41 protein-coding genes and 2 tRNA genes (1 of these 43 running past the window's edge) are annotated in these 57,671 nt (G+C 71.9%); 32 read left to right on the top strand and 11 right to left on the bottom strand.

What is annotated here, in order from left to right; translation table 11 throughout:
- Positions 1-792, top strand: the end of a protein-coding gene (locus ABZ822_RS26990) for a SpoIIE family protein phosphatase (RefSeq protein WP_360859545.1). The gene continues 1,611 nt to the left of window position 1, outside the view; the window shows 792 of its 2,403 coding nt (coding positions 1,612-2,403); the start codon falls outside the window, past its left edge; it ends in the stop codon at positions 790-792.
- Between the two features lie 45 nt (positions 793-837).
- Here the strand turns inward: ABZ822_RS26990 and ABZ822_RS26985 are convergent, their stop codons facing one another.
- Positions 838-1,407: a PadR family transcriptional regulator gene (locus ABZ822_RS26985; protein WP_360859542.1), complete on the bottom strand. Its 570-nt coding sequence runs from the start codon at positions 1,405-1,407 to the stop codon at positions 838-840.
- 134 nt (positions 1,408-1,541) lie between these two features.
- Here ABZ822_RS26985 and ABZ822_RS26980 point away from each other — a divergent pair, with 134 nt between their 5' ends.
- The 4 genes from ABZ822_RS26980 to ABZ822_RS26965 all read left to right on the top strand — a co-directional run bounded on the left by ABZ822_RS26980 (position 1,542) and on the right by ABZ822_RS26965 (position 6,110).
- A complete protein-coding gene (locus ABZ822_RS26980) occupies positions 1,542-1,934 on the top strand; it encodes a nuclear transport factor 2 family protein (RefSeq protein ID WP_360859539.1) in 393 nt (130 codons plus the stop codon).
- Positions 1,931-3,418, top strand: a complete 1,488-nt coding sequence (locus ABZ822_RS26975; RefSeq protein ID WP_360859536.1) for an NAD(P)/FAD-dependent oxidoreductase — start codon at positions 1,931-1,933, stop codon at positions 3,416-3,418. Before ABZ822_RS26980 ends, ABZ822_RS26975 begins: the two co-directional genes overlap by 4 nt.
- A 27-nt stretch (positions 3,419-3,445) precedes the next feature.
- Positions 3,446-4,570, top strand: a complete 1,125-nt coding sequence (locus ABZ822_RS26970) for an FAD-binding oxidoreductase (RefSeq protein ID WP_360859533.1) — start codon at positions 3,446-3,448, stop codon at positions 4,568-4,570.
- A 406-nt stretch (positions 4,571-4,976) separates the two neighbouring features.
- On the top strand, positions 4,977-6,110 hold the full coding sequence (locus tag ABZ822_RS26965) for a multicopper oxidase domain-containing protein (RefSeq protein ID WP_360859731.1): 1,134 nt from the start codon (positions 4,977-4,979) through the stop codon (positions 6,108-6,110).
- Between the two features lie 24 nt (positions 6,111-6,134).
- Here ABZ822_RS26965 and ABZ822_RS26960 read toward each other — a convergent pair whose 3' ends face one another.
- The 5 genes from ABZ822_RS26960 to ABZ822_RS26940 all read right to left on the bottom strand — a co-directional run bounded on the left by ABZ822_RS26960 (position 6,135) and on the right by ABZ822_RS26940 (position 12,698).
- Complete coding sequence (locus ABZ822_RS26960) at positions 6,135-7,124, bottom strand: hypothetical protein (RefSeq protein WP_360859530.1); 990 nt, start codon at positions 7,122-7,124, stop codon at positions 6,135-6,137.
- Positions 7,112-7,762 (bottom strand): hypothetical protein, encoded by a 651-nt coding sequence (locus tag ABZ822_RS26955; protein ID WP_360859527.1) that lies wholly within the window; start codon positions 7,760-7,762, stop codon positions 7,112-7,114. Before ABZ822_RS26955 ends, ABZ822_RS26960 begins: the two co-directional genes overlap by 13 nt.
- Before the next feature lie 292 nt (positions 7,763-8,054).
- Positions 8,055-9,605, bottom strand: a complete 1,551-nt coding sequence (locus ABZ822_RS26950) for a GMC family oxidoreductase N-terminal domain-containing protein (protein ID WP_360859524.1) — start codon at positions 9,603-9,605, stop codon at positions 8,055-8,057.
- 34 nt (positions 9,606-9,639) lie between these two features.
- Positions 9,640-11,232, bottom strand: coding sequence for an amino acid permease (locus ABZ822_RS26945; RefSeq protein ID WP_360859521.1), 1,593 nt, complete (start codon positions 11,230-11,232; stop codon positions 9,640-9,642).
- On the bottom strand, positions 11,229-12,698 hold the full coding sequence (locus ABZ822_RS26940; RefSeq protein ID WP_360859518.1) for an aldehyde dehydrogenase family protein: 1,470 nt from the start codon (positions 12,696-12,698) through the stop codon (positions 11,229-11,231). The genes ABZ822_RS26945 and ABZ822_RS26940 overlap by 4 nt, the downstream gene beginning before the upstream one ends.
- Before the next feature lie 150 nt (positions 12,699-12,848).
- Here ABZ822_RS26940 and ABZ822_RS26935 point away from each other — a divergent pair, with 150 nt between their 5' ends.
- From ABZ822_RS26935 to ABZ822_RS26875, 13 genes are all read left to right on the top strand, one after another.
- Positions 12,849-13,103, top strand: a complete 255-nt coding sequence (locus tag ABZ822_RS26935; RefSeq protein WP_360859515.1) for a WhiB family transcriptional regulator — start codon at positions 12,849-12,851, stop codon at positions 13,101-13,103.
- 250 nt (positions 13,104-13,353) lie between these two features.
- A tRNA-Met gene (locus tag ABZ822_RS26930) sits at positions 13,354-13,427 on the top strand.
- Between the two features lie 53 nt (positions 13,428-13,480).
- The gene (locus ABZ822_RS26925; RefSeq protein ID WP_360859513.1) at positions 13,481-13,969 is read left to right on the top strand and encodes a glutathione peroxidase; all 489 of its coding nucleotides are present in this window, start codon (positions 13,481-13,483) and stop codon (positions 13,967-13,969) included.
- Between the two features lie 628 nt (positions 13,970-14,597).
- Positions 14,598-15,521, top strand: a complete 924-nt coding sequence (locus ABZ822_RS26920) for a DUF5937 family protein (protein WP_360859510.1) — start codon at positions 14,598-14,600, stop codon at positions 15,519-15,521.
- Between the two features lie 242 nt (positions 15,522-15,763).
- Positions 15,764-17,230, top strand: a complete 1,467-nt coding sequence (locus tag ABZ822_RS26915; protein WP_360859507.1) for an FAD-dependent oxidoreductase — start codon at positions 15,764-15,766, stop codon at positions 17,228-17,230.
- Positions 17,231-17,330: 100 nt separating this feature from the next.
- A complete protein-coding gene (prmC, locus tag ABZ822_RS26910) occupies positions 17,331-18,551 on the top strand; it encodes a peptide chain release factor N(5)-glutamine methyltransferase (RefSeq protein ID WP_360859504.1) in 1,221 nt (406 codons plus the stop codon).
- Complete coding sequence (gene pabB, locus ABZ822_RS26905; RefSeq protein ID WP_360859501.1) at positions 18,548-20,623, top strand: aminodeoxychorismate synthase component I; 2,076 nt, start codon at positions 18,548-18,550, stop codon at positions 20,621-20,623. Before prmC ends, pabB begins: the two co-directional genes overlap by 4 nt.
- The gene (locus ABZ822_RS26900; RefSeq protein ID WP_360859498.1) at positions 20,620-21,564 is read left to right on the top strand and encodes a prephenate dehydrogenase/arogenate dehydrogenase family protein; all 945 of its coding nucleotides are present in this window, start codon (positions 20,620-20,622) and stop codon (positions 21,562-21,564) included. The genes pabB and ABZ822_RS26900 overlap by 4 nt, the downstream gene beginning before the upstream one ends.
- On the top strand, positions 21,561-22,829 hold the full coding sequence (locus ABZ822_RS26895; protein ID WP_360859495.1) for an aminotransferase class I/II-fold pyridoxal phosphate-dependent enzyme: 1,269 nt from the start codon (positions 21,561-21,563) through the stop codon (positions 22,827-22,829). Before ABZ822_RS26900 ends, ABZ822_RS26895 begins: the two co-directional genes overlap by 4 nt.
- Before the next feature lie 69 nt (positions 22,830-22,898).
- Entirely contained in the window at positions 22,899-24,275 is a 1,377-nt protein-coding gene (locus ABZ822_RS26890; RefSeq protein ID WP_360859492.1) for an MFS transporter, read from the top strand.
- Between the two features lie 6 nt (positions 24,276-24,281).
- A complete protein-coding gene (locus tag ABZ822_RS26885; protein ID WP_360859489.1) occupies positions 24,282-25,604 on the top strand; it encodes an ATP-grasp domain-containing protein in 1,323 nt (440 codons plus the stop codon).
- 59 nt (positions 25,605-25,663) lie between these two features.
- Positions 25,664-26,923: an ATP-grasp domain-containing protein gene (locus ABZ822_RS26880; protein ID WP_360859486.1), complete on the top strand. Its 1,260-nt coding sequence runs from the start codon at positions 25,664-25,666 to the stop codon at positions 26,921-26,923.
- Between the two features lie 8 nt (positions 26,924-26,931).
- A complete protein-coding gene (locus ABZ822_RS26875) occupies positions 26,932-27,540 on the top strand; it encodes a hypothetical protein (RefSeq protein ID WP_360859483.1) in 609 nt (202 codons plus the stop codon).
- 84 nt (positions 27,541-27,624) lie between these two features.
- Here ABZ822_RS26875 and ABZ822_RS26870 read toward each other — a convergent pair whose 3' ends face one another.
- The gene (locus tag ABZ822_RS26870; protein WP_360859480.1) at positions 27,625-28,047 is read right to left on the bottom strand and encodes an acyl-CoA thioesterase; all 423 of its coding nucleotides are present in this window, start codon (positions 28,045-28,047) and stop codon (positions 27,625-27,627) included.
- 237 nt (positions 28,048-28,284) lie between these two features.
- Between ABZ822_RS26870 and ABZ822_RS26865 the strand changes: the two genes are divergently transcribed.
- From ABZ822_RS26865 to ABZ822_RS26830, 8 genes are all read left to right on the top strand, one after another.
- Positions 28,285-29,838: an amino acid adenylation domain-containing protein gene (locus ABZ822_RS26865; RefSeq protein WP_360859478.1), complete on the top strand. Its 1,554-nt coding sequence runs from the start codon at positions 28,285-28,287 to the stop codon at positions 29,836-29,838.
- The gene (locus ABZ822_RS26860) at positions 29,828-30,049 is read left to right on the top strand and encodes an acyl carrier protein (RefSeq protein ID WP_360859475.1); all 222 of its coding nucleotides are present in this window, start codon (positions 29,828-29,830) and stop codon (positions 30,047-30,049) included. The genes ABZ822_RS26865 and ABZ822_RS26860 overlap by 11 nt, the downstream gene beginning before the upstream one ends.
- Positions 30,046-31,389 (top strand): flavin monoamine oxidase family protein, encoded by a 1,344-nt coding sequence (locus tag ABZ822_RS26855; RefSeq protein ID WP_360859472.1) that lies wholly within the window; start codon positions 30,046-30,048, stop codon positions 31,387-31,389. The genes ABZ822_RS26860 and ABZ822_RS26855 overlap by 4 nt, the downstream gene beginning before the upstream one ends.
- Positions 31,386-33,116 (top strand): class I adenylate-forming enzyme family protein, encoded by a 1,731-nt coding sequence (locus ABZ822_RS26850; protein ID WP_360859469.1) that lies wholly within the window; start codon positions 31,386-31,388, stop codon positions 33,114-33,116. The genes ABZ822_RS26855 and ABZ822_RS26850 overlap by 4 nt, the downstream gene beginning before the upstream one ends.
- 66 nt (positions 33,117-33,182) lie before the next feature.
- Positions 33,183-35,210, top strand: a complete 2,028-nt coding sequence (locus ABZ822_RS26845; protein WP_360859467.1) for an FAD/NAD(P)-binding protein — start codon at positions 33,183-33,185, stop codon at positions 35,208-35,210.
- A 2-nt stretch (positions 35,211-35,212) separates the two neighbouring features.
- On the top strand, positions 35,213-36,634 hold the full coding sequence (locus ABZ822_RS26840) for an adenylosuccinate lyase family protein (protein WP_360859464.1): 1,422 nt from the start codon (positions 35,213-35,215) through the stop codon (positions 36,632-36,634).
- An 8-nt stretch (positions 36,635-36,642) separates the two neighbouring features.
- A complete protein-coding gene (locus ABZ822_RS26835) occupies positions 36,643-38,040 on the top strand; it encodes a lysine 2,3-aminomutase (protein WP_360859461.1) in 1,398 nt (465 codons plus the stop codon).
- Entirely contained in the window at positions 38,037-38,639 is a 603-nt protein-coding gene (locus tag ABZ822_RS26830) for a TIGR03086 family metal-binding protein (protein WP_360859458.1), read from the top strand. The genes ABZ822_RS26835 and ABZ822_RS26830 overlap by 4 nt, the downstream gene beginning before the upstream one ends.
- A 68-nt stretch (positions 38,640-38,707) precedes the next feature.
- On the opposite strand, the gene paaI is transcribed toward ABZ822_RS26830, so the two are convergent.
- The gene (paaI, locus tag ABZ822_RS26825) at positions 38,708-39,076 is read right to left on the bottom strand and encodes a hydroxyphenylacetyl-CoA thioesterase PaaI (protein ID WP_360859728.1); all 369 of its coding nucleotides are present in this window, start codon (positions 39,074-39,076) and stop codon (positions 38,708-38,710) included.
- Between the two features lie 226 nt (positions 39,077-39,302).
- Between paaI and ABZ822_RS26820 the strand changes: the two genes are divergently transcribed.
- The 4 genes from ABZ822_RS26820 to ABZ822_RS26805 all read left to right on the top strand — a co-directional run bounded on the left by ABZ822_RS26820 (position 39,303) and on the right by ABZ822_RS26805 (position 50,100).
- Positions 39,303-39,662, top strand: coding sequence for an acyl carrier protein (locus ABZ822_RS26820; RefSeq protein WP_360859455.1), 360 nt, complete (start codon positions 39,303-39,305; stop codon positions 39,660-39,662).
- Between the two features lie 64 nt (positions 39,663-39,726).
- Positions 39,727-46,194 carry an SDR family NAD(P)-dependent oxidoreductase gene (locus tag ABZ822_RS26815; protein ID WP_360859452.1) on the top strand — a complete coding sequence of 2,156 codons (6,468 nt, stop codon included), beginning with the start codon at positions 39,727-39,729 and terminating at the stop codon, positions 46,192-46,194.
- 17 nt (positions 46,195-46,211) lie between these two features.
- Positions 46,212-48,482 (top strand): polyketide synthase, encoded by a 2,271-nt coding sequence (locus tag ABZ822_RS26810; RefSeq protein WP_360859449.1) that lies wholly within the window; start codon positions 46,212-46,214, stop codon positions 48,480-48,482.
- Positions 48,483-48,528: 46 nt separating this feature from the next.
- A complete protein-coding gene (locus ABZ822_RS26805; protein WP_360859446.1) occupies positions 48,529-50,100 on the top strand; it encodes a fatty acid--CoA ligase in 1,572 nt (523 codons plus the stop codon).
- A gap of 131 nt (positions 50,101-50,231) precedes the next feature.
- Here ABZ822_RS26805 and ABZ822_RS26800 read toward each other — a convergent pair whose 3' ends face one another.
- The gene (locus tag ABZ822_RS26800; protein WP_360859443.1) at positions 50,232-53,432 is read right to left on the bottom strand and encodes an amidohydrolase family protein; all 3,201 of its coding nucleotides are present in this window, start codon (positions 53,430-53,432) and stop codon (positions 50,232-50,234) included.
- Between the two features lie 436 nt (positions 53,433-53,868).
- Between ABZ822_RS26800 and ABZ822_RS26795 the strand changes: the two genes are divergently transcribed.
- On the top strand, positions 53,869-54,765 hold the full coding sequence (locus tag ABZ822_RS26795; RefSeq protein WP_360859440.1) for a universal stress protein: 897 nt from the start codon (positions 53,869-53,871) through the stop codon (positions 54,763-54,765).
- Positions 54,766-54,833: 68 nt separating this feature from the next.
- On the opposite strand, the gene ABZ822_RS26790 is transcribed toward ABZ822_RS26795, so the two are convergent.
- Both ABZ822_RS26790 and ABZ822_RS26785 read right to left on the bottom strand, forming a co-directional pair.
- On the bottom strand, positions 54,834-55,700 hold the full coding sequence (locus tag ABZ822_RS26790; protein ID WP_360859437.1) for a universal stress protein: 867 nt from the start codon (positions 55,698-55,700) through the stop codon (positions 54,834-54,836).
- A gap of 241 nt (positions 55,701-55,941) precedes the next feature.
- Positions 55,942-56,029 (bottom strand) — tRNA-Leu (locus ABZ822_RS26785).
- Between the two features lie 114 nt (positions 56,030-56,143).
- Here ABZ822_RS26785 and ABZ822_RS26780 point away from each other — a divergent pair.
- Entirely contained in the window at positions 56,144-57,469 is a 1,326-nt protein-coding gene (locus tag ABZ822_RS26780; protein ID WP_360859725.1) for a DUF2254 domain-containing protein, read from the top strand.
- The last annotated feature ends 202 nt before the right edge of the window (positions 57,470-57,671 follow it).

Genomic DNA, 57,671 nt, shown 5'->3' with positions numbered 1-57,671 from the left:
ACCGGTGAGGGGGCGACCTGTCTGTACGCGGTGTACGACCCGGTCTCCCGCCGATGTTCCCTGGCCTGCGCGGGCCACCCGCCGCCGGTCCTCGTACGCCCCGACGGCAAGGTGGAACTGCTGGAGATGCCACCCAGCCTGCCCCTCGGGGTGGGCGGACTGCCGTTCGAGAGCATGGAGGTCGAGGTCCCGGACGACAGCACGCTGTTCCTCTACACCGACGGCCTGATGGACCGCGACCGTGATGTCGACCAGTGGCTGGACCAGCTCTGCCGGACCCTGGGGACGGCGGCCGAGTCGGGCACCTCACTGGACAGCGTGTGCGACGCGGTGCTCTCCGCGCTGCTGCCCGACCGTCCCGATGACGTGGCCCTGCTCGTCGCCCGTACGCACGCGTTCCCCGCCTGGCGCGTGGCCACCTGGGAGTTCCCCGCCTACCCCGTGGTGGTGTCCGAGGCGCGGGACCGCACGATCCGTCAGCTGAAGGAATGGGGCCTGGACGAGGCCGCGTTCACCACCGAACTCGTGGTGAGCGAACTGGTCACCAACGCCATCCGGTACGGCGCCGGGCCGGTGCGGCTCCGCCTCATCTGGGGCGACACCCTGATCTGCGAGGTGTCGGACGGCAGCGCCACGGCGCCGCATCTGCGCCGCGCGGGCACCACGGACGAGGGCGGCCGCGGGCTGTTCCTCATCTCCCAGGTCAGCCGCCGCTGGGGCACCCGGCACACGCCCCACGGCAAGGTCATCTGGGCGGATCAGGCCGTCGACCACCCGGGCGCGGCGGCATGAACGGTCCCTGGCAGCACGGGTGTTGAGCAGGGGCGGGCGAGCGCGTCAGGGGCGGCTGCCGACGGCCTTGCGGTGGGCCAGGATCTCCAGGACCTGCTCGCCCCAGCGCAAGTTCTCCTCCTCGAAGGCCCGCCCCCGCATCAGCGTCAGATACGGGCCGATCCGCTCCGCGGTGCTCAGGTACTCCTCCTCGCTGCGGCCGTCGAGAAGGATCTCGCGCAGCCGGTCGTAGCGGGCGAGCTTGCCGCGGGCCCACTCCATGCGCTCCTCGACCAGGGCGCGGGCCGCGTCCTGGTCGCTCTCGTCCACGGCCTGGATCTTGACGAGGAACTCGTCCCGGATGGTGGTGGGGCGGGGCGGCGTGACCGCGAACGTGCGCAGGTCCTCGCGGCCCTCCTCGGTGAGCGTGAACATCCGCTTGTTGGGCCGCCGTTCCTGCTGGACGACCCGCGCGGCGATGAGGCCGTCGCCCGCCAGCCGTTCGAGCTCGCGGTAGAGCTGCTGCGGTGTGGCCTGCCAGAAGTTGGCCATCGAGGCGTCGAAGCGCTTCGCCAGGTCGTACCCGGACGCCTCGCCCTCCAGGAGCGCCGCCAGAACCGCGTACTTCAGAGACATCTGGACACGCTATCACTTCCGTGATTACTCTCTCCCACACCTAGTCGCAAAGTTGAATACCTCTCGACCAGGACTCCCGTACCCCCGCGGCCCCGTACCCCGCGACCTAAGTCTCCCGAGTGGAGGAGCCGACCATGCACCCGTTCCGCAAGGCCGTCGAGGCCGGTGACCACGACGCGGTGAGCGACCTGCTGGCCGAGGACGTCGTCTTCACCAGCCCGGTCGCGTTCCGCCCGTACCCCGGGAAGGCGATCACCGCCGCGATCCTGCGCGGCGTCTCCCGCGTCTTCGAGGACTTCCGCTACGTCCGCGAGATCGCCGGCGCCGACGGCCGTGACCACGCCCTGGTCTTCACCGCCCGCGTCGGCGAACGGGAGATCACCGGCTGCGACTTCCTGCACACCGACGAGAACGGCCTCATCGACGACTTCATGGTGATGGTCCGTCCGCTGTCCGCCGCCCAGGCCCTGTCCGAGGCCATGGGCGCCCAGTTCGAGCAGATCAAGCGGGACGCGGAGGGGGCGTGAACGACTACGACGCGATCGTCATCGGCGCGGGCAACGCCGGCCTGACCGCCGCCGCCACACTTCAACGCGGCGGCGCCCGCACCCTGTTGGTGGAGCGGCACACCGTACCGGGCGGCTGCGCCACCTCCTTCCGGCGCGGCCGGTTCGAGTTCGAGGTCGCCCTGCACCAGCTCTCCGGGATCGGCGCGCCCGGGCAGGCGTTCTCGCTGCGCGAGCTGCTGACCCGGCTGGACGTCGCCGACCGGCTGGAGTTCGTCGAGGAGCGCGATCTGTACCGCGCGGTGGTGCCCGGCGTGTACGACGTGACCCTGCCCGCCGACTGGGCGGGTGCGGCCGACGCGCTGGAGGCGGCCTTCCCCGGCAACCGGTCCCGCGTCGAGCGGTTCTTCGAGCTGGTGCGCACCGTCACCTTCTGGCAGGTGGCCGCGCGGGGCGGCACCCCCGGGGAGCAGGTCGACCCGGTGCTCTTCCGGCAGGCGCTGAGGCCGTACAAGGACGTGCTGGACGAGCACTTCGACGACGAGCGCCTGAAATGCGTCCTCGGCACGTACTGGGGCTATCTCGGACTGCCGCCCTCCCGGCTGCCGTTCCAGGACCTGGCGCTCGTCCTGTTCGCGTACTTCGAGTTCAAGCCGTGGCACATACGCGGCGGTTCGCAGATGATGTCGCGCGCCCTGCTCGACTCCTTCCTCCGAGCGGGCGGCGAGGTCCGCCTGGGCACCGCCGTCGACGCCGTCCTGACCCGCCACGGCCGGGCCGTCGGCGTACGCCTGGACACCGGCGACGAGGTGAGCGCGGCCGATGTCGTCTCCAACGCCTCCCTGCCCACCACCTACGGCATGCTCGAAGGCACCTCCCTGCCGCCCGCCGTCGCCCGCGACCTCGGCTCGCGGCGCGTCGGGGTGTCCGGCTTCGTCCTGCACATGGGCCTCGACGCCACTCCCGAGGTGCTGGGCTTCACCACCAGCACCACCTTCGTCAACGCCGACCTGGACGACGACCGCACCTTCGCGTCGATGCGCACGCGTCAGCCGGCGCGGTCCATCGTGGCCTCCTCGTACGACGTCGAGCCGATCGGCTTCGCACCGGCCGGCGCCTCGCACGTCAGCCTGATGACGCTTCAGTACGCCGACGCCTGGCAGGCACTCCCGCCGCAGGACTACGCCCGCGCCAAGTTCGCCTACGCCGAGACCCTGCTGGACCTTCTGGAGAAGGCGACCCCGGGGGTACGGGACGCGATCGAGGAGGTCGACGTCGCCACCCCGCTGACGATGATGCGCTACCTCGGGCACCCCGGCGGGGCCTTCTACGGATACGAACAGGACGCCACCGAGGGCTGGTTGTTCCGCGACAGCGACCGCGAGAGCCACGTCCCCGGGCTCCACCTCGCCGGCGCGTGGACGGGCATGGGCGGCTTCCAGCCCACCCTCACCGCCGGTGCTGACGCCGCCCGACGCGTGCTGGAGACCACGGCCGCCGCCTGACCCGGCCGCTTCCCGGAGGGATACCCCATGCATCACCCCATCGCCCCGCTCTTCGACGGACACGAAGAGATCCGGGCCGAGATCGACGGCCGCGCGGCACAGCCCGTCGCGCGCACCGCGGACGTCGACGCCTACCACCCGCGGCGCCTCACCCTGACCGTGGCGGAGATCATCACCGAGACGGCGAGCACGAAGACGTTCCGCGTCCGACGCGAGGACGGCCGCCCGCTGCCGCCCTTCCTCGCGGGCCAGTACGTGGGCGTCTTCGCGGACGGCACCAGCAGGCCGTACGCGATGTCCTCCAGCCCGGCCCGGGCCGACCACTACGACCTGACGGTGCGACGGGTCGCGTCAGGACGGATCAGCAACCACCTCATCGACACGCTCGCCGTCGGCGACCGGCTCACCACCACCGGCCCCATGGGCACGTTCCACCACAACCCGCTCTTCCACGGCGAGGACGTCGTCTTCCTCGCCGGCGGCTCCGGGGTCGTCCCGGCGATGAGCATGATCCGCGACATCGCCGACCACGCCCTGCCGCGCCGCTTCCACCTGATCTACGGGTCCCGCAGAGCCGACGACATCATCTTCCGGGCCGAGTTGGACGCGATCGAAACCCGGCACCCGGGGATCCGCGTGGACCATGTCGTCCTCGAAGGAGACCCGCTCGGCGCAGGCCCGTCCGGGCTCCTGACCGCGGAGACGATCGAGGCGCTGGCCGGCCCCCTGGACGGGCGGATGGTCTACGTCTGCGGTCCGCAGGCCCTCTACCCGTACGCGCTGGAACAGCTCACCCTCCTCGGCCACCCCCGCCGCCGGATCCGCTTCGAGGCGAACGGCGCGCCCGCCCGTCCCGAGGCACAGCCGCACTGGCCCGCCGGGACCGACCCGGAGGAGGAGGTGACGGTCACGGCCGGCGGGACGTCGTTCCGTACGCCCCGGAACCGTCCGCTCCTGGACGCGCTGGAGGACCGCGGCATCCGCCCGGAGGCCGCGTGCCGGTCGGGCGAGTGCGGGCTGTGCGTGGTCCGCGTGGTGAAGGGCGAGGTGCACGCGGCCGAGGAGGCCCGACTCCGCATGTCCGACGGGCCGTTCGGCTGGACGCACAGCTGCGTCGCCTACCCGCTGACGGATACGGAGATCGACGTCTGACCTCGTCGGGGGGCGGCAGAGGCCAGGAACGAGGCCGCGGCCCACGAGCTCGGCCAGGTACGGGCGGCGACCGCGGGGCCCGGGCGTCGGGCGGTACCCGCGGCGCGCGAAACGGGTCGGGGAGCCGCCCGGCCGGCCGTCCGTCCGTCCGCGGTGAACGGCCGAGGCGACACGCCGGTGCCGCCCCGCGCCGGAGCGGCACCACCCCGTACGGCCCCGCGCCAACCGGTGCAATGTCCGGTGACATGTGCTCAGCTCGCCTCCGGCCAGGGGTATGTGATCCGGTGTGTGCCGATTGTCGGACCGGTTCTCCCCCGTTCGCAGCAGCGGGCGGAACCGGCCTCCTTCCCCGGTACGCGACCCCGTACCGCCCGAAGGAGGAGCGATGTCCGAGTCCGCCGGCAGCTTGCCCCGACGCACCTTCAGCCGACGCTTCTTCGCCGGCGGTGCCGCCGCGGCGGCCATCTCACCGATGGCCTTCGGTGCGCAGACCGCGCATGCCCAGGAGGCCGCGGAGACGGAGGCCGTGGGAGCAGCGCGGGGCACGGCACCGCGCGCACGCACGAAGACACCCGCCCGCGCGGCGGCCGGCGGAAAGGTCCGCCGCCTGAAGCTGTACGCCGAGAAGATGCCCGACGGGCGGCTCGGCTTCGGCCTCGCGAAGGGCAAGGCCACCGTGCCCGGCCCGCTGATCGAGATGACCGAGGGCGACACCCTCCACGTGGAGTTCACGAACCTGATGGACGAGCCCGTGAGCCTGCACGTCCACGGCGTCGACTACGACGTCGAGAGCGACGGCACCCGGCTCAACCGGAGCTGCACGGATCCGGGCAAGACTCGCGTCTACACCTGGCGCACACACACCCCCGGTGTCCGCGAGGACGGCACCTGGCGGGCGGGAAGCGCGGGCTACTGGCACTACCACGACCACGCGGTGGGCACGGACCACGGCACCGGCGGCATCCACAAGGGCCTCTACGGCGGACTCATCGTCCGGAGGAAGGGCGACATCCTCCCGGACCGGCAGTTCACGCTCTGCTTCAACGACACGGTGATCAACAACGGCCCTGGACACGAGGGCCCGGACCTCAAGGTGAAGCTGGGCGACCGCGTCGAGATCGTCGTGATCACGCACGGCAGGACGTACCACACGTTCCATATGCACGGACATCGCTGGGCCGAGAACCGTACGGGACTGCTGACGGGCGCGGACGACCCCAGCCGCGTCATCGACAACAAGATCACCGGCCCGGGTGACTCCTTCGGCTTCCAGATCATCGCGGGAGAGAACATCGGCGCGGGCGCCTGGATGTACCACTGCCATGTGCAGAGCCACGCCGACATGGGGATGTCCGGGCTGATCCTGGTCACCGAGGCCGACGGCACCCTCCCCGGCTACGACCCCCACGGCCTCGCGGGTCACGGCCCCCGCGCGAAGCAGCAGGGGTCCGGCGCACCGAAGAAGCAGGCGCCCAACGTGGCGAAGAAGCAGGTGTCCAGCGCATCGAAGAAACAGGCACCCCGAGTGCACAAGCACTGACCTCTTTGGTGACCTGTCACAGGGTCAACGATTGATCGCCTGAACCTCCTTGACGGTGACATCCTGCTGGTTCGTGGACTCTCCGTTGGGAAGCGGGGGCTGCTGAGCAGGGCCATCTGGATCTGTCGAGTCGGTCCAGGTGACCTTCCAGGTGATCGATGCCTGCAGCTTGTAGGTACCGTCACCGGAGGACTTGCGGTAGGTGATGTTGCAATCGGACTCTCGCGTATTGACGCTGTAGCCCCCTCCTTTTCTCACGAGGTCGTACGTGCATGACTGCGGGTTTGCATACTCGGTTCCGGCTTCGATGTGCAGTTCGACCGGTGTGGCAACCGTCGTAGCAGCGACGTTGACGTCCATGTGGTTGAGGCTGGCGGTTACCCAGACACGATCGAGTTCCTCGGTAAAGGATGCATAGGTCTCAAGATTGACGACCTGATTCTCGGCTGAAGGGCTGAGCTTCATGGGCGGAGCCGGGAGCCTGGTGCGGTCGTATGCGAGTCCCGCGAGGACCTGAGGATCGACAACAGGAGTGCCAGGTGGAGCGGGATCAGCTGGGCCGATCCACTGGTAGACGTCCAAGCTTGCGCAGCGCTCCGCGAACTCCTCCAAGCTCGCGTCGCCGCTCTTCACGAGCTCATACCAAGCTCCCTTGTCGCCCTTGTGGAAGTTGTCCTTGCCGTACTCCTCGGACATCCCGTTGCCGGCACTTCCCGAGCCGTAGTCGTGACTGGCCAAGTAGTCTTGGAGCTCCTTGGGAGTGTATTTGGGCTCATACCAGCACGCGGGCGGGTTCCAGTTGCCGGCGACCGGGGTCATGGGGCGGCCGCCGGAACCAGGGCGACTCGCCTTGAATTGCACCAGGGAGCCGATCTCATTACTCGGCTTGCTGTCGGAGGGCGGAGGCTTCTGTCCCATATCCGTGTCCGCCGAAGCGGATGTCGTGCCGAGCATCAGCGCAGCCGCCGCGCATATCGCCGTCGATGTCACCCGGCGAAAGGTCAGAGCCGGCACTGTGCCGCCCCCTTCTCCGACTCCTCCAGCACCATTTTCCACGTGCCGTCGTCGTCCTTCTTCACGACAGCAGTGTGGAGCACAAAACTCTTGGCACTGGGCTTCGTCTTGTTGACCTTGTCCGTCTTGGCGTCCTTGTCGTACAGGTAGCGCTGGTCCTCGCAGTACCGGACCGTGGCGGCACCCTGGCCTCCCAGCTTCACGACACGGTCGTAGTAGCGAACGGATCCGGAGATCGTCTTGCCGTCCGCCTTGAACGACTCGATACCACCCGAGAAACCCAGTAGCGCCTTTTCGCCGAGATAGTCGCCGAGCACAGCCAATCCTGGATCCTGCTTTGCGAAGCCAAGAAGAATCGACTTCACTGCATATCCATTGTCCCGAAGGATCGTGTCCTTGACCTTGTCCCCCGTCGTATCAGCATCGATGGTCACCTTGAGGTCCTGGGGGAAAGGAAAGTTCGGGGCGTCCGCTTCCGGGGAAGCCTCCTTGGAGGGATCCGAAGTCTTGGCACCCTTCTCAGCGCTGTCTGCTCCCTCGATCTCCTTCGCCGTACCCTCGCCGCCTCCGCAACCGCCAAGAAACAACGTCGATGCGAGGGCAGCGGACACTGCACAGCACACGGTTCGCTTGTTCATCGCGCAACAACTCCAGTTTGTTCGTCCCGCTGCGAGCGGCGGGCTGTCGGCCATCGGCCGAAGTGGAGTGCTGCAACGCAACACCCCCGCACGCCAAACGAATTGAGCGTACAGAGAGGGCAACTCGGAAGACAGCAGAACCTTGTGCTCCGGCACCGCACTTGAGCACAAGTTCACAGGTCAAACACGGCTTGATCTCAAGCGGAACCAACGCACCGACCGCCACACCGGTCACGGGACACCTTCGGGCTGTGCCGTCCGGCCCGTTTCCCGCGGGGTGGACACTCGGCGATCAGTCCTCCTTCATCATGTCGGAGCACTTCTCGCCGATCATCATCGTCGTGATGCACGGATTGACCGCCACCAGGAACGGCATCGCCGAGCCGTCCGCGACCCGCAGGCCCCTGACGCCCTTGACCCGCAGCCGTGCGTCGAGCGGGGCGGCCGCGTCGTCGTCCGCGCCCATCCGGACCGTGCAGGAGGGGTGGTAGACGGTGTTGTGGGTCTGGCGGATGTAGTCGAACAGCTCGTCGTCCGTCTGCACGCCCGGCCCCGGGGCGAGTTCGGCGCCCGCCCAGTCGGCGAGCGGCGCCTGTTCGGCGATCCGCCGGGCCAGCCGCAGACCGTAGGTCATGACCCGCCGGTCGTGGCCCTCCGGGTCGGTGAAGTAGCGCGGATCCACCTTGGGCTTGTCCCGGAAGTCGCGGCTGCGCAGGCGGACCGTGCCCGTGGAGCGGGCGCGCGTGACGTTCGGGGTGAGGCAGAAGGCGTTCTCCGACGTCGGGTAGCCGCGCCGGTAGGTGTTCATGTCGAAGGGCACGGAGCCGTAGTGGAACATCAGGTCCGGGCGGTCCAGGCCCGGTTCGGTGTCCGAGAAGATCCCGATCTCCCACCACTGGGTGGAGGAGTCCACCATCGGCTGCTTGGCGTCCCACATGATGACGCCCTCCGGGTGGTCCTGCAGGTTCGCGCCGACCCCCGGGGAGTCCACGCGTACCTCCAGCCCCATCTCGCGCAGATGCTCCGCCGGCCCGATCCCGGAGAGCATCAGCAGCTTCGGGGTGTCGATGGAGCCGCAGGAGACGACGACCTCGCGGCGGGCGGCGACCGTGAGGGTGTGGATCAGGTCGGGCGCCAGGTACTCCACGCCCGTACAGCGCCCGTCGGCGTCCAGCACCAGGCGCTTGGCCTGCAGCCCGGTGCGGACCTCGAGGTTGGGCCGCTTGCCCAGGACCGGGTGGAGGTACGAGACGGAGGCCGAGGAACGGACGCCGTCCTCACGCCGGTTGATCTGGAACCAGTTCGCGCCCTTCAGGACGGTCCTGCCCGCGTTGAAGGGCGTGGTCGGGATCCCGGCGTCGGCACACGCCTCCAGCAACGCCCGCCCGCACGGGTCGTGCGGCGGGACGGTGCGGATCACCACGGGTCCGTTCCTGCCGTGGTGTTCACCGGGCCCGTCGTTGTTCTCCAGCCGCTGGTAGAGGGGGAAGCAGTCCTTGGAGCCCCATCCCGTACAGCCCAGGGCCTCCCACTCGTCGAGGTCCTCGGCCGGCGCCCAGAAGGCGATGCAGGAGTTGTGCGACGAACAGCCGCCGAGCACGCGGGCGCGGGCGTGGCGCATGAAGCTGTTGCCGTACTCCTGGGGCTCGACGGGGTAGTCCCAGTCGTAGCCGGACTCCAGGAGCCCCATCCACTTGTCGAGCCGCAGGATGTTGTCGTCCCCGACGTCCGAGGGGCCTGCCTCCAGGAGGCAGACGGTGACGCCGGGATCCTCCGACAGCCGGGCGGCGACGACGGATCCGGCCGTCCCCCCGCCCACGACCACGTAGTCGAACGAGTCCACAGTCCACTCCCTTCGGCGGCGCCTGGGCAGCGCGTCAGCGAGGCGATTCCGGTGATCCCGGCGACCCCGTCGTGCCGGCAGCCGGCGGCTGCGCGGCGCGGTGCTCCTCCAGCACACCGGTGCGGTGGCGCTGGACGAACCAGTAGTAGGCGAACCCGGCGCCGGCGACGACGCCGATGAAGAGGAACGCGCCCCACCGCAGGTACCAGTGCTGCGGCGGCTGCGCGTTGTAGACGTCCGGGCGCGGCCAGGCCAGGTTGATGGACATCGCGGCGCCCCACAGCACCGCGACGATGTTGATGGGCAGGCCGAACCGCCCGAGCGAGAAACGCCCTTCGGCGGGCTTCCACTTACCGCGCAGGCGCTGGAGGAGCATGGGTGCGGTGACGGCGAGATAGGCCAGGTAGATCATGATGATCGCGATGCTGGTGATCACCGAGAAGATCTGCGGCTGATTGATGTTGATCACCAGGATGATGACGCCGACCAGGCCGATGACGACGGCGGGGACGATCGGTGTCTGGAACCTCGGGTGCACGCGGGCGAGGAGCGAGCCCGCGGGGAGGTTGTTGTCGCGGGCCATGGCGAACATCAGCCGGATGCCGGCGGTGTGCACGGCCAGCGCGCACACGGTGATCGCGATCACGACGCACCACAGCACGGCCTCGCCGACGTTCTTGCCGAGGGTGGCCAGCACCACGTACTGCAGGCCGTCGGTGCTCAGTTGCTCCGCCTGGAGGTCCGGCACGGCGAGCAGCGCGAAGAGCAGGATCAGGCCGCCGATGACGAACGAGGCGACCAGGGCGCGGAGGATGGCGCGCGGCGCGTTGCGGGACGGGTTGTGGGACTCCTCGCCGAGGGACGACGCGGTGTCGAACCCGTACATGACGTACGCGGACGCCAGCGAGGCCGTCAGGAACGCGCCGAGATAGCCGAGGTTCTGCCCCGCCCCCAGGTCGTAGGTCTCGGTGAGCGCGGAGCTCGGGCCGCGGGTGATGTGCGCGGCGAGCAGGGCGATCAGCACGATGGCGGCGATCAGCTCGATGAACACGCCCGCGGAGTTGATCCGCGCCATGAGCTTCACGCCGAAGGCGTTGATCAGCGTGGTGAAGATGATGAGGACGGAGCCCAGGAGTACTGCGTTGGCCGCGGCGTCGTTCTTGCCGCTGCCGTCGCCGATGAACTGGAACACCGGGTCGATCTGCGGCAGCGTCACCTGGTAGGCCAGGGCCACGGCGGCGAGCGTGACCATGGTGGCGGTCATCATCATCCAGCCGCCGAGCCAGCCCACGTGCGGGCCGCCCATCTTCTTCGCCCAGTTGTAGATCGACCCGGCCACCGGATAGCGGGCGGCCAGCTCGCAGAAGCACAGGGCGACCATGAGCTGGCCCGCGAAGACCATGGGCCAGGACCACCAGTAGGCGGGGCCGCCGAAGGCGATACCGAAGTAGAAGAGCTGGAAGGTGCCGGTGAGGATGGAGATGTAGCTGACGCCGGCCGCGAAGGTGTGGAAGTTGCCGAGTGTGCGCTTGAGTTCGGGGCGATAACCGAGTTCGGTCAGCGATTCGTCGTCGTGACCGTCACCACCGGATGCCGCGGAGGGCCCGGTGGGCTCGGTCGAGCTCACTCGAACCACCTCTGGGGCTGCGGCGCGGTGTTCCGCCAGATGTGCTTGGCCTCCTGGTACTCGGCAAGGCCCGCGGGCCCGAGTTCACGGCCGATGCCTGACTGCTTCATGCCTCCCCATTCCGCTTGCGGTACGTAGGGATGGAAGTCGTTGATCCAGACGGTGCCGGCGCGCAGCCCGGAGGCCACGCGTTCGGCCCTGCCCGCGTCCTGGGTGAAGACGCCCGCGGCCAGCCCGTACATCGTGTCGTTGGCCAGCGCGAGTGCCTCGTCCTCGTCACGGAACCGCTCGACGGTCAGGACGGGGCCGAACGACTCGTCGCGCACCACGGACATGCCGGGCACGCAGTCGTCCAGGACGGTCGGCAGGTAGTAGAAGCCGCCTCCCAGGGCGGGGTCGTCGGGGCGCTTGCCGCCGCAGCGGAGCACCGCGCCCTCCTTCAGGCCGGCCGCCACGTAGGCCTCGACCTTCTCGCGGTGCCCGGCCGAGATCAGCGGGCCGGTGCGGGCGTGCTCGTCGAACGGGCCGCCGAGGGGGATCCGCCGGGCCCGGGCCACCACCTCGTCGACGAACGCGTCGTGCAGCTCCTGCTGCACCAGCAGCCGGGCGCCGGCCGAGCAGACCTGGCCGGAGTGGAGGAAGACGGCCATCAGGGCGTAGTCGACGGCGGTCTCGAAGTCCGCGTCGGCGAAGACGATGTTCGGGTTCTTGCCGCCGAGCTCCAGGGCGATCTTCTTGACGGTGGGGGCGGCCGCGGCCATGATCGCGCGGCCGGTGAGCACACCGCCGGTGAAGGACACCAGGTCCACGCGTTCGTCGGTGGTCAGCGGTGCGCCGACGGCGGGGCCCGCGCCCAGGAGCAGGTTCCCGGCGCCGCCGGGCAGCCCGGCCTCCCGCAGCAGCCGCATGAGGCCGATGGCGGTGTGGGGGGTCAGTTCGCTCGGTTTGAGGACGAAGGTGTTGCCCGCGGCGAGGGCGGGGGCGACCTTCCAGGCGGTCTGGAGCAGCGGGTAGTTCCACGGTGTGATCAGTGAGCAGACGCCGACCGGCTCGTACACGACGCGGCTGTCGACCGTCGGCTGCCCGGTCTCGATCACGCGGCCCGCGGCGCCGCCGGCCATGAGTTCGCCGAAGTAGCGGAAGCAGTTCGCGATGTCGTCGAGGTCGTACTCGCTCTCCACGAGCCGTTTGCCGGTGTCCAGGGACTCGGCCCGCGCGAAGTCGGCCTTGTCGCGCTCCAGCAGGTCGGCCACGCGCACCAGCAGGCGGCCGCGCTCGGCGGCCGGGGTACGGGGCCAGGGGCCGCGGTCGAAGGCGTCGCGGGCCGCGGCGATGGCCGCGGCCGCGTCCTTCGGCCCGGCCTCGTCCACGATCGCGACCAGCGAGCCGTCCGCGGGGCAGCGGATCTCGCGGGTCCGGCCGTCCAGGGCGGCCGTCCATCGGCCGTCGATGTAGAGCTCCGGCATGGCTCCCTCCGGGTCCGCCCGGATGCCCCGGGGCACGGCACGCCGCGTGGCGTGTACAGACAAGAGTTTATGTGATGCATGTCACAGGCGCGTCCGGCCGTTGATGAGACGTTCAGAGACCGTTGATCAGTGGCCTGAAGAGTGGGCCTCATGTTGATCGACTGCACCGATACGGATACCGCCATGGAACGGAGCGAGCCCGACTGGGAGCGGGCCCTGTGCGCACAGACCGGCCCCGAGTTCTTCTTCCCCGAGGCGGGCGGCTCCACGAGAGAGGCCAAGCAGGTCTGCACGGCCTGCGAGGAGCGCCTGCGCTGCCTGGAGTACGCGCTCTCCAACGACGAGCGCTTCGGGGTGTGGGGCGGCCTCTCCGAGAAGGAGCGGCAGCGCCTGCGCCGCCGCTGAGTGCGTGCGCCGCCGCGGGGGCGGTACACGCACGACGTCGTACGGCGTACGGCGTCGTGGGCACGCGAGACGCGGCAGGACGGACGGTCCGGGGCCCGGCCTGGGGGCCACGGAACGCCGACGGGGGCGTCGTGGGCGGACAACAGGGGGCCGCCCACGACGGCAGCACTGCGGAGGCGGGCGCCAGGGGGAGGCGGAACGGAACCGATTTGGCTGCCGGGCCCCGAGCGCGTAAGGTCATGTTCACCGACGCGGGGTGGAGCAGCTCGGTAGCTCGCTGGGCTCATAACCCAGAGGTCGCAGGTTCAAATCCTGTCCCCGCTACTGAAAGGCAGGCCCGGTGCTCACGCACCGGGCCTGCTGCTTTGATGGGCGTCATGAGCATCTACGAGATTCCGCTGCGCACGCTGTCCGGCGAACCGACCTCCCTGGCCGACCACCGGGGCAAGGCCGTGCTGATCGTGAACGTCGCCTCCAAGTGCGGCCTGACCCCGCAGTACACCGGCCTGGAACAGCTCCACGAGCGTCTCGCGGGCCGCGGCTTCAGCGTCCTGGGCGTTCCGTGCAATCAGTTCGCCGGGCAGGAACCGGGCACGTCCGAGGAGATCGCCGAGTTCTGCTCGGCGACGTACGGCGTGACCTTCCCCCTGCTGGAGAAGATCGACGTGAACGGCGAGAACCGGCACCCCCTCTACGCCGAACTGGTGAAGACGCAGGACGGGGAGGGCGCCGCGGGCGACATCCAGTGGAACTTCGAGAAGTTCCTCGTGAGCCCGGCCGGGGAGGTCGTCGGCCGGTTCCGCCCGCAGACGGCGCCCGACGACGCGGCGCTGGTCTCCGCGGTGGAGGCCCAGCTCCCGGCGTAGTCACGACGCTCCTCGTTCGCTCCGCGGGTCCGGTGCAGCGCGCACCGGACCCATGCGTCGTCCGGTGCCCGGACGGTGGTCGGGCGTGGTGACGGGGGGCGTACGGCACAGGACCGCGGGACCAGGCGGCCCGGGGGTGCGCGACGCCCCGCCGCTCCGCTCCAAGGACGGCATTCCGGCCTTCTATGGATGCGTTTCGGTCACGCGAAACACGGGACTCGGTCACTCCGCCGAACGGGGAGCCGCCGCCCGAATACGGCATTCCGGTCCGACGCGCGGGCGCTGACCTGGCCGGGCGCGAACGGGGCGCGGGAGACCCGCGTTCACGCCCGCGTGCGGCGGGCAGTGCGCCCCTGTTCCTCGCGTTTGCGATCTTCCTGAGCGATGTCACCGGGGCATGGCACGATCGTTGCTGGGTGGTCGACGGCCGCTGCCGGGGCTCCGGCGCGTCCGCCGCACACCCGTCCCGACCCGGGCGACGACACACGTCCGGGCCGGGTGCGCAGCATCGCAGTATGGGGGATAACAGGGGGAAACTGTTGTGATCTGCTATGAAGCGACATCGGACGATATTTCCAAGGTCAGGTTCTCGCCGTCCCCGCTCGGGGAGGCGGTCTACAGCTTTCGGATGCTGGCCTCACCGGAGCGCAGGAAGCTCCACGCCCCGTGGGTGAGCGATGTACGGGCGCGCCTCAAGGGGGTCGACTTCTCTCCACTGCGTGCGGTGGTCCCGCCCACGGGCTATGTCCCGGACTTCCTCACTCCGGCTCCGGGTGCCGAACCCGCGGACATCGCCGGGGAGTTGGAGAAGGTCCGCTCGACGACGCCTGAGCACTTCGTCGACGAGGTGGCCTGGATGGCGGCCGACTCCGGCACGCCCGCGGCCTGGCGCGCCGAGGCGGCGCCCATGCACCGGCGCATGCTCGACGAACCCGGGCAGGCCATCAGAACCATCACCCATCTCCTTGACGTCTACTGGCGGTTGGCGCTCGATCCGCACTGGCGCCGGCTGCACGGTGGGCTGCAGTCGGACATCCGCTCGCGGACGCGGGTGATGGAGACGTCGGGGACAGCCTCCGTCTTCTCCTCGCTCAACCGGCGCGTGGGATGGGAGGACAGCCGGATCACGGTGCGCAGCGCCTACGACTTCAAGGAGAAGTTGGGCGGCCGGGGCCTGGTGCTGGTCCCGAGCATCTTCTGCGGTCCTGAGGTGCTGACCATGCTGCCGCCGCTGGGGTCGATGATCGTCTATCCACGGCCCGACGTGGGCGAGATATGGAACCGCCGCCGGCTCGAGCACTCCAGCGCCCTGGCCTCCCTGATGGGCCCCGTGCGCGCGGCGGTGGTCGAGGCCCTGGTGGCCCCTGCCACGACCACGGAGCTGGCCACGGCGATCGACGTCACTCCGGGGGCGATCAGCCAGCACGTCGGCGTGCTGCGGGACTGCAGTCTCGTCCACAGCCGGCGGGCCGGCCGGAAGGTCATCCACTCCCTGACCGAGACGGGCGAAGCGCTGGTCCTGGGCTCCCGGCCCGTCAGCCATGCGGCCTGACCGGGTGTGTCCGCGTGACCCCGACGGGCCCTGCGGAGCACTGATTTAGGCCCGTCTAAAACGCTTGGGCTCCTTCGGTGGCTGTGTTTGGCTAGCTCCGGCACGTCGGCAGGAACGCGGGCGAAGTACCACATTCCGTCCGGGCCGCGAGCGAGACATCCACCTGCCCGATCCACCGGGGAGCCCGCCCGTCTCGCAAGACCCGCAGACGTTCACTCACTTGACTTGGGGGGACATCCAAGGTGTCCGCAACATCCACCGGGGACCAGCGCGCCTACGACGTGGTCGTCGTCGGCAACGGCTCGCTCGGTCTGTCGCTCGGCCTCACCCTGGCCCGGCGGAACGTACGCGTGGCCGTACTCGGCCGCCCGCATCGGCCCTGGGCCGCGTCGTCGGCCGCGGGGGCGATGATCGGGACGTTCGGCGAGGTGACGACCACCCTGCTGAAGAGCGAGTTCGGCCGCACCAAGCTCGACTGGGCCCACCAGGCGAGCGCGTTGTGGCCGGACTGGCTGGACGGGATCTCCCCGGAGTCGGACGGCTCCGAGCTGCTGACCGCGGACGGCACGGTCGTCATGCTGAACGCGGTGGGTGTTCCGGAGATCGACACCCAGAACTTCAAGGCGATCCGCAAGACCCTCGTCGACTACGGCGAGAAGTTCGAGGACATCGACCCCGAGGACATCGACTGGCTCGACGCCGAGCCCACCGGCCGCCCGCTCCAGGCGATGTTCCTCCCGCGTGAACACGCCGTCGACGCCCACGCGTTGCTCGACCGTCTGGAGAAGGCGTTCGTCGCCGAGGGCGGCACGCTGATCCCCGAGAGCGCCACCCGGGTCGACCAGGCCGCGGGCCGGGTGCGCGGCGTCCAGGTGGAGTCGGGGGCGGTGCTGGCGACCGAACAGCTCGTCCTGGCCGCCGGCTCCGCGTCCCAGACCGTGCTGGACAGCGTGCCCGAGCAGGCGGCCCGTATTCCGCGGCTCATCAGCGGATACGGCGTGTCCGCCCTGGTCGACACCGAGGACGGCACCGCCCCGCGCAGCGTCCTGCGGACGCCCAACCGTGCGTTCGCCTGCGGTCTGCACGTCGTCCCGCGCGGCGAGGGGCGCGTCTACGTCGGCGCGACGAACATCATCTCGCCCGAGCCGCGCGAGACCCCGCTCATCTCCGACGTCCTGTTCCTGCTCAACTGCGGCAACCGCCAGATCCGCCGCAACCTCGGCGAGAGCGGGCTGCGGACCGTCCAGGTGGGCAACCGCCCCGTCGCGCTGGACGGCATGCCGCTGCTGGGTGAGACGGAGCTGGCCGGCCTGTGGATGATGACCGGCACCTACCGTGACGGCCTCACCCTCTCCCCGCTGCTCGCCCGCGAGATGACCGCGCGGCTCCTGGGCGAGGAGACCTCGCTCGACTTGGACATGTTCCGCCCGGTCCGGGCACCGATCCAGCCGATGTCCCGCGAGGAGGTCGTGGAGACCACGGTCACGCACATGCTGGCCACCGGCTACGAGTCCAACTGGACGGTCCCCGTCGAGTGGCCGTTCACCATCGAGCACTACCTCCGGGTCGCGTACACCCGCATCGCGGACGAGTTCGACCCGGAGTTCACCCCTCCGCCGGAGCTGCTCGCCTCCTCCCGCATCCATCCCTCCATCGCGAAGGCCCTGCGGGAGTACTACGCGGCCAGCCACGCCGCCTCAAGCTCCTGACGCACCGTCAACCCCGGGCCCGTTCCCGCGGCCACCGGCCCGCCGGGGCCGCGGGATCCGGGAACGCCCCTGCTCGCTGCTGCTGAAAGGAACGACGACGGTGGCTGAACAGCCGCTCGCAGACTTACTCCGGGAAGCGGAGCGCGTCCTCACCGCCAGTGGTGTGTGGAGCCCGCGTGAGGACGCCGAAGCCCTGGCCGCCCACGTGCTGGGACTCACGGACAAGGCACCCCGCCCCGAGCACCCGGTGCCCGAAGCCGCCGCCTCACAACTGCGGACCCTGGTAGGGCGCCGCGCATCGCGCATCCCGCTCGGGCACGTCACCGGGCGGGCACGGCTCGGCGGGATCGAGGTTACGGTCACCGAGGACGTGTTCGTCCCACGGTTCCCCACCGAACTCCTGCTGCGCTGGGGGCTGTCGGCGATCGAGGGGACGAAGGACCCCGTCGTGGTCGACCTCTGCACGGGGTCCGGGGCCGTCGCCCTGGCGGTCGCCCACGCCCGGCCCGACGCCACGGTGCACGCCGTGGACGTGGACACCGCCGCCCTGGAGTGCGCCCGGCGCAACGCCGCCGAGCGCGCCGAGGCCGGCGACCGGCCGGTCACCGTGCACCAGGGCGATGTCGCCGACCCGACGCTCCTCGCGCACCTGGACGGCACCGCCGATCTGGTCCTCGCCAACCCGCCGTACGTCCCCCTCGGCACGGAGCTGCTGCCCGAGTGGGGCCGGCACCACCCCCGGCAGGCCGTGTTCGCCGGCGCCGACGGGCTGGACGTGATCCGCCAGGTCATCGCCTGCGCCGCGCGTCTGCTGCGGCCCGGCGGCGGTCTGGCCATCGAGCACGGGGACGCCCAGATCGGCGTCGTCCCGGGCCTGCTCGCCGCGACCGGCGCCTTCACCGAGGCCGAGGGCCACCGCGACCAGGAGGACCGCCCCCGCTGCACCACCACACTGAGAAGGGCAGTGCCCATGACGACCACCTCGACCGCCGGGGAAGCCGGTCTGGCCGTACTGCGCGGCGAACTGGACGCCATCGACGACCAGTTGCTGGAGACTCTCAGAGCCCGGGTCGAAGTGTGCGTCCGCATCGCCGAGCACAAGCGGGAGCACGACGTCCCCATGATGCAGCCGCACCGCATCGGGCTCGTCCAGGAGCGCGCCGCCCTCTTCGGCGCCGACCACGGCATCGACGGGACCTTCCTGCGGCGCCTCTACGAGCTGATCATCGAGGAGACGTGCCGGGTCGAGGACCTCGTCATCGACGGTGACGCGACCGGCCGCCTGCCCGGCAGCCGCGCCGACCGGGGCGATGCGTCATGACGTCCCCCACGCGCACCCTGCTGATCGACAACTACGACTCCTTCACCTACAACCTCTACCAGCTGCTCGGCGAGGTGAACGGCCAGGCGCCGACCGTCGTACGCAACGACGTCGCCTGGTCCGCCCTGCACATCGCCGACTACGACAACATCGTGGTCTCCCCCGGCCCCGGACGGCCGGGCCGGGAGCTGGACTTCGGCGTGAGCGCCCGCGCGATCCGCGACGCGGGGCTGCCCGTGCTCGGCGTGTGCCTGGGCCACCAGGGCATCGCCGAACTCTTCGGCGGCACGGTCGCGCACGCGCCCGAGCCCGTGCACGGCCGCATCTCCCCGGTCCGGCACAACGGCGAGGACATCTTCGCCGGGCTGCCCTCACCGTTCGACGCGGTCCGCTACCACTCACTGGCGGTCACCGGGCTCACCGGCGAACTGGAGGGCATCGCCTGGACCGAGGACGGCGTGCTGATGGGGCTGCGCCACCGCACGGAACCGGTGTGGGGCGTGCAGTTCCACCCGGAGTCCATCTCCAGCGAGTACGGCCGCGAACTCCTCGCCAACTTCCGGGACCTGACGCACCGTCGCCGCACTCCGGCGCGCGCTGCGACCGGCTCCCCGTACCACCTGCACGTACGGCGGCTGGAGACCGCGCCGGACGCGGAGATCGCCCATGCCGAGCTGTTCGCCGGGCACCGGCACAGCTTCTGGCTGGACAGCGGTTCGCACGCCGACGGCAACGCCCGCTTCTCCGTCCTCGGCGACGGCACCGGACCTCTCGCCGAGTACGTCACCCACCGGGTCTCCACCGGCACCGTGCGCGTGGAGCGCGAAGGGCTGCCCGACGAGGAGGTGCGGCAGGGCTTCTTCGACTATCTGGACGGGGAGTTGCGCCGGCGCGCCCTCCCCCGTCCCGCCGGTCTGCCGTTCTCCTTCAACCTCGGATACGTCGGCTATCTCGGGTACGAGCTGAAGGCCGAGGCGGGGGCCCGGGCCGCGCACACCGCGCCGACCCCGGACGCGGCGATGCTGTTCACGGACCGGGCCGTGGTGATCGACCACGCCGAGAACGCCACCTATCTGCTCTGCCTGAGCATCGCCCCGGACGACCCCGACGCGGCCAAGTGGCTCGATGCCACCGTCGGCCGCCTCGCCGTCCTGCCGGCCGAGATCGCCCGTGACCACAGCCCGTTGGTGGGCACGGTGTCTCCGGACGCGGCCGCGCTCGCCTCCCGCCACAGCCGGCAGGAGTACCTCGGGCTGATCGGCGACTGCCTGGAGGAGATCCGCAACGGCGAGTCGTACGAGATCTGCCTGACCAACATGGTCGTCACCGGCACGCGGGTCGATCCGCTCGCCACGTACCGGCATCTGCGGCGCGTCAGCCCCGTGCCGTACGGGGCGCTGCTCGACTTCCCGGGCGTGGCGGTGCTCAGTGCCTCGCCCGAGCGGTTCCTGACCATCGGCACGGACCGCGTGGCCGAGTCGAAGCCGATCAAGGGCACCCGCCCGCGCGGCGCGACCGCGGCCGAGGACGGCGCGCTGCGCGAGGGGCTGCGCGGCAGCGAGAAGGACCGCGCCGAGAACCTGATGATCGTGGACCTGCTGCGCAACGACCTCAACACGGTGTGCGAGGTCGGGTCCGTGCATGTGCCCAAGCTGTTCGACGTCGAGACCTACGCCCCGGTGCACCAGCTCGTCTCCACGGTGCGCGGCACGCTGCGGGACGGGGTGTCCGCCGTGGACTGCGTCCGGGCCTCCTTCCCCGGCGGTTCGATGACCGGCGCTCCCAAGCTGCGCACGATGGAGATCATCGACCGGCTCGAGCAGGGCCCGCGCGGTGTCTACTCGGGCGCGCTCGGCTGGTTCTCGCTGAGCGGCGCCGCCGATCTGTCCATCGTCATCAGGACGATCGTGGCGACCGAGGAGGGCGCGTCGTTCGGGGTCGGCGGCGCCGTCATCGCCCTGTCGGACCCGGCCGAGGAGTTCGAGGAGACGCTGGTGAAGTCCCGCGCGATGGCCAAGGCGATCGCGGCGGGCACGACCGCGGCCCGCGACGAGCAGGCGGCGCACTCATGAGCGGCTCCCCGAGGCCGGCACCGGTGACGGCGGTGCCCGGCCGGATCCGCCGATGTGTGCTGGCGGGCGGATCCGGCGCCGTGGGCGGCCTGTTCACGGGCCTGCTCACCGGCGCGGGCATCGACGTGTGCGTCGTCGATCCCGCGCCGCCCGCGGCGGGCGCCGTTGTCCGCCATCTCCCCGGTGACGTCACCGCACCCGACGAGGCGCTGCGCGCGGAGCTGGCCGCGACCGATCTGCTGCTGCTCGCCGTGCCCGAGGAGGCCGCGCTGGAGGCGGTGCGGGCCACGGCCGGCTCCCTGCGGCCCGGGGCGCTCCTCGCGGACACGCTCTCGGTCAAGACCCGCATCGCGGCCGCGGTCGCCGACCGCGCGGCGGGCCGTGAGGCGGTCGGCCTCAACCCGATGTTCGCGCCCTCGCTGGGCCTGGACGGCCGCCCGGTGGCGGCGGTCGTGCTGCGCGACGGGCCGCTGGTCACCGAACTCCTGGCCCTGGTCACCGGCAACGGCGGCCGCGTCGTACGGGTCGGGGCCGAGCGCCACGACCGCCTGGCCGCCGCCTCGCAGGCGCTCACCCACGCCACGGTGCTGGCCTTCGGCCACGCACTCGCCGGACTCGACGTCGACATCGAGGAGTTGGCCGCCCTCGCTCCCCCGCCGCACGCGGCACTGCTGGCCCTGCTCGCCCGGATCGCGTCCGGCACCCCGGAGGTGTACTGGGACATCCAGTCCGCCAACCCGTACGCCGGCAGGGCCCGGGAGGCGCTGGCCAGTGGCGCGGCCCGGCTCGAAGACATCACGCGCGACGGCGACGAGAAGGCCTTCGCCCACTTCCTGCACGAACTCTCCGGCGGGCTCGGCGACCGGCTTCCGCACTACCGGGACCTCTGTGCGGAGCTGTTCACCCGGATTCCCGCCGCCGCACCCAAGGACGCGTCATGACCACCACCGCAGACACCGGCCCGGAGACCACCGCGACCGGCGCAAGGCCCGCCAACTGGGTCGCCGCCCGCATCGGCAGGACGACCGACTCACTGGACCGAGCCTTCGACGAAGGGCTGACGGGACATGTCATCACCGGCCGCGACGGCAAGGTGGTGGAGCTGGAGGACGGCAGCAGCGCCATCGAGTTCGTCTCCTGCTCCTACCTGGGCCTGGAGGCCCATCCGGCGCTGACGGGGGCGGCGGAGGAGGCCCTGCGCCGGTTCGGGGCGCACTTCTCCTCATCGCGCAACCGCATGCGCCCGGTGTACCTCGGACAGCTGGAGGAGCTGCTGAGCGAGATCTACGGCGGCCGTCCCGCCGTGCCGTTCACCTCCGTCAGCAATGTGCACCTCGGGGTCCTCCCGCTGCTCGGCAACGGCGCCCTGCCCGGCTATCCCGTCTCGGCCAAGGGCCCCGTCTTCCTGGTCGAGAAGACCGCCCACGCCTCGATCCAGGTGCTTCGCGGTCTCATGGAACAGCTCGGCCCGGTCCGCCGGTTCGACCTGGCCGACCCCGAGTCCCTGGCGACGCGCATCGCGGAGGCCACGGCTCAGGGCCGTACGCCCATCGCGCTCGTCGACGGGGTGGGATCGATGGGCGGCCTGATCGACGTGGTCGCTCTGGCCCGGACGCTGGGCGAGGCCGACGGCCTGCTCTACGTCGACGACGCGCACGGGATCTCCATCGAGGGCCGGCACGGCGCGGGATACGCGTACGAGGCGTTCGGCGACCGGCTCCCGGACCATGTGATGATCGTCGGCTCGCTGTCCAAGGCGTTCGGCGGCGCGGGGGGCTTCGCGGTGCTGCGGTCGGCCGAGGACGTCCGCGTGCTGCGCAAGTTCGCCAACCCGCTGGTCTTCGGGCACTCCATCATGCTGCCGCTGCTCGCCGCGGACGTCGCGGCGGCAGAGCTCCACCTGAGCGGGGAGGTGGCGCGTCTCCAGGAGCGGCTGTGGGCGAACGCCGCCGCGTTCGACCTGCTGACGGACGGCCGGCTGGTCAACGCCGGGCAGCACTCACCGATCCGCGGTGCGCACTTCGGGACGGAGGCCGACGCGTTCGAGGCGGCACGGCGGCTGCGGTCCGCGGGGGTGCTCGTCCTGCCGGCGTTCTTCCCGACCGTCGAGAAGGGCACCGGGCTCATCCGCTTCGCGCTCTCCGCCACCCACGAGCAGTCCCACCTCGAGACGGCCGTCGACGCACTCGGCCCGATCACCGCCTAGCCGCCCGCCCGGCACGGGCCGTCGGCACGAACGGAGCGCCCGCGCCTGCCGGGCCACCCGAGGAGTCCCATGATCAAGACCCTGATCCCGCCTCCGGGCCCACCCCGGACACTCGCTCTGGCGCAGCTGATCAGCCGTACCGGAGACGGCGCGTACTACGTCACCGCCGCCCTCTACTTCACCACGGTCGTGGGCCTGTCCCCGGCCGAGCTGGGTCTCGGTCTGACGATCGCCTGGACGGTGGCGCTGCTCCTGGGCGTGCCGCTCGGTCACATCGCGGACCGCCGAGGGGTGCGCGGGACGACGGTGTTCTTCTTCTGCTGCGCGGCGGTCGCCGTCGGGTCGTATCTGTTCGTGCGCTCCTTCCCGCTGTTCGTGCTCTCGGCGAGCCTGTACGCGGTGGGCCAGCGCAGCGGCTCGGCCGCCCAGCAGGCGCTGCTCGCGGGGGTCGTGCCCAAGGAACAGCTCACCCGGGTCCGGGCGTTCCTGCAGGCGAGCTACAACGCCGGTCTTTCGGTGGGTGCCGCGCTGGGCGGCCTGGTGCTGCTCTTCGACGCGCGGGAGGCCTATCTCGCGGCGTTCGCCCTCAACTCGGCCGGGTTCGTGGTGGCGGCGCTCGTGCTGTGGCGGGTGCCCGCGGTCGCGTCGACGCCGGTGGCGGCCAAGGGCGAGAAGACGCAGACGGTGTTCAAGGACCGGCCGTACGTCGCGGCGAGCCTGCTCAATCTGGTGCTCGTCCTGCATGTGCCGCTGATCGACGTCGCGTTGCCGCTGTGGATCGTCGGGCACACCGAGGCTCCGGCCTGGGTGCTGTCGGTGATGTTCGTGCTCAACACCCTTGCGGTGGTGGTCTTCCAGGTGCGGGTGGCCCGCGGGGTCACGGACCTGGCGGGGGCGGCGCGGTATGTGGTGCGTGGCGCTCTGCTGCTGGGCGCGGGCTGTGTGGTCTTCGCCTTCTCGGGGACCGGAGGCTCGGCCTGGTCGGCGATCCTGCTGCTGATCACGGCCGCCGCGGTGCAGACCCTGGGCGAGATGGTGCAGATGGCCGGCACGTGGGAGATCAGCTTCGGTCTGGCGCCGGACGGCAAACACGGGCAGTACCAGGCGTTCTTCGGCTCCGGTCTGACGGTGGCGGAGATCGTTGGCCCGCTCGCGCTGACGGGGATGCTCGTGTACTGGGGCTGGCCGGGCTGGATCCTGCTGGGCGCGCTCTTCGCGGCGGCCGGGTTCGCGATGGTCCCGGTGGTGCGGTGGGGCGAACGCACGCTGGCCGAGCGGGCGGTGACGGCGGAACGGGACGCTGCCCCGCATACGGACGCGGATGGGGACTCGGGCTCGGACGCGGGCGTGGCGGCGGACGCACGGGGCGACCTCTCCCCCGGTCCGGACGTGCCGGGTCCGGACGTGCCGGGTCCGGACGTGCCCGGCGAACTGGCCAGGAGCTGAGGCGCCATGGGAACGCACACGACGCACACGACGCACACGACCGGTACGACGCACTCGACGGACGCGCCGCACAGGACGGACAGCACGGCCCGGGCGGACCGCAGCCGTACCGTGCTGATCATCGGCGGACGGGTGGAGACCGTCCGCAAGGCGAGGGACCTGGGCCTGCGCGTGGTCAACGTCCAGCGCCCGGAGGAATACCGGCCGGAGCACGCGGAGTTGGTCGAGGCGGCCCTGCTCGCCGACTACACCGACTGGTCCGTGCTCGGCCCGCTGGTGACGGCCGCGCACCAGGTGTACGGCTTCGCCGGTGTCACGACGATCACCGAGCCGGGCGTCGAGCCGGTCGGTCTCATCAGCGACGCCCTCGGCCTCCGGGGGAACAGCCACCGCTGCGCGCGTCTGATGCGGGACAAGGAGGCGATGCGCCTCCATCTGTCCTGGCGGCCCGACGCCGTGGCGGCCGGGCCGGTGACCGATCGCGAGGCCCTGTCGGACTTCGGGGAGCGCCACGGCTACCCGTTCATCGTCAAACCGGTCGACGCGGCAGCCAGTTTCGGCGTGCGGAAGGTGGAGGGCCCCGAGGCGCTTGATGCCGTGTGGCGTGCGATCACGGATCTGCGCGGCAGTACGGACCACCCGTTCGCGAACTACTTCCCCGTCGACCGCTTCCTGATGGAGGAGTACCTGGACGGGCCGGAGTTCAGCGTGGAGTCGATGAGCTTCGACGGACGGCACGTCCCGCTCGCGGTCACCGAGAAGACCACGCTCGGCACCTTCGTGGAGTCGGGCCACGCGATGCCGGCCCGGCTGTCACCGGCCGACGAGGACGCCGTGCTCCGCTGCGCCGCGGAATCCCTGGACGCCCTGGGCCTGCGTCACGGCCCGGCACACACCGAGGTGAAGCTGACCGGCCGCGGCCCGCGGCTGATCGAGTCGCACAGCCGGCCCGGCGGCGACCGCATCATGGATCTGGTCGATGCCGCCTACGGGGTGGACATCGAAAGCTACGTGTCCGGCTGGGCCGCCGGGGTGCTTCCGGCCCTGGAGGGGCGGCCGGAGCCGAGGGCGGCTGCCGCCACACGCTTCCTCACCGCCGAGCCGGGCCGGGTCAGCGCGGTCGAGGGGGACGCCGACGTCCGCGGGCAGGACGGGGTCCTCGGGGTGGACGTCACCGTCGCGGTGGGCGACACCATCCGTCCCCTGGAGGCCAGTTGGGACCGGGTGGGCCAGGTCCTGGTGACCGGACCCGACACCGACGCGGCCGTGGCACTCGGCGAGCAGCTCGCCGGAAAGATCTCCGTGATCACCACGCCGGACGGGAGCTGACCGGCATGCCCACCGACCCCACCCGTCCGCAGGCGATGTCCGAACGAGGGAAAGACGTCATGTCAGAACACGTACTGGTCTTCGGCAACGGCTACGACATCCCGGGCCGTATGCGCGCACTCGGCGCCGCGACGGGCAGAGCCGTCACCACCAGTGTGCTGTGCCGCCCCGAGCACCTGGCCAAGCTGGAGGAGGCCGGGGGGCACGCGCGGATCCTCGCGGTGGGGGCGGACGCCCCGGTCGAGCACTGGATCGCGCTCGCCCGTGCCGTCCACGCGATCGAACCGGTGACCCGGATCGGCTCCTTCGGCGACCAGTGCCAGGAAAAGGCCGCCGCCGTGGGGCGCGCACTGGGGGTTCCGGCGCACGCGCCGGAGACCGTCCGCCTCGTCTTCGACAAGTTCGCGATGCGGCAGCACCTGGCGGAGGCCGGATTCGAGGCGATCGGTTCCGCTGCCGTCGCGTCGGCGGCCGATCTGCGGGCGTTCGCGGAGCAGTACGGCTATCCGTACGTGGTCAAACCCCGGAGCGGGACGTCGAGTTCGGGCGTCACCGTGGTCCGGGAGGCCGGCGATGCGGAGGCGGCGTTCGCGCGGGCTCGCGGCACGGACGAGCGGCCGGCCGATGTGGTGGCCGAGCCGTTCCTCACCGGCCCGCAGTACAGCGTGGAGTGCTTCTCCGAGCTGGGCGAGCACGAAGTCGTCGCCGTCACCCGCAAGTTCTCCGATCCGGTCAGCCTGGTGGAGCTGGGTCATGTGATGCCCGCGCCGCTGCCGCCGGAGACGGGGGATGCGATCCGCGCCTACGTCGTCGCCGTGCTCGGCGCCCTGGGCGTGGAGTACGGGCCCACGCACACCGAGGTCGTGCTCACCGAGGCCGGGCCGCGGATCATCGAGACCCATCTGCGCGTGGGGGGCGACGAGATCTGGAACATGGTCACGGACGCCACCGGCGTCGACCTGGTCGAGTACCAATTGCGCCAGTGCACCGGGGAGAAGGTGCTGCCCGACATCCGGGCGGTGCTGGCCGATCCGGCGCGCCCGAGGCGCCACGAGGCGATCTGGTTCGCCGGGGCACCGGGGGCCGGCGTCCTGGTCGAGGTCGCCGGCGCGGACGGCCCGCACCCCGAGGGCGTACGGCTGGAGGTGCTCGGCACCCCCGGATCCTCGCTCGGTGGACTGCAGAGCTCCGATTCCCGTCTGGCACAGGCCCGTGCGCACGCGGACACCGCGGAGAAGGCGCTCGACCTGGCGAGGGAGGCCATCGCGGGGCTGGAGTTCGTCACACGGGTCAGGGCCGGGCAGGCGGATCTCCTGTGACGGCGTCGGTGGAGTCGAGGCGCCAGCCGGCGGTGCAGTGCCGCGCGACGGTGCCCGGAAGCGGTACGGCCGCCAGCGGTACGGCCGGGGGCGGCCCCGGGGGCGCGGCGGCGCAGACCCACGGACGGGAGATCCGTGCGGTGCTCGACGATCTCGACGAGCAGATCGTCGCGATGGTGCTGCGCCGCGCCGAACTGGCGCGGAGGTACCAGTCGGTGCGGCGGGTTTCCGGTCTTCCCGCGACCGAACTGGCCTGGGAGAACAGGACGTTGAGCCGCTTCGCGGACCGGCTGGGGGCGAAGGGCGCGGACATCGCACGGGCCGTGCTGTCGCTGTCGCAACTCGCGACGGCACACGGCGGTCCGGGACCGGGCGGTGCGGGACCGGGCGGTGCGGGACCGGGCGGTGCGGGACCGGGCGGTGCGGGACCGGGCGGTGCGGGGCCGGGCACAGTTCCGGGCGGTTCGGGGCCGGGCCGTTCAGGTGCGGGCGGTTCCGGGCCGGGCCGTTCAGCGCCGGGCACAGTTCCGGGCGACTCGGGCCATGGCGATCGGCGGCACGGCGGCGGCCCGGGAGCCGGGCCGCGCAACGGGGACGGGGGGAAGCCCGCGGAATGAACGGCGAGGAAAGGTACCGACGGAAAGCGCCCGCGGAGGCTCCGCCCCTCCGCGGGGCGAGGTCTCCACCGGGCGCAACTCCGTTCAGAATCCCATGATTTCAGGATGCTCGGCGAGCTTGTGGAAATGCTCGGACGGCTCCGGGATCAATTTTCTCTTGTCCAGGTCGATCAGACCGGCGACGCTCGTCAATTCCGCGACGAGCACACCGTCGGTCCGCCGGATCTCCTGATGCACGCGGAATGTCTTTCCGTCACCCCAAATCCATTGACAGGTGACGTCGACTTCGTCTCCGCCGCGCAGTTCGCGATGGAACCGCATGGTGTTCTCCAACACCGCGGGACCGATCCGCGTGGCGATCAGGGCGTCCTGGGAGATTCCCGCGGCGCGGAGACTCTCCCACCGCGCGTGCTCGCAGTACTGCAGGTAGACGGCCTGATTCAAGTGCCCTTGCGTGTCCAGTTCATAGCCCCGGACCAGGATGCGTAACTGAAATGGCTGTGCCATGCCCGGCAACCTCCTCATGTGATCGTGAAGTTCCTACCCCACTCATCATCGCGTCGCAACCACGCCAGTAATGGAATGTTCCGCTCAGGTTGCGCGTGATGTGGATCACGTCGGCGTCATTCTTGACCGAGCGTGAAGTCCTGGTGTTAGCGTAATCGTTATGCCCCGCTGGGCTGTTTTCCCGGGTGAGCTTCCCTCAATTCCCTTCTCCGCCTCGCCGATTGAAATACGGTTCTGATGTCGGACTTAGTTGACGCCTTCGTGGCGGCGGCCCGTAACCATCCAGACAGGCCCGCAATTTCTCACAACGGACAGGCTCTGACCTATGCCGAGCTGATGCGCCGGGTGCATGCCACGGCCGTGCGGCTGGGGCCGTCCCCCGGAGTCGTCGGGGTTCTGACCGACCGCTCCCCGGCCACGATCGTGGCCATGCTCGGCGTGCTGAGCGCCGGCGGCACCTACTGCCCCGTCGACCCGGCCTTCCCCGCCACCCGCCGGCAGGCGCTGCTGGAAGCCGTCGACTGCGCACGGGTGCTGGCGGCCGAGCCCGGGGCCGTCGCGCCCCCGGGGATCGAGGTGGTCGCCCTTCCCGACGCCGCGCCCGCGGGCTCCTCCGGCGGAGACCCGCTGCCGCGCCCCGCGCCGGACGACCCGGCGTACACGCTCTTCACCTCCGGCTCCACCGGGAAGCCGAAGCCCGTGGTGACGCCGCACCGGGCCGTCGCCGCCTCGGTGGCCTCGCTCCGCGACCTGTTCGGCCTCCGGGCCGAGGACCGGGTGCTGCAGTTCGCGTCCCTCAACTGGGACACCAGCTTCGAGGAGATCCTGCCCGCGCTCACGGCGGGCGCGACCCTCGTCTTCCACGACGAGGCGTACACAGGATCGCTGCCCCGGCTGCTCCGTACGGTCGCGGACGAGCGCATCACCCTGCTCGACCTGCCGACCGCGTTCTGGCACGAGTTGGTCCACCACCTCGCGGAGGACGACGCCCGGCTGCCCGACACCGTACGGACCGTGGTCATCGGCGGAGAGGCCGTGAGCCCCGCCCGCCTCGCCGACTGGCGCGTCCTGGGCACCGGCCGCATCCGGCTGGTCAACACCTACGGCTGCACCGAGACCACCCTGATCACCCACGCCGTCGACCTGCACGGCCCCGGGGCACCCGGCCCCGGCGTCTGGTGGGGCGAGAACACCCGCGTGCCCATCGGCCGGCCGCTCCCGCACGTGCGGGACGACATCGGCCAGGACGGTGAACTCCTCGTCTCCGGACCCGCGTTGGCCCTGGGCTACCGCGACCTTCCCGGGCCGACCGCGGAGAAGTTCGTGATCCGTGAGGGCCGGGACGGACCGGTGCGCTGGTTCCGGACCGGGGACCGGGTCAGCCGCCGCCCCGATGGCCATGTCGTCCACGAAGGCCGTCTCGACGCCGAGATCAAGGTCCGCGGCATCCGGGTCGACCCCGGGGAGGTCGAGGCGCACCTCACCAGCCACCCCGGCGTCACCACCGCGGCCGTCGTGGGCGCCCGCGCCGCCGGCCGGACCACCATGGCCGCCTATCTGGTGGCCGCGCCCGACGCGGGCGGGAGCCTCGCCCAGGAAGTCCTGGCCCATCTGCGCAGAACGGTCCCGGGCCATCTCGTGCCGCACCGGGTCACCGTCGTTCCCGAACTCGTCTACACCGCCAGCGGAAAGGTCGATCGCGCCGCGACGCACCGGCTGCACCACGCCCCGCCGGCTTCGCCGCACCACGCCCCGCCGGCTTCACAGAACAGGACAGCTCATGAGCGCTGACGACATCGTCGACATCTTCCGCCGCGTGCTGGAGACCGACAGCATCACCGTGGACTCCGACTTCTTCGAACTCGGCGGCGACTCGCTGCTGGGGACCCGCGTCCTGAGCGCGGTGGCCCGCCGGCACGGAGTGGAGCTGTCGTTCGACGACTTCGCCGCCGCGCCGACGGCCAGCGCGCTGTCCGCGAGGATCGCGAGCGTGAGCCGGTGAGCGTCGTCGTCATCGGGGCGGGCATCGCCGGCCTCACCGCCGCCCACGATCTGGCCTCGCGCGGGGTCGAGGTCGAGGTCCTGGAGGCCCGCGACCGCGTCGGCGGCCGCATGCACGGCATCGAGGTGGCGCCGGGGAGCTGGGCGGACGCGGGAGCCGCCTACCTCGGCGAGCGACACACCGAACTGCTGCGCCTGATGGCCGACATGGGGCTCAAGACGGCGCCGACCACCATGGAGGGGGACAGCCGTTTCGCGCTCTCCCCGTCCGGGAGCGAGAGCGTCCCCGGCCGGTTCCCGCCGCTGAACGGCGTGGCGCTGGGCGAGCTGTTCGACCTGCTGGACGAGGTGACGCGCAGTGTGCGTCCCGAGGCGCCCTGGCTCACCCCGGACGCCGCCCGCCTGGACTCCATGACGGCCGCCGAGTGGGCCGACGAGAACCTCCGCCACCCCGACAGCAAGCTGTTCTTCCCGCTGTTCCTCGGGGAGATGATGGCCGCCGCACCGGCGGACGTCTCCGTGCTGCACATGGCGTTCTATCTGCGCTCCGGAGGCGGACTGCGGTATCTGAACGCCTTCGAGGGCGGCGCGCAGGAGTGGCGTGTCGAGGGCGGTGCCCATGCTCTGTGCCAGGCCCTCGCGGACGGGCTCGGCGACCGGGTCCGCCTGGGCGAGCCCGTACGCGCGGTGGAGCAGGACGACGCCGAGGTGACGGTGCACTCCGCGACCCGTTCCGTGCGGGCCGACGCGGTGATCGTCGCGCTGCCCCCGGTCCTGGCCGACCGCATCGACTTCCGGCCCGGTCTGCCCGCGCCCCGCGCCGGGGCACGCACCGCGCCCGGCTGCGCCGTGAAGGTTCATCTGATCCACCCGTCCCCGCTGTGGCGGGCGGAGGGGCTGTCGGGCTGGTCGGTGAGCGCGGACGGACCGCTGCTGTCCACCGTCGACGACTCGCCCTCCGCGGACGGCGTGGGCGTGCTGACCGGTTTCGTCACCGGTGACGAGGCCCGCCGGTTCGGCGCGCTGCCCCCGGCGCAGCAGCGGGCCGAGGCGTTCGCCCAGGCGGCCCGTCTCTTCCCCGAACTGCCCGAGCCCGTCGGCTTCCACGTGACGGACTGGGTCAACGAGCCCTACAGCCACGGCTGTTACGCCGCGCTCTTCGGCCCCGGCGACTGGGTCGCGCGCGGCCCCGCGCTGACCCGCCCGCACGGGCGGGTCCACTGGGCCGGCACGGAGACCAGCACCGAGTTCTTCGGCCTCATGGAAGGCGCCATCCGCTCGGGTCACCGGGCGGCCTCGGAAACAGCATCCCTCGACCACCACTCCGGGAGTGCACGATGAGCGTCCAGAGCCCCATAGCCCCGCTGCCGGTCCGGCAGCAGTTCATGACCGACCCCGCCCTGGGCGCCGGCAACTTCCTGCAGAAGGCGCTGGAGGCCAACCCCCACGCCGACGTCCCGTACGCCTTCAGCCACTCCACCGACCACCGGGGCGAGGTCGTGCTGCGCGGCCACAGCCTGCGGGACCTGGCCGGTCTGCGGGACCGGTACGCCCGCTGGTACTGGGCGAACGGCGTGAAGCCGGGTGACCCGATCGGTGTCTACGTCGCCGAGGGCCTCGAACCGCTGCTGCACTTCCTGGCGCTCACCGCCCTCGGGGCCATCCCGGCGATGATCAACGACGCCATGCCGGAGCGGACCGCGATCCGCTATCTGGACCACGTCGGCGCTTCCGGCCTGGTCGCCGACGACCCCACGCGGCTCGTCGCCGCATACCGCACCGAGGGCAACCGGCGCAGGCCGCGCTTCATCATCCCGGCGGCCGAACTCCGCGCCTACGACCCGGAGGACGGCGAACTGCCGGCGGTCTACCCGTACGAGCACGCCGCCGACGAGGTCGTGGCGCTCATCCACTCCTCCGGCACCACCGGCACCCCGAAGTCGACGATGCTCGCGCACCGCCAGTTCTGGGCGGGCAAGGAGCCGCGGATGGAGCGGTTCCCGGCCGGGCCCGACGACCGGCTGATGTCGCTGATGCCGCACACGCACGCGGGCGGCCTGAGCTACTTCCTCACCGCCACCCTGCTCGGCCTGCCCACCGTCGTCATGGGCGACTGGCGGCGCAGCGCCGTGGAGCCGGTGATGGAGGCCTTCCGGCCGACGATGGTCGCCTCCTTCCCGCGGACCTTCGTCGAGCTGGCGACGGGCGACCTGCCCGCCAAGGGCGCCGCGAAGGTGCACAGCTGGTTCAACACCGGTGACGGCGCGCACTACGGGCACATCCGCCGCCTGGTCACCCTCGGCGAGCGCCCGGCGGGCCTGATCAAGCCGTGGCTGCTCCCGCAGGACCGGGAGGCCGAAGCGTCCCTGCCCGGCTCGCAGTTCATCGACGGACTGGGCTCGTCCGAGATGGGCATGGCCCTCTTCGGCCAGGTCACCACGCCGGAGACGGAGCGCAACGACCGCTGTGTCGGCAAGCCCACCGAGGTCGTGCACGCGGCCGCGGTCCTCACCCCGGAGGGCGAGGAGGTGCCGGTGGGCACGGTCGGCCTGCTGGCGGTCAAGACCCCGTCGCGTACGCCCGGTTACTGGAACGCGCCCGAGCTGACCCGCAGCTTCGAACTCGACGGCTACTGGCTGACGGGCGATGTGGCGAAGAAGGACGAGGAGGGGAACTTCTACCACCTCGACCGGACCGTCGACGTGCTGGACACCGCGGACGGACCGGTCTACAGCCTGCCCCTGGAGGAGGTGCTGCTGGCCGACTGCGCCGCGACCGTCCTCGACTGCGCCGTCGTCGGCGTCCCGGGCGCGCAGGGCGAGGGCCACCGGCCGGTCGCCGTGGTGCGCCTGCAGCCGGGGGTCGTGGAGCCGTCGGCCGAGGAGCTGCGCGAGCAGGCCAACAAGGAACTCACCGCGGCCGGACTGACGCCGCTGGCCGCCGTGATCGTCGCCCGCGATGCGGCCGACTACCCGACCGGTGTGACCGGCAAGGCACTCAAGCGCGAGATGCGGACCCGCTGGGCGGGCCTCTTCACCGGAGCCGACCGCACGTCCGCCCGGGGCTGAGGCCTCCATGCGCTTACACGTCCGGCCCCGGTCCGCAGCCCTCTCGAGCAAAGGATGAACTCCGGCATGCTTCAGATAGATGCCACGACGCTGTGCGTGATCGGGGCCGGTCCCCGCGGGCTGTCGGTGGTCGAGCGGGCGTGTGCCAACGCCTCGGCCACCGGTCAGCCGGTGGTCGTGCACATCGTCGAGCCGTATCTGCGGCTCGGCTGCAGGGTGTGGCGGACGAGCCAGCCCTCCGTCCTGCTGATGAACACCGTCGCCTCGCAGGTCACCATGTTCACCGACGAGAGCGTGAACTGCGAGGGCCCGCTGTCCGAGGGGCCGAGCCTGTACGAGTGGGCGAAGCTGCTCGAGCGGCTGGAGCCGTTCGTGCCGTACCCGCCGCATGTGTACGAGGAAGCGCGGCACCTGGGCCCGGACTCGTATCCGACCCGGTCCTTCTACGGGCGGTATCTGGGCTGGGTGTTCGACCGGCTGATCCGTACCGTGCCCGAACACATCGCCGTCGAGACCCACGGGTGCCGGGCGCTGGCCGTCCGGGACGAGGCCGACGGGTCGCAGACGGTGACGCTGGAGAACGGTGTCGAACTGACCGGCTGCGACGCGATCGTCCTGGCGCTGGGGCATGTGGACATGCCGCTGAGCGACGAGGAGCGGCGGCTGGGGGCGTTCGCGACCGAGCACGGGCTCGCGTACGTGCCCCGGGGCAACCCGGCCGACGCGGACCTCGGCGACATCGCACCCGGCGAGACGGTGGCCCTGCGCGGGATGGGGCTCAACTTCTTCGACCATCTCGCGCTGCTCACCACGGGGCGCGGCGGCTCGTTCGTCCGGGAGGCGGGGAGGCTGCGCTACCGCCCCTCGGGGAACGAGCCGCAGCTGATCGCGGGTTCACGGCGCGGGGCGCCGTACCACTCGCGGGGCGAGAACCAGAAGGGGGCGACGGGCCGGCACCATCCGCTGTTCCTCACGGAGGAGGTCATCGCCCGCTTCCGGCGGCGCAAGGAGGCCGGGCGGCCTGCCGGATTCACCGCGGAGGTCTGGCCGTTGGTGGACCTGGAGGTGCGGGCGGTCTATTACCACGCGCTGATCGCCGGTGAGCGCGGCCGGTACGACGCGGACGTGTTCCTCGCGGAGTTCTGCAAGGGCGCGGGGGCGCCCGGGGACGGCCCCGGGTCCGCCGCGTCCGACGGCCCCGGGTCCGCCGCCTCCGAGGAGGCGCTGCTGGAGCGCTTCGGCGTCGGCGAGGAGAAGCGCTGGAGCTGGGACCGCATCGCCCGGCCGTACGGGGACCGGGAGTTCACGGACGCCGCGTCGTACCGGGCCTGGCTGCTGGACCATCTGCGCCAGGACATCGCCGAGGCCCGGCGCGGCAACGTACGGGGACCGCTGAAGGCTGCGCTGGACGTGATGCGCGATCTCCGCAACGAGGTGCGGCTGGTCGTGGACCACGCCGGCATCACCGGCGGTTCGTACCGGGACGAACTCCAGTCCTGGTACACGCCGTTGAACGCGTTCGTCTCGATCGGCCCGCCCCTCAGCCGCATCGAGGAGATGGCGGCGCTGATGGAGGCCGGGGTCCTGGACGTGGTCGGCCCGGGGATGCGGGTCGACGCCTCGCCCGGCCGCACGGCGTTCGTGGTGCGTTCGGACCGTGTCCCCGGCCCGGACGTGGAGGCCACGGCGCTCATCGAGGCGAGGCTCCCGGAGTTCGACCTGCGGACCACGACCGACCCGCTCGTCCGGGACCTCGTGGCCCAGGGGGCGTGCCGCCGCTACGCGCTCGACGAACCCGGCCGGGAGCCGTGGCTCTCCGGCGGCCTCGCCGTGACGCCCAAGCCGTACCACGTGGTGGGGGGTGACGGGGTGCCGCACCCGCGGCGGTTCGCCTTCGGCATTCCCACCGAGTCCGTGCACTGGGCGACGGCTGCCGGGATCAGACCCGGCTCCGACTCGGTGATCCTCGGCGACGCCGACGCGATCGCCCGTACGGCGCTGGCGGGGCGCAGGCGCGCCCCGGCGGGCGCGGGGGCGGACTCCGCCGCGGAGCCGAAGGCCGGGCAGCCGGTCACCACCCTGGAAGGAGACTGACGATGGACGCAACGCCTGTGCGCGGGACCCCCGGCACAGACTCCGGTCTGCTCTCCCCCGTGCGCGCCGGGAGCGGTGACCCGCTGTGCGACGAGGAGTGGGTCGCGGCCATGCTCGAGGTGGAGGTGGCGCTGGCCCGCTGCCAGGCGCGGCTGGGGGTGATCCCGAAGTCCGCCGTCGGGCCGATCGAGTCCGCCGTCGCCTCCTCCCCGGTCGGGGTCACCGAACTGGCGCGCCGCGCACGGGGATCGGCCAATCCGGTCGTCGAGCTGGTCCGCACGCTCACCCAGGCCGTCGCCCGGGTGGACCCGGAGGCCGCCGAGTACGTTCACCGGGGCGGCACCAGCCAGGACATCCTGGACTCGGCCGCGATGCTGCTGGCGGCGCGGACGCTGACCCGGATCGACGCGGACCTCCTCCGGACGGCCGAGGCGCTGGCGCGGCTCGCGGACGACCACGCCCGCACCCCGATGGCGGGGCGCACCCTCACCCAGCACGCGGTCCCGGTCACCTTCGGCCTGAAGGCGGCGGGCTGGCTCACGCTCGTCCTGGACGCGAGCGACCGGGTCCGGCAGGTGCGGGCGTCACTGCCCGTCCAACTCGGCGGAGCGGCGGGCACGTTCGCCGCGTACCTGGAGTACGCGCGCCTGGCGGGTGCCGACACGGAGGGCCACGCGGCCGGACTGACGGCCGCGCTCGCCGCCGAACTGGGCCTGCGGGAGCCCGAGTCGCCCTGGCACACCGTCCGTACGCCGCTGGCCGACCTCGGCTGGGCCGTGGTCGCCGTGGCCGGCGGCCTCGGCAAGTTCGCGACGGATGTGCTGGGCATGTCGCGGACCGAGGTGGGCGAGGTCGCCGAGCCGGCGGCCGAGGGCAGCGGGGTGTCGTCCGCGATGCCGCAGAAACGCAACCCCGTCCTGGCCACCCTGATCGTGTCGGCGGCGCGGCAGGCGCCCGCGTACGCGTCGATGCTCGGCCAGAGCCTCGTCGCCGAGGACGAACGCTCCCCGGGCGGCTGGCAGTCCGAGTGGCAGCCGCTGCGTGAGGGGCTGCGGCTGGCGGCGGGTGCCGCGGCCACCGCGGCCGAACTCGCCGAAGGACTCTCGGTGTTCCCCGAACGGCTGCTGCGCAATCTGCGGCTGACCGGCGGCGCCGTCGTCTCCGAGCGCCTGAACGCCGCGCTCGCCCCGCTGCTCGGCAAGGCCGCCGCCAAGCGGCTGCTGGGCGAGGTGGCGCGCGAGGCCGTGGACACCCACCGCCCCTTCGAAGAAGTGCTGGCCACGTCACCGGAGCTGGCGGACCGGTTCATCGACGGAACGGCGCTCCCGGATCTCCTCGATCCCGCCAACTACCTGGGTGCGGCGGAGGAGTTCGTCGCACGCGTGCTCCACCGCCACCGCACCCGCTCCACGTCGACCGGCTAGGAATCACTATGGAAGCCCTCGCGGCATCGGATCCGCACGCCTTACCGAGTCAGCAGCCCTACGAGTACGAGCGCGTGACCCTCACCGAACCCGACTGGCGGCGCCTGCCCGGCTGGCGGGACGTCACCGAGGCGCAGTGGCGCAGCGCCCAGTGGCAGCGCGCCCACTGCGTGAAGAACGCCAAGCAGCTCCGCGCCGTGACCGGCTCGCTCCTCCAGGACCGCTTCTTCGAGGACCTGGAGGCCGATCAGCAGCGCTTCGCCACGATGTCCACCCTGCTCACCCCGCAGATGCTCAACACCATGGCGCCGCATGCCGGTCCGGACCCGCGGTCCTACACGGACGCGTTCCTGGCCGACCCGGTGCGCCGCTACATGATGCCGGTGGCAGGTGACCGCGACCCGGAGTGGCCGAGCCACCCGTACGCGGAGCGGGACTCGCTGCACGAGGCGGAGATGTGGGTGGTGGAGGGTCTGACCCACCGCTATCCGACGAAGGTGCTGGCGGAGCTGGTGTCCACCTGCCCCCAGTACTGCGGCCACTGCACCCGTATGGACCTCGTCGGCGTCTCCACGCCCCAGGTCGACAAGCTGAAACTGACGCTGACCCCGGCCGACCGCCAGGACCAGATGATCGACTATCTGAAGCGCACGCCCGGGGTGCGGGACGTGGTGGTGTCGGGCGGTGACGTGGCCAACGTCCCGTGGCCGCGCCTGGAGTCGTTCCTGATGCGTCTGCTGGACCTGGAGAACATCCGGGACATCCGGCTGGCGACGAAGGCCCTGGCCGGGCTGCCGCAGCACTGGCTGCAGCCGGCGGTGCTCGAGGGGCTGGAGCGGGTGGCCCGTACGGCCGCGCGACGGGCCGTCAATCTGGCGATCCACACGCACGTCAACCATGCGCAGTCCGTGACCCCCCTGGTGGCGGAGGCGTCGCGGGCGGCACTGGACGCCGGCGTGCGGGACATCCGCAACCAGGGTGTCCTCATGCGCGGGGTCAACACCACGCCCGAGGCGCTGCTCGACCTGTGCATGTTGCTGCAGGGCGAGGCGAACATCCTGCCCTACTACTTCTACATGTGCGACATGATCCCCAATGCCGAGCACTGGCGGGTCGCCGTCTGGGAGGCGCAGGAGCTCCAGCACAACGTGATGGGGTATCTGCCGGGCTACGCCACTCCCCGGATCATCTGCGACGTGCCGTACGTGGGGAAGCGCTGGGTACACCAACTCGCCGACTACGACCGCGAGTACGGCATCTCGTACTGGACGAAGAACTACCGCACCGGCATCGAGCTCGACGACCCCGATGCCCTGACCCGCCGCTACCCGTTCTACGACCCCGTCTCCACCCTGCCCGAGTCAGGGCGGCGCTGGTGGCGGGAGAACGGCGGCAGGAAGGCATGACGATGACCGACATCCTCGACCTCAACCACCGGGCCGTACGGCGCAGCGCGGAGATCGTCGCCCAGGTGCGGGCGGAGGACCGGGACGCGCCGACGCCGTGCTCGGAATGGACACTGCGCCGGCTCCTGGAGCACATGACGGCCCAGCACCTCGGCTTCGCCGCCGCCGCGGAGGGCGAGGTCTCCGACACCTCCGCGTGGCGGGAGGTGCCGCTGGAGGATCCCCGGCGGGCCTACGCGGAGTCCGTGGAGCGCGTACTCGCCGCGTTCTCCGGGGACGGCGTCCTGGAGCGGGAGTTCTGGCTGCCCGAGATCCACCCGACGATGCGCTTCCCAGCGGCCCGCGCCATCGGCTTCCACTTCCTGGACTACGTGGTGCACGGCTGGGACGTGGCCGCGGCGATCGGCGTCCCGGCGGGCTACGACGCGGAACTCCTGGAGCGGGCGGAGGAGGTGGCGCGGACCGAGGTGCCGGAGGGGCCCTCGCGTGAGCGGCCGGGGGCCTCCTTCCGCCCGGCGCTCTCCGTGTCGGAGCAGGACGGTGCCGAGGACCGCATGCTCGCGGTCCTCGGCCGTGATCCGAAGTGGTCCCGCAGGTGAGGCGGTCCGTTCCACAGGTGGGTCGGTCCGTCCCGCAGGTGAGGCGGTCGGTCCTGCGTGTGAGGCGGTCAGTCCGCCGACGGCCGGGAGGGCCGGCCGCCGAGCATCTGGCTCTGCCCGCGGAACTCGGCGATGACCACGCCGTCCGAGCGGCGGACGGTGACGTCGTAGACGCCGCTGCGGCCGTACCGGGCGCGCTCCACGGCCTCGGCGACCAGCTCGTCACCGGGGTGCGCCGGGCGCAGGAAGGTGACCTGGGCGCCCTGGGCCACGGTGGCCGGACCGTGGGTGTTGCACGCGAAGGCGAAGGCAGCGTCGGCCAGCAGGAAGAGGAAGCCGCCGTGCGCCGTGCCATGGCCGTTGACCATGGTGTCCGTGACGCGCATCCACACGGTCGCCCTGCCCGGGCCGGCCTCCTTCAGGGTGATCCCCAGCATCCGGCAGGTCTCGTCCGTGGCGTAGAGCTCCTCGGCCCGCTGCCGGGCCGCGGCGTCCGCGTCGGTCTCCTCGTGCGTCACTGCTCCCCCTTTTCCTTTCGCTTTCTTCGTCCTCTGACTCCCTGATCCTGATCCCTGCGCCGACCGGCGGTCAACAGGCATCGAAAAAACCGACCCGAGGAGCGGCATGACAACGCCCACACCCTGGCTGAAGGATTTGGCCGGAATGCCACTGTCCGAACGGCGAGCCGCCCTGGAATCCCTCGTCGTGACCGAGTTCAAGCGGGAACTCATGATGGACGAGACGGATGTCCTCCCCCATCACGAGAGCTACTTCGAACTCGGCCTCACCTCGCTCGGCGCCACCGATACCAGGACGCGTCTGGAACGGGAGATCGGCCGCCCGATGGATTCGGCCCACCTGTTCAACAACCCGACCGTGGGCCATCTCGTGGACTTTCTCATGACCGAGGTCCTGCCGGAATTCTTCACCACCGGGCCCGAGGCCGCCGGGGACGGGCCGGGGCCGGACGCCCCGACGAAGGACCTCGTCGACGACATGCTCAGGGAGCTCTACCGGTCCTGACCCGGACCGGTAGTCCGTCCGTTCCGCACACCGCCGTCTCATCGCAGTTGGGCAGGGATCACCAGTGACCGACACGGCTTCGCCGTCCCGTAATGACGCCATGGTCAAGCAGTTACTGCTGGAGAAGTACGAGCCGATCGCCGTCGTCGGCATGGGCATCCGTTTCCCGGGGGACAACAACACCCCCGACGCGTTCTCCGCATTCCTCCGCGACGGACTCGCGGGAACGGGCCCCGTTCCACCCGACCGGTGGGACATGGAGACCTTCCAGGCCGAGGAGGAGAAAGCGGGACGGCGGCCTCTCGCGGCCGGCGGCGGATTCGTCTCCGGCATGGACGAATTCGACCCCAAGTTCTTCAACATATCCCCGAAGGAAGCCGAATTCATCGACCCCCAGCACCGCTGGGCGCTGGAATCGGCATGGCACGCACTGGAGTCGGCGAACATCGATCCGGCCGCCCTGCGCGGGGGCAACGGCGGCGTGTACCTCGGCGTCGGCCAGATGGACTTCGCGATCGAGGTGGAGTCGCTGGACCTCGCCGAGCTGGACGCCCATGTGGCGGCCGGGACCGCGCACAGCGCCGCCGCCGGCCGGCTGTCGTACTTCCTGGGCTGGCGCGGCCCGTGCATGAGCGTGGACACCGCCTGCTCCTCGTCGCTCGTGGCGCTCCACCTGGCCGTGCAGGGGCTGCGGCGGGGCGAGTGCGACATCGCCCTGTCCGGCGGGGTGAACGTCAACCACCACCCCCGGAACCACATCGTCTACTCGCGGGCCAACATGCTGTCGCCCGACGGGAAGTGCAAGACCTTCGACGACTCCGCCGACGGCTACAGCCGCAGCGAGGGCGCCGGCATGATCGTCCTCAAGCGGCTCTCCGACGCCCGGCGCGACGGTGACACCGTCCTGGCGCTGGTGCGCGGCTCCTCGGTCCGCCAGGACGGCGAGAGCGGCGGCCTGACCGTACCGAACGGCACCGCGCAGGTCGCCCTGATGCGGGACGCGCTCGCAAGCGCCATGCTGGAGCCCGGCGACATCAGCTACGTCGAGGCGCACGGCACCGGCACCTCGCTCGGCGACCCCATCGAGATGGGGTCGATCAACACCGTGTTCGCCGGCGCCCGTACCGACACCGACCCCCTGGTCGTGGGGTCGGTGAAGACCAACATCGGCCATATGGAGGCCGCTGCGGGCATCGGCGGCGTGGCCAAGGTCGTCTGCCAGCTCCGGGACGAGGCGATCTACCCGCACATCAATCTGACGACGCCCTCCCGGCACATCCCGTGGGACCGCTACCGGGTGACCGTCCCCACCGAGATGCGCCCCTGGGAAGCCGAAGGACCGCGCCGCGCCCTGGTCAACTCCTTCGGCTTCGCGGGCACCATCGCCTCCGTCGTCCTGGAGCAGGCGCCGCCCGCGGCGCCCGCCCCGTCCGCGCCCGACGACGGCACGGCCGTGTTCACGCTCTCCGCCAAGGACCGCTCCTCCCTGCGCCAACAGGCGGAGAACTACCGGATGTTCCTCGCGGAGCGGCCCGAGGTCGCGGTCCCCGACCTGTGCCACAGCTCCAACCTCGGCCGTACGCACCTGGGGGCGCGGCTCGCCGGTCCCGTCTCCACCCGCGAGGACCTCGACCGGCTCCTCGAACACCGTCCGGAGCGCGACGTGGACGCCCCGGACGACGGGTTCCGCGACGCCGGTGTCGCCTTCCTCTTCACCGGCCAGGGCTCGCAGTACCCGGGCATGGGCCGCGGGCTCTACGAGCGCTATCCGGTCTTCCGCCGCCACCTGGACGAGTGCGACCGGCTCTTCGCCGCCCATCTCGGCCGCTCCGTCAAGGAGTTGATGTTCGGTCAGGCCCCGGACAGTGCCGAGGCGATCAACCGGACGCTCCACACCCAGCCCGCGCTGTTCGCCCTCGAGTACGCGACCGCCCGCCTGTGGATGTCCTGGGGTGTGAAGCCCGGGATCCTGCTGGGCCACAGCGTCGGTGAGATCACCGCCGCGGCGCTGGCCGGACTGTTCTCCCTGCCGGACGCGGTCAAGCTCGTCGCCGTACGGGCCCGGCTGATGCAGTCCGTGTCCACACCCGGCGGGATGGTCTCCGTGATGGCCGCGGCCGAGGACGTCGCCCCGCTGCTGGAGGAGTACGACGACGTCAGCTTCGGCGCGCTCAACTCGCCCCGCCAGTGCGTCGTGTCGGGCGGTCTCGACTCGCTGGAACGGATCACCGAGAAGGTCCGCGCCCAGGGGCTGGCCACCAAGGCGCTGCCGGTGTCGCACGCCTTCCACTCCCCCTTGATGGCCGAGGTGTCCGACGCCTTCCGGGAGGCGGTGGCGGACATCACCTTCCAGGAGCCGCGGCTGAGCTTCGTCTCCAACCTCACCGGCCGGGTCGCCACGCTCGCCGAGGTCGGCACCCCGGACTACTGGGTGCGGCACATCGCCGAGCCGGTCGACTTCGCCGCCGGGATGCGGTGCGTCCAAGGCCGCGGGCGCCATGTGTTCGTGGAGGTCGGGCCGTCCTCCGCGCTCACGGGCATCGGCAGGCAGTGCGGCGACGCCTCGGCGCACGTCTGGGTCGCGAGCATGTCCCGTACGGACCCCGCGGCCACCACGCTGCGTACGGCTCTCGCACGGGTCTACGAGGCGGGGCTTCCCGTCTCCTGGAGCGGCTACCACGAGGAGCGCCCCGGACGCCGGATCGCGCTGCCGGGCTACGCCTTCGCCAGGAAGCGCTACGCGCTGCCCGGTGCGCGGGCCGTGGCGGCGCGGGCGACGGCGGCCACGGGTCCGGCCCACCACCCTCTGCTGGGCCGCGATGTGACCACCGAAACCCAACGCGGCGCGGGTGAGCGCGAGTTCGCCGCCCTGCTCCACCCGGGTGCGCCCGCCTATCTGGCCGAGCACGTGGTCATGGACCAGGTCGTCTTCCCCGGCGCCGGGTACGTCGAGATCGCGCTGGCTCTGCAGGACGCCGTCCACGGCGAGACCGCACGGCTGGTGGAGGACATGAGCATCCTCGAACCGCTGTTCCTGCGGGAGGGCGAACCCGTCGAGGTCCGCACCCGGCTCCGCCCGCTGGGCGAGGGTGGAAGCGGCCCCGCAGCGGTCGAGATCGCCAGCCGTGTCGACGGCCGGGACGGTGTCATCGAACGCGTCCACGCCACCGCGACGTTGGGCCGCGCGCCCGCGGGCCCGGCAGCCCTCGGTGACGTCGTCGACCGGCTGCGCGTCGCGGCCGCGGCCTGCGGCACCGAGGAGGTCCGCCACCGCGGCGAGGACCTCTACGAGCGGTACGCCGAGCTGGGCCTGCCGTACGGGCCCGAGTTCCGCCGCGTCGTCACGGTCGACCGGTACGCGGAGGGCTTCGCGATCGGTGAACTCCGCGGCCTGGACACCCCGGTGGGCGAGCATCTGCGCGCCTCCGTCCTGGACTGCGCCATGCAGACCCTCGGCGCGGCGGTCGACCTCGACGGCACGTATCTGCCCGTCGGGTTCGGCCGTGTCGAGCTGCTGAAGCGGCCCAAGGGCGGGCTGCGGGTGCTGATCAAGGTGGCTCTCGATGCGGCGGGCACCGAGCTGACCGCCGACATCGTGGCGCTGGAGGGGTCGCGCCCGGTGTTCGTCGTCCATGGGGTGCGGCTCAAGCGGGTCGCGGGCGCACCGGCGGATCCGGCGGAGCGCATGCTGCTGCGCCCGCGCTGGGTCAAGCGCTCCCTGCCGTCCGCCAAGTCCGGCCCGGAGAGCGGCCGTTCGGTGCTCGTCGTGGCCGCTGACCGGGACGCCCTGCCGGGCCTGGCGGACCGTGCGGCCGACGCCGGGATCGAGCTCCACCACGCCCCCGAGGCCGCAGCCGCCGGCCGTCTGCTCGCCGAGCACCCGGCCTTGACGGACCTGTGCTGGTTCTGGCGGCCCGAGCCCGGCCTCGACGGCGAACAGCGGCTGCGGACCGAGACGGAGCGCAACCACCGCGATCTGCTCGCCCTGGCGGCGGAGGCCGAACGCCTGGGCTCCGCACGCGATCTGCGCGTCCAGCTCGTCACCGAGGGGGCCCAGTGGCTGCCCGGCGACGCCGCCGACCCGCGGACGTCAGAGCCGCCGGTGGCCGCCTCGCTGTGGGGCTTCGGATCGGTGCTGCTGAACGAGTACCCGGCGCTGCGGACCCTGCTGCTGGACCTCGACGGGCCCGACCCGCAGCCGCTGGTCGACGAATGGCTGGCCGGGGACGCCGCGGGAGCCGAGTTCCAGGTCGCGTACCGGGGTGGAGTGCGCCATGTGAAGCGCCTGACGCCCCCGGCCTCCCGGGACCGTGACGAGGCCAACGCCGAGCTGCAGGTCACCGAGTACGGGAAGTTCTCCGCCGTCCGCCCGGTGCCCGTGGAGGACGTGGAGCCGACCGGTGACGAGGTCACCGTCCAGGTCCACGCCGCGGGCCTGAACTTCAAGGACGTCCTCAACGCGCTCGGCATGCTGCGCCAGTACGCGCTGGACCACGGCATCCCGTACCAGCCGCTGCCGCTCGGCTTCGAGGCCGCCGGAACCGTCGTCGCGGCAGGCCCGGACGCCGAGTTCGGCCCTGGCGACGAGGTGCTGCTCAGCCGGCTCGGCTGCATGCGGCGGCGCGTCACGGTGCCGTCCACGGTCGTCGTGCGCAAGCCCGCCGGGCTCGGCTTCACCGAGGCGGCGGGACTGCCCGCCGCGTACGTCACCGCCTACCACGCGCTGCACCACCTCGCGGGCCTCAGGTCCGGCGACCGGGTGCTGATCCACGCGGCGGCGGGCGGTGTCGGGCAGGCCGCCGTGCAGCTCGCCCGGCTGGCGGGCGCCGAGGTGTACGCCACCGCGAGCCCCCGCAAGTGGGAGCTGCTGCGCGCGCAGGGCGTGCAGCACATCATGAACTCACGCACGCTGGACTTCGCGGACGAGGTGCTGGAGGCGACCGGAGGCGAAGGCGTCGACATCGTCCTCAACAGCCTGAACGGGGACTGGATCCCGGCCGGCATGCGCTGCCTCGCACAGGACGGGCGGTTCGTCGAACTCGGCAAGATCGGAGTCTGGTCGCCCGAGCAGGTCCGGAAGTCACGCCCCGACGTCGCCTACCACAACTTCGATCTCAGCGAGCTGCCCGCCGACGAGCTGGACCGTCTCAACAAGACGATCCTGACCACGGTGGCGGAGCACGTGGAGGCGGGCCGGCTGGGCCCGCTGCCCACGGTCGGCTACGCGCTCGACGAGGTCGAGGAGGCGTTCGGCGTGCTGAGCCGCGGCGCCAACCTCGGCAAGATCGTGATCGAGTTCCGCGACCGCGACGCCGACCGGCCCGCCGAGCCGGTCCGGCTGAGCCCGCGGGAGACGTATCTCATCACCGGTGGTCTCGGCGCGCTCGGCGTGGCGACGGCCCGCAAGCTCGTCGCCGAGGGAGCCCGGCATCTGGCGCTCGTCAGCCGCCGCGCCCTCCCGCCGGAGGCGGTGGCGGAACTCACGGCCGGGATCGGCGAGGACGTTCAACTGACCGTCCATCAAGGCGACATCGCGGAGGCCGCCGACGTCGAGCGGATCGTGGCGGCGCTGGCCGCGGCCGAGGCCCCGCTCGGCGGTGTGATCCATGCAGCGGGCGTGCTCGCCGACGGTCCGCTGTCCGGGCAGACCTGGGACAGCATGGAGACGGTGCTGCGGGCCAAGGTCTACGGCACCTGGCTGCTGCACCGCGCCCTCTCCTCCGTCCCCACCGTCCGGTTCTTCGTCGGCTACTCCTCCATCGCGTCGGTGCTGGGCGCGGCAGGGCAGGCCAACTACGCGGCGGGCAACGCCTACATGGACGTCCTCATGCAGTGGCGGTCCGCCGCGGGACTGCCCGGACTCAGCGTCAACTGGGGCCCGTGGGCCGAGATCGGCATGGCCGCCTCGCTCACCGGCCAGCAGATCCGGAGCATCGAGGACCGCGGACTGAAGTTCGTGAAGCCGGGCGCGGCCCTGCGGGCGCTGTTCACGGCGCTGGGGCGTCCGTACGGCCAGACGGTCGTCGGCTCCTTCGACTGGGACGCGTACGCAGCGGCCCAGCCGTTCGCCAACGCCCTGTTCAAGGACCTGGTGTCGGACGGCGGGACGAAGGCGGCGCAGGACGTCGACCTGGACGCCCTGCTGGCGCAGCCGAAGCCGGACCGGGAGGCGGCGCTGCGCGATCTGCTGCGGGCCAAGGTCGCCGAGGTCCTGCGCTACGACTCGCCGGACGACGTCGAGCCCGACGCCCGCTTCGTGGACCTGGGCCTGGACTCGCTGGGCTCGGTGGAGCTGAAGAACGCACTGGAGGCCCTGTTCAGGATCCCGCTGCCCACCTCCACGCTCTTCGACCACCCCGTCGTCCGGTCCCTCGCCGCCTTCATCGACGGGCAGCTCGTACCGGAACAGGAGGACGAGGAGGCGGCGGCCGCCGGGGCGCCGCGCGCGGATCAACAGGCCCACGACGTACGGGACCTGACGGACGCCGAGGCGGACGACGAACTCGCGGCTCTGCGCGAGCAGGCGTTCTAGGACGGAAACGGAACACGGTGACGAGCTACATCGACTATCTGGACTCCCTGTCCAAGAAGCAGCTCATGGTGATGCTGGCGCGGCGGCGTCAGGAGGAGACCCAGGGGGTCGCCGTCGTCGGCATGGGCTGCCGCCTGCCCGGGGGCATCGACGGCCCCCGGGCCCTGTGGGCCGCGCTGCGCGAGGGCCGGGTCGTGCCGACGGACGGTCCCGGGGTGCCGGCCGACAGCCTCGGCCGGCCGCGCTGGAACGTCGACGCCCCCGACCTGGCGCCACTGGCCGGCCGGCTGCGCCAGGGCGCGTACCTGGAGGACATCGACCTCTTCGACGCGGAGTTCTTCGGGATCCCGGACCAGGAGGCCCTGCACATGGACCCCCAGCAGCGGCTGCTGCTGGAGGCCGCGGTGCAGGCCCTCGCCGACGCGAACCTCTCCCGGGCACGGCTCGGCGGACGCAGCGTCGGGGTGTTCGCGGGCGCGGGCCCGGTGGAGTACCCGTACGCGTGGCTGCGCGGCGGGCTGCCGGAGGGGGAGCTGTCCGGGCACATGAGCACGGGCAGTTCACCGAGCGCGTTCTCGGGGCGGATCGCGCTGGCCCTGCGCGTCAACGGCCCGGCGATCACGGTCGACACGGCGTCGTCGTCGATGCTGACCGCGGTGCATCTGGCGGTGCAGTCCCTGCGGCGGCGCGAGTGCGACGTCGCGTTGGTGGGCGCCGCCAACGTCCTGATGTCGCCGTTCAGCACCGGCATCCTGGACCGGGCGGGGATGCTCTCCCCGTCAGGCCGCAGCCGCCCCTTCACCCGGCACGCCGACGGGCACGTGCGGGGCGAGGGATGCGGGGTGGTGGTGCTCAAGCGGTACGCGGACGCCGTCGCCGACGGGGACGTGCCGTACGCGGTGGTGCGCGGCAGCGCGGTGCACCAGCAGGGCGACCGGCCGAGCATGTCGGTGGCCTCGGCGCGCGGCCAGAAGACCGTGGTCGAACTCGCCCTGCGGAACGCGGGCGTGGAGCCGGAGAGCGTGAGTTACGTGGAGGCGCAGGCGAACGGGTCCAAGCTCGGCGGGGTCATCGAGGCCGAGTCCCTCGCCGAGGCCTACGCCCGTGACTCCCCCACCGCGCCACCGCTCCATGTCGGCTCGTGCAAGGCGAACCTCGGCTATCTCGAAACGGCCTCCGGCGCCCCGGGGCTGATGAAGACCGCGCTCGCGCTGGCGCACGGCGAACTCCCGCCGCAGCCGGGCGAGGACGAGCCCGACCCGGACATCCCGTGGGAGCGGACGGCGCTGCGCCTCGCGGCCAAGCCGATGCCGTGGCCGTCGGGCGCGGGCCCGCGCAGGGCGGGGGTGAGCGGATTCGGCTTCGGCGGCACCAACGCCCATGTCGTCCTGGAGGGCGCGCCCGAGCGACCCGAGGACGACCCCGCCTCGCCGGGGCCGTGGCTCCTCGTGGTGTCCGCGCACCACGAGAACGCACTCGCCCGGACCGCGGACCGGCTGTTCCGCCATCTGCACGACACCCCGGGATGGAGCCCGGCCGCGGTGTGCCGGACGCTGGCCGAGGGCCGGGATCCGCTGGCGGTCCGCTACGCGGCCGTGGTCCGCGACCGGGACGGTGTGCTGGAGGCGCTGGCCCGTGCCGCGGAGGGCGAACGGGCCCCCGTCGCCGGTGCGGGCGACCGCAGCGGGGTCTTTCTCGATCTGCCCGAACCGGGTGGCGAGGAGCTGCGGTCGGCCCTCGGCGCCGGCCGACGGCCGGGGTTCGAGGCCCTGGAGCGCCTGGTGGGCCGGCACACCGCGGCGCAGGCGAAGGACGGCGGAGAGGAACCCGACCCCTCGCACGACGCCGGACGCTCGTACGTGGCGTGGGCGCTGGGCTGGATCGGGATGCTGGAGGCGGCCGGGCTCACCGTCGCCGGTGCCCGCTTCACCGGGCCCGCCCGGCACGCCCTGGCCGCTGTCGTCACCCGGCGGACCACCGCCGACGCCGTCAGCTCCGGCCAATGGTCCGCCGCCGCGGCGGGGCCGCTGCCCGGTGCCTGGGAACAGGACGAGGCGGACGGATCCCTGACCCTGCGCCGCCGCGCGTCCGCCGGTCCCGTGCCCACGCTGGCCCCGGCCCGTACGGAACTGGCCGGATGGCTGGCGCTGCTCGCCGACCGTTTCGGAGCCGGTGCGCCGATCACGTTCCCCCACCTGTGGCCCTCGCCCGGACCGCGGCTGCTCCGCCTCCCGGGCCCGGCGCTCACCGGCAGGCGCTACTGGCCCGAGCACAACACCTGGCGCTGACCTCCTGCTGCCCCCTTGCTGACCTCCTACGGATTGGACACCGCCCATGTACGTTCCCGAACTGCAGACCGCGGACGGCACGGTGGCCTTCCACGCCGCGCGGCAGCCGGACCGCACCGCCCTGGTGTGCGAGGGCCGGGAGGTCACCTACGGGCAGTTGCACGAGGAGAGCAACCGGTCCGCCCATGCGCTCCTCGCCGCCGGGACCGGCCAGGGTTCCCGGGTGGCCTACCTCGGCAAGGAGTCGGAGCACTACTACGAGGTCTTCTTCGCCTGCGCCAAGGCGGGCGCCGTGCTCGTCCCGATCAACTGGCGCCTCACCGCGGCCGAGGTCGACCACATCCTGCGGGACTCCGGTGCGGAACTGCTCTTCGTGGAGCGCGAGTTCGCGGCGAGCGCGGAGGCGACGCGGGCGGGTCTGCCGTCCGCGCCGCTGATCGTGCACCTGGACGGTGACGAGGAGCGGGGCGCCGGATTCCGGGCGTGGAAGTCCGGCCACCCGGCGGACGACCTGCCCTCCGCCGCCGCCCCGGAGGACCCGATCGCGCAGATCTACACCAGCGGAACGACGGGGCTGCCCAAGGGAGTCGTCCTCCCCCACCGCAGCTTCTTCGCGATCCGCGATCTGCTCGCCGAGCACGGCCTGGACTGGATCGACTGGAAGCCCGCGGACCGGAGCCTGATCAGCATCCCCGGCTTCCATGTCGCGGGCATCTGGTGGGCCATGCAGGGGTTCACCGCGGGCGTCACGAACGTGGCCATGCGGATGTTCGCGGCGCACGACGCCGTGCGTCTGATCCGCGAGGAGCGCATCACCACGACCTGCGCCGTCCCGGCGATGCTGCAGATGATGCTGGCCGAACCGGGCGCGGGCCCCGAGGACTTCGCCTCGCTGCGCAAGGTGACGTACGGCGGCTCCCCGATCTCCGAGACCCTGATGACGCAGTGCATGGAGGTCCTGGGCTGCGAACTGGGCCAGTTGTACGGCCTGACGGAGAGCGGCAACACCGCGCTGTGCCTGCCGCCCTCCGACCACGTCGTGGGCAGCCCGCGCATGCGCGCCGCCGGCAAGCCCTACCCCGGCGTCGAGGTGCGGGTGACCGACTCGGACGGGAAGCAGGTCCCGGCGGGCACGGTCGGCGAGATCTGTCTGCGCACCCCCGCGGTCATGCTGGAGTACTGGGGCATGAAGGCAGCGACGGACGAGACGCTGGCCGACGGCTGGCTGCACACCGGCGACGCCGGGTACGTCGACGCGGACGGCTATGTGTACGTCTGCGACCGCATCAAGGACACGATCATCGTGGCCGGCGAGAACGTCTACCCCGCCGAGGTGGAGAACGCGCTCTGCAAGCATCCGGCGGTGGCGGAGGCCGCCGTGATCGGAGTGCCGGACGAGCGGTGGGGGGAAGGCGTCCTCGCGTTCGTCGTGCTGCGCCCGGACATGGCGGCGAAACCACGGGAGTTGAAGCTCTTCCTGCGGGACCGGATCGCCGAATTCAAATCCCCGCAGCGGTACGAGTTCATCGACCGGGTGCCGCGCAATCCGAGCGGCAAGATTCTCCGCAGGGAACTCCGGGAGTCGTTCTGGGCCGGCCGTGACCGCCAGGTGAATTGACGCCGAGGAAGATGTCCCGCGGGGCCTGGGACGGAACGGTCCTGCGGACAACGGGAATTCATCCCCGGCGCTTCAAGATATCGGGTGGAACCGGCCGGTGCCGGTTCCACCCGATGCCCCGTGACGGAGAGTCAGCGGGAGCGGCAGCAGCCGTGGTGGCTCCACTCCGGCTCGTGCCAGTAGTGCTGCGCGTCGTGACGGGCGGTGGGCGCGGGCCGCAGGACCCGGTTCCGGGGCGCGGCCGGTGCCGCGACCCGCGCGGACGTGCGGAACGGCGCGAGCAGTTCGGAAACGGTCGAGACGTGACCGCCGACCATCACCCGGCGTACGGCGGCGGCCGCGTCGATCGAGCGCAGCGGATCGCCCTCCACGCACACCAGGTCGGCCAGGAACCCCGGTGCCAGCGCGCCCAGCCGGTCGCCCAGCCCCAGGGCGCGGGCGGCGTTGGACGTCGCCGTGGTCAGGGCCTCCCGCGGGGTGAACCCGTACTTCACCATGACCCGCAGGTTCTGGTGGATGCTGATGCCGATGTCGTCCAGGGCCGCGTCGGTGCCCGCGACGACGAGTCCGCCGGCACGGTGCACCCGGAGCAGCATGTCGACATCGCCCAGCGTCCAGGCGTGGTTGAGCTCCCCTCCGGGGCCGGCCGCGTCCTCCGCCTTCTGCAGCAGCCGCTGGTACTCCCACGCGGGGAACAGCACCCGGGTGCGCTCGTCCTCGATGAGCGACCGGTCGTCGAGGAAGAGTTCGGACGCGAACAGCGTGGTGGTGGAGATCCACATGCCGCTCGCCGCGAGAAGGTCCACGGAGTCCTGGAAGGTGCGCCCGGCCGCGTAGCTCAACGTCCGTGAGTAACCGAGGCGGTTGCCACCGCCGGTGTGCTCCATCCCGTCGAGTCCCGTGCGCACGGCGGGATAGAGGTAGTGCGAGGTGACGGGGATGCCGCGCGCGTGGGCGCGGGCGACGACGTCGCGTTCGTAGGCGACCGGCAGCCGGATGTAGGACTTCAGCAGGTCGTACTCGAGGGCGAACGCCCGCCCCAGGTCGCGGTCGAGCTGGGCGCGGGAGAAGACCGGCCGCATGACGCGGTGCGAGCCGCGTGTGCCTTCCAGGCCCTCGCCCGATCCGAAGTAGCGCGGCCCGACCTTGGTGCCGGCCGCCAGCGCCTCCCGGGTCTCCACCATCTGGTAGGCGGGATCGCCGGGCGTCCGGCTGGTGGTGACCCCGTACGCGAGCCAGGCCCGGCCCTGGCGGTCGCCCCACTGCGGGCCGCGCCAGTGCCAGTGGTTGTGGGTGTCGATCAGGCCGGGCATGACGGTGAGTCCGGTGGCGTCGACGACCCGTGCGCCGCGCACCGCGCCACGGCGCGTGACCTCCTCGATCCGCCCGTCGCGGACGACGACGTCCACGTCGTGCCGGAGACTGTCGCCGGTGCCGTCCCAGACCGCCCCGGCACGCACGACGGTGCGCCCGGCGGGGGCGGGGCGGCGCGTCCAGGTGAGATGCGCCGGTACGGTGCGGGGCGCGCCGCCGTCGAGCGGCACGGTGCGCAGCCGCCCGTTGGCCAGGTACAGCAGTGTGCCGCCGAGCGCGGCGACCGACAGGGAGTCGGTGGTCTCGTCGGTGATCCGCTGCGGCTCGCCCGTGATCCGCCCGCCGGCGTCGACCGGAATCCGCCAGGCCAGACTCTCCATGCCCACGATCAGGTGCTTGCCGTCGGGGGTCCACAGCGGGCCGTCGCCGCTGCGGGTGGAGAGCGAACGCCCAGGCGCCGGCGCCTGGTAGCGCACCTCGTGGCTGTTCAGGTCGACGGTGAGGATCTGGTTGTGGCCGTTGCTGCTGCGCCGGGAGTAGGGGGCGAGCGCGGCGAGGGCGAGGACCGTGCCGTCGGGCGACCAGGCCGGGGGCCCTGGCTGGTAGAGCGCCTCCATCACCTTGGTGACGGTGCCGTCCGCGACGGTCAGCACCCAGGTCGCGCCGCTCTCGTCCTGGTACGCGATGCGGGACCCGTCGGGTGACCAGCGCGGGGCGAGCTGGGCGTCCGGCAGGTCGGTGAGCCGTTCGGTCCTCCCGGTGGCGACGTCGTACGTCCAGAGGTTGGCCGTGCCGGATCGGTCGCTCACATACACCAGCGACCGCCCGTCGGGGGCCCAGTCGGGCGCGGCGTTGAGGTATCCGTCGCCCACGATCTTCTTCGGGTGCCCGCCCCGCCCGCCGACAGGAAGGAGCCACAGGGCGTTCAGCGCGCGGAAGGCGACGGTGCGGCCGTCCGGTGCGAGCGCGGGGTCGGCGATGCCGAGGACGTCGCGCGCGCCGCCGCTCTCGAGGTCGGGGCGCTTGCGGCGGTACGGCGTACGGGCCACGCCGACGGCGGCGGTGAAGGGGATCTCGCGGCCGGCGCCTCCGGTCCGCTTCCGACGGCGGATCAGACCGTCGGCGGTGTAGAGGAGTTCGTCGGCGGAGAGCCAGGTCGGGGCGAACGGGAAGACGTCCTCGCCGTCCGTCAACGGCCGGTCGTCCACCATGAGTTCGGCCTTCGCCCCGGTCACGCGGACGTGCGCGAGGCCGCGCCCGTCGGGGGCGAACGCCGGTCCGTGGAGCGTCGCGCCCTCCGGTGCGGTCACCAGGCGCTCGGTCGTCCCCGAGCGGATGTCGACGGCCTGGATCGTCGCGCCGTCGACGTACGCGACGCGCCGGCCGTCCGGGGACCAGGCGGGCATGGAGACGGCACGGTCGCCGTCGGTGAGCGCGCGCAGCGCGCCGGTCGCGGTGTCCAGCAGCCAGATGCGGCCGGCGTTGCCGCGGTCGGAGGCGAAGGCGATGGTGCTGCCGTCGGGCGAGAACGCGGGCTCCTGGTCGTAGCCGGAGCCGTCGGTGAGCCGGCGGAGGCCGCTGCCGTCGGTGCGGACGGTCCACAGGTCGTACGCACCGTCGCGGAAGGACTGGAAGACCAGGCTCCTGCCGTCCGGCGCCCAGTGGGGCTGCGTCGCGTCCTGCGCGTCGTCGGTGAGCCTGCGCGCGTCACCCCCGTCGGCGGGGAGCAGCCAGAGGGCGTTGAGCGCGTCCATGGCGAGCGTCCGGCCGTCGGGCGACAAGGAGACGCAGAGGTTGGCGCTCTCCTGCGTCCGCACGATGCCGGCCCCGGCGTCACCGTCCGTACGCGTCGCCGCGTACGCGTCCTGCGCCGCGAAGGTCTCCCTTCCGGCGCCCGGTAAGCCGCCCCAGAGCGACAGCGCGCCGATTCCCGCGGCACCGCCGCGATGGATGAGACCGCGCCGGGAGATACCGCCGGAGTTCTCCGCGGAATGCGGAGCGGATTCAGATGTCGCCATGCGTGGGTCTCCCCGTCTCAGAGAAAGTCAACAAGCATGCGGATTCTATGAGTTGGACCGGGTTCGGACCATGGGAACGAGCCGGTCCTGCTTCTCGGACACCTCCGGACGCGCGGCGGGACCGAGGAATTCCCCGGCGCCCTTCCGGAATTCCGCCCCTCTCCCTTCCGTTCCTTGATTTCGGCCCTCACGGCCCGGCCCTCGGAACGGGCCGGGCGGCCGCACCGTCCCAGGTCCCGGGGTGATGGGGCCGGGTGGCGGCGACCGGGGACCATCGGCCTCTGGGCGCCGCACGCGGCCCGAACGAGGCTGGAGGGCAAGGGGAGCGATGCCCCCTGTGGACGCCGCGCATCGGCATCGGTGCCAACAGTGGCGTCAGGGCCGCCGAAGAGGTCGGTGGCGCACAAGGCAGTGGACAGAAACCGGAGGTCCCACGATGCGTCCCATCACCGTCGGCCTGGACGGTTCGGCCGAGTCCCGGTCCGCCGCGGACTGGGCGGCCGGCGAGGCCGCGCGCCGCAACCTGCCGCTGCACCTGCTGCACGCGTGGATGCTGCCCCCGGCGGAGGCGCGTTCGGCCCAGGAGCCTCTGGTGCGCAAGGACTGGGGGATGCGGCTGCTCCGCGACGCCAAGGCCGACCTCACCGACCGGTACCCGGAGCTGTCCGTCACGGCGGAGCAGGTGTCCGAGACCCCGATCGAGGCGCTGCTCGCCCGGAGCGGGTCGTCGGAGATGCTGGTCCTCGGTTCCCGCGGACACGGTGTCGTGGTCGGTTTCCTGCTCGGTTCGCTGGGTCTGCACATCCTGCTGCGGGCCGACGGACCGGTCGTCATGGTCCGGCACCGTGCCGGCCCTCATGCCGGGGAGCCCGGCCGGACCGGCGAGGCCGGGCGGGCCGGTGGCGAGGTGGTCGTGGGCATCAACGATCTGGGTGCTGCCGCCGAGGAGTTGCTGGAGTTCGCCTTCGCCGGCGCCGCGGCGCGCGGAGCCACCGTACGAGCGGTACGGGCCTGGAGTCCGCCGCCCCTGTTCGCCCACCGGCCGGAAGCGCTGCGGGACAAGGGCCACGAGGGCGAGCTCGAGGCCCGCGAGCGGAGGGCATTGGCCGAGGCCGTGCACCCGTGGCGGGAGAAGTACCCGGATCTTCCCGTGGTCGAGCACGTGGAGACGGGCAGCGCGACGGACGTCGTCCTGTCAGCGGCCGGGAATGCGGACCTGCTCGTCCTCGGGCGCCCCGTGCACCGGCCGCACACCGCGCCGCGCCTCGGTCATGTGGCGCACGCGGCGCTGCACCACGCCCCGTGCCCGGTGACGATCGTCCCGCACGACTGACCGTACGGCGCGGGGCGGCACGGCCGGCGACGGTACGGCGCGGGGTCTTCAGGTCGTCCGCGGGGTCTTCAGGTCGTCTGCGGGACCACGGCGACCGGGCACGCCGAGTGGTGCAGCAGGGCGTGGCTCACCCGGCCGAGCTGCAGCCCCCGTCCCCCGTTGCGCCGGGGAGCGCCCACCACCAGGAGGTCCGCGTCGGCGGAGCACTCCAGGAGGATGCGGTGCGCCGGGCCTTCGACGGCCTGGCGCCGCACCGGGACCTCGCCGCCGTCCGGCATCGCCCGGTTCAGGGTCTTGGAGAGGATCATCGAGGCCCGTTCCCGGTGTTCCCGTGCGATGTCTCCGGCCAGGTCGTCGCTCTCGAACACCGGGCAGCGCCAGGCCCGTACGGCATACAGCCGGGTCCCCCGGGCCTCCGCCTCGGCGAAGGCGAACCGGATGGCCGCCGCGCTCTCGTTCTGGTCGTCCACGCCGAGGACGACGTGGCCGAAGGCTCCCGTACGGTTCCGCTCCCCGCCCCGCACCACGATCACCGGGCACGCGGCGCGCGCCGCCACCGCGAGTCCCACCGATCCCAGCAGCCGCCCGGCCAGTCCCCCTCGCCCCCGTGCGCCGGTGACGAGGGCGAGCGCGTCGCGTCCCTCGCGCAGCAGCGCGGTCACGGCGTCGTCGGGGACGACCTCGCCCGAGACCTTGACGTCGGGGTTGCGGAGCCGGACGCGTTCGGCGCAGGAGGCGACGATGTGCTCCGCCATCACCTTCTCCGCGGGCCGCCCGGCGGTCAGTTGCGGTCGCCGCCCCTCGTACTGCTCCCAGAGGGAGGCCTGGAGGAGACGGAGCGGTACGCCGTGGGCGGCCGCCTCGTCGGTCGCCCAGTCCAGGGCCTGAAGGCTGGACTCCGATCCGTCGACGCCGACCACCAGGGGAGACTCCATCGTCCCCACCGCCTTCCGCCGGAGAGGGGCACCTCGCGGTACCTCTGGGAGAACAGTCGTCCCCGGGGCGTGCGATGCGCGATGGGCCGGTACGCCCCCGGTCCGGGACCTTCGGCCCGCATGAACCTGCCGTACGGCCGCCCGGCCCGGGACGGATGTCCCGGCGGGGCCCCGCCCCCCACGGGAAACGGGCCCCGCCGGGACATCCGTCCCGGGCGAAGCCCGCTGCTGTCGTACGTCGTGGTGTCCGAGGGGGGACTTGAACCCCCACGCCCGATAAAGGGCACTAGCACCTCAAGCTAGCGCGTCTGCCATTCCGCCACCCGGACGAGGTGAACCGCAGTCTCCCGCGGCGACGCAGACCACGATACCAGGGGTTCGACGTGCCTTTCACCTGCGTATCCGCGGATCGCCCTCCACCTAGAGTGAACCTCGTGACACACATGGTGACCGGCTCCGGATCGCGGCGCGCCCGGCGGCCGCGGCCGCTGTCGCCGCTGCGCGAGCGGCTGCGGGACGCGTTCTGGTTCGCGCCCGTGACGGGGCTGCTGGGCGCGGTGGCGCTGGCGGCGCTGACGTCCTCCGCCGACGAGTTCCTGGTGAGCCGGTTGCGGGAAGCCGGCGACACCGCGGCGATCGAGGATCTGATCAACGTCGCGGACGACGCACGGGCCCTCCTCGACACCGTCGGCTCGTCGATGCTGACCTTCATCGGCGTGGTCTTCAGCATCTCGCTGGTCGCGGTGCAGATGGCGTCCAGCCAGTTCACGCCGCGCGTGCTGCGGCTGTACGTGCGCGGCCGGATCGTCAAGTCGACGTTCGCGGTCTTCCTGGCGACCTTCGTCTTCGCCCTCCTGGCACAGTCCGGGCGGCAGGGGGACCAGGACCCGCGGACCGTGCGATCGGTGCCCGTGATCTCCAGCCTCGTAGGGATCTGCCTCGTCATGATCAGCCTGCTGCTGTTCATCGCGTACGTGCACACCACGCTGCGGCTCATGCGCGTGACCTATGTCATCGACCGCGTGGCCCGGGAGTCGATGGCGGTCCTGGACCGGCACGCGCGGCTCGCCGTGTCCGAGGAGCACGCCGCCCTGCCGCCCGAGACGGGGCACATCACGTACGAGGGACGGGCAGGGGTGCTGCGCGGCGTCGATGTCGCGCTGCTCACCCGGTTCGCCCGCCGGTACGGCACGGTGCTGCGATTGGAGCCGCGCATCGGCGACTTCATCGTGCCGGGGACGCCCGTGTGCAGCGTGCACGGCGGGGAGGTGCCGACCGGCCGGAGGCGGCTGCGGTTCGCGTTCCAGGTGGGGCCGGAGCGGACGTTCCACCAGGACCTCGGGTTCGGGCTGCGCCAGCTCTCGGACATCGCGCTGCGCGCCCTCTCCCCCGCCGTCAACGACCCCACGACGGCCGTACAGGCGCTGGACCGCATCCACCAGATCCTGGCGGCGCTCGCGGGCCGGGCACTGGGCGAGGTCCACCACCGGGACGCGGGCGGGGAGCTGCGGCTGGTGCAGCCGCTGCCGAGGTGGCCGGACCTGGTGGATCTGGGGCTGGTGGAGATCCGCCGGGTGGGTGTCGCGGCCCCGCAGGTGACGCGGCGCATCGTCGCCGCGCTCGACGATCTGATGCTGCTGACCCCTGAGCCCCGCAGGGAGCCGCTGCTGCGACAGCGCGAGCTGCTGGAGCGGGGCCTGGAGCTTGCGGTGCACGATCCGGCGGAGCGGGAGTTCTCCGGCCGCCCCGACCGCCAGGGCATCGGCTGAGCGTCCGCGCACCCGCGGCCGTACGGGCGGACGGCTGCCCGTACGGGCGGACGCCGGAACCGGCCCCTACCGACGGGCGCGGGACCGGCCGCACGGACGGGGCGCACGCGGCGTACGAGTCGCGGGGGGGGGGCGGGGCGGCCGGGGGGGGCCGCGCGGCCCCCCCCCCTCCCGCCCGCCCGGCCCCGGCTGTCCTCGCGTT

Source organism: Streptomyces sp. NPDC047108, from assembly GCF_040643575.1.
Taxonomy (GTDB): Bacteria; Actinomycetota; Actinomycetes; order Streptomycetales; family Streptomycetaceae; genus Streptomyces.
Note: the sequence above shows the minus strand (reverse complement) of the source record. Positions and strands in the feature narration are given on the sequence as shown.

Bases quoted from the DNA above. Each gene is read 5' to 3' on its own strand.
- ABZ822_RS26985 (WP_360859542.1), bottom strand. From the start codon at position 1,407: ATGTCTCTGAAGTACGCGGTTCTGGCGGCGCTCCTGGAGGGCGAGGCG.
- ABZ822_RS26980 (WP_360859539.1), top strand. From the start codon at position 1,542: ATGCACCCGTTCCGCAAGGCCGTCGAGGCCGGTGACCACGACGCGGTG.
- ABZ822_RS26970 (WP_360859533.1), top strand. From the start codon at position 3,446: ATGCATCACCCCATCGCCCCGCTCTTCGACGGACACGAAGAGATCCGG.
- ABZ822_RS26955 (WP_360859527.1), bottom strand. From the start codon at position 7,762: ATGAACAAGCGAACCGTGTGCTGTGCAGTGTCCGCTGCCCTCGCATCG.
- ABZ822_RS26940 (WP_360859518.1), bottom strand. From the start codon at position 12,698: ATGCCGGAGCTCTACATCGACGGCCGATGGACGGCCGCCCTGGACGGC.
- ABZ822_RS26935 (WP_360859515.1), top strand. From the start codon at position 12,849: ATGTTGATCGACTGCACCGATACGGATACCGCCATGGAACGGAGCGAG.
- ABZ822_RS26925 (WP_360859513.1), top strand. From the start codon at position 13,481: ATGAGCATCTACGAGATTCCGCTGCGCACGCTGTCCGGCGAACCGACC.
- ABZ822_RS26920 (WP_360859510.1), top strand. From the start codon at position 14,598: ATGCTGGCCTCACCGGAGCGCAGGAAGCTCCACGCCCCGTGGGTGAGC.
- pabB (WP_360859501.1), top strand. From the start codon at position 18,548: ATGACGTCCCCCACGCGCACCCTGCTGATCGACAACTACGACTCCTTC.
- ABZ822_RS26900 (WP_360859498.1), top strand. From the start codon at position 20,620: ATGAGCGGCTCCCCGAGGCCGGCACCGGTGACGGCGGTGCCCGGCCGG.
- ABZ822_RS26895 (WP_360859495.1), top strand. From the start codon at position 21,561: ATGACCACCACCGCAGACACCGGCCCGGAGACCACCGCGACCGGCGCA.
- ABZ822_RS26890 (WP_360859492.1), top strand. From the start codon at position 22,899: ATGATCAAGACCCTGATCCCGCCTCCGGGCCCACCCCGGACACTCGCT.
- ABZ822_RS26885 (WP_360859489.1), top strand. From the start codon at position 24,282: ATGGGAACGCACACGACGCACACGACGCACACGACCGGTACGACGCAC.
- ABZ822_RS26880 (WP_360859486.1), top strand. From the start codon at position 25,664: ATGTCAGAACACGTACTGGTCTTCGGCAACGGCTACGACATCCCGGGC.
- ABZ822_RS26870 (WP_360859480.1), bottom strand. From the start codon at position 28,047: ATGGCACAGCCATTTCAGTTACGCATCCTGGTCCGGGGCTATGAACTG.
- ABZ822_RS26865 (WP_360859478.1), top strand. From the start codon at position 28,285: ATGTCGGACTTAGTTGACGCCTTCGTGGCGGCGGCCCGTAACCATCCA.
- ABZ822_RS26860 (WP_360859475.1), top strand. From the start codon at position 29,828: ATGAGCGCTGACGACATCGTCGACATCTTCCGCCGCGTGCTGGAGACC.
- ABZ822_RS26850 (WP_360859469.1), top strand. From the start codon at position 31,386: ATGAGCGTCCAGAGCCCCATAGCCCCGCTGCCGGTCCGGCAGCAGTTC.
- ABZ822_RS26845 (WP_360859467.1), top strand. From the start codon at position 33,183: ATGCTTCAGATAGATGCCACGACGCTGTGCGTGATCGGGGCCGGTCCC.
- ABZ822_RS26840 (WP_360859464.1), top strand. From the start codon at position 35,213: ATGGACGCAACGCCTGTGCGCGGGACCCCCGGCACAGACTCCGGTCTG.
- ABZ822_RS26835 (WP_360859461.1), top strand. From the start codon at position 36,643: ATGGAAGCCCTCGCGGCATCGGATCCGCACGCCTTACCGAGTCAGCAG.
- ABZ822_RS26830 (WP_360859458.1), top strand. From the start codon at position 38,037: ATGACGATGACCGACATCCTCGACCTCAACCACCGGGCCGTACGGCGC.
- paaI (WP_360859728.1), bottom strand. From the start codon at position 39,076: ATGCTGGGGATCACCCTGAAGGAGGCCGGCCCGGGCAGGGCGACCGTG.
- ABZ822_RS26820 (WP_360859455.1), top strand. From the start codon at position 39,303: ATGCCACTGTCCGAACGGCGAGCCGCCCTGGAATCCCTCGTCGTGACC.
- ABZ822_RS26805 (WP_360859446.1), top strand. From the start codon at position 48,529: ATGTACGTTCCCGAACTGCAGACCGCGGACGGCACGGTGGCCTTCCAC.
- ABZ822_RS26800 (WP_360859443.1), bottom strand. From the start codon at position 53,432: ATGGCGACATCTGAATCCGCTCCGCATTCCGCGGAGAACTCCGGCGGT.
- ABZ822_RS26795 (WP_360859440.1), top strand. From the start codon at position 53,869: ATGCGTCCCATCACCGTCGGCCTGGACGGTTCGGCCGAGTCCCGGTCC.
- ABZ822_RS26790 (WP_360859437.1), bottom strand. From the start codon at position 55,700: ATGGAGTCTCCCCTGGTGGTCGGCGTCGACGGATCGGAGTCCAGCCTT.
- ABZ822_RS26780 (WP_360859725.1), top strand. From the start codon at position 56,144: ATGGTGACCGGCTCCGGATCGCGGCGCGCCCGGCGGCCGCGGCCGCTG.